General features: G+C 75.5%; 57 protein-coding genes and 1 tRNA gene (2 of these 58 running past the window's edge). 26 read left to right on the top strand and 32 right to left on the bottom strand.

Annotation, left to right across the window (positions count from 1 at the left end; genetic code table 11):
• Together ACI78S_RS13105 and ACI78S_RS13100 are read right to left on the bottom strand one after the other, a co-directional pair.
• On the bottom strand, positions 1-88 hold the beginning of the coding sequence (locus tag ACI78S_RS13105) for a MerR family transcriptional regulator (RefSeq protein ID WP_456973896.1). 308 nt of this gene lie to the left of the window's left edge; only the first 88 of its 396 coding nucleotides appear in the window; its start codon is at positions 86-88; the stop codon falls past the left edge of the window.
• Positions 88-1,560, bottom strand: coding sequence for a SulP family inorganic anion transporter (locus ACI78S_RS13100; protein ID WP_456973894.1), 1,473 nt, complete (start codon positions 1,558-1,560; stop codon positions 88-90). Before ACI78S_RS13100 ends, ACI78S_RS13105 begins: the two co-directional genes overlap by 1 nt.
• A gap of 123 nt (positions 1,561-1,683) precedes the next feature.
• Between ACI78S_RS13100 and ACI78S_RS13095 the strand changes: the two genes are divergently transcribed.
• Positions 1,684-1,863, top strand: a complete 180-nt coding sequence (locus tag ACI78S_RS13095) for a hypothetical protein (protein WP_456973892.1) — start codon at positions 1,684-1,686, stop codon at positions 1,861-1,863.
• Between the two features lie 168 nt (positions 1,864-2,031).
• Entirely contained in the window at positions 2,032-2,877 is an 846-nt protein-coding gene (locus ACI78S_RS13090) for a formate/nitrite transporter family protein (protein WP_456973890.1), read from the top strand.
• Positions 2,878-2,902: 25 nt separating this feature from the next.
• Here the strand turns inward: ACI78S_RS13090 and ACI78S_RS13085 are convergent, their stop codons facing one another.
• The 8 genes from ACI78S_RS13085 to ACI78S_RS13050 all read right to left on the bottom strand — a co-directional run bounded on the left by ACI78S_RS13085 (position 2,903) and on the right by ACI78S_RS13050 (position 10,766).
• Entirely contained in the window at positions 2,903-3,652 is a 750-nt protein-coding gene (locus ACI78S_RS13085; protein ID WP_456973888.1) for a metallophosphoesterase family protein, read from the bottom strand.
• Positions 3,653-3,661: 9 nt separating this feature from the next.
• The gene (locus ACI78S_RS13080; RefSeq protein ID WP_456973886.1) at positions 3,662-4,060 is read right to left on the bottom strand and encodes a nuclear transport factor 2 family protein; all 399 of its coding nucleotides are present in this window, start codon (positions 4,058-4,060) and stop codon (positions 3,662-3,664) included.
• Between the two features lie 30 nt (positions 4,061-4,090).
• Positions 4,091-6,694, bottom strand: coding sequence for a bifunctional FO biosynthesis protein CofGH (locus tag ACI78S_RS13075; protein WP_456973884.1), 2,604 nt, complete (start codon positions 6,692-6,694; stop codon positions 4,091-4,093).
• 49 nt (positions 6,695-6,743) lie between these two features.
• On the bottom strand, positions 6,744-7,586 hold the full coding sequence (locus ACI78S_RS13070; protein WP_456973882.1) for an ABC transporter permease: 843 nt from the start codon (positions 7,584-7,586) through the stop codon (positions 6,744-6,746).
• Complete coding sequence (locus ACI78S_RS13065) at positions 7,583-8,548, bottom strand: ABC transporter ATP-binding protein (protein ID WP_456973880.1); 966 nt, start codon at positions 8,546-8,548, stop codon at positions 7,583-7,585. Before ACI78S_RS13065 ends, ACI78S_RS13070 begins: the two co-directional genes overlap by 4 nt.
• 2 nt (positions 8,549-8,550) lie before the next feature.
• A complete protein-coding gene (locus ACI78S_RS13060; protein WP_456973878.1) occupies positions 8,551-9,639 on the bottom strand; it encodes a hypothetical protein in 1,089 nt (362 codons plus the stop codon).
• Positions 9,620-10,132 (bottom strand): sigma-70 family RNA polymerase sigma factor, encoded by a 513-nt coding sequence (locus ACI78S_RS13055; RefSeq protein ID WP_456973877.1) that lies wholly within the window; start codon positions 10,130-10,132, stop codon positions 9,620-9,622. The genes ACI78S_RS13060 and ACI78S_RS13055 overlap by 20 nt, the downstream gene beginning before the upstream one ends.
• 109 nt (positions 10,133-10,241) lie before the next feature.
• The gene (locus ACI78S_RS13050; protein ID WP_456973875.1) at positions 10,242-10,766 is read right to left on the bottom strand and encodes a flavin reductase family protein; all 525 of its coding nucleotides are present in this window, start codon (positions 10,764-10,766) and stop codon (positions 10,242-10,244) included.
• A 34-nt stretch (positions 10,767-10,800) separates the two neighbouring features.
• Here ACI78S_RS13050 and ACI78S_RS13045 point away from each other — a divergent pair, with 34 nt between their 5' ends.
• Positions 10,801-12,225: a dihydrolipoyl dehydrogenase family protein gene (locus ACI78S_RS13045; RefSeq protein ID WP_456973873.1), complete on the top strand. Its 1,425-nt coding sequence runs from the start codon at positions 10,801-10,803 to the stop codon at positions 12,223-12,225.
• Complete coding sequence (locus ACI78S_RS13040; protein WP_456973871.1) at positions 12,225-13,160, top strand: NAD(+)/NADH kinase; 936 nt, start codon at positions 12,225-12,227, stop codon at positions 13,158-13,160. The genes ACI78S_RS13045 and ACI78S_RS13040 overlap by 1 nt, the downstream gene beginning before the upstream one ends.
• Here the strand turns inward: ACI78S_RS13040 and ACI78S_RS13035 are convergent.
• Both ACI78S_RS13035 and ACI78S_RS13030 read right to left on the bottom strand, forming a co-directional pair.
• Entirely contained in the window at positions 13,157-13,681 is a 525-nt protein-coding gene (locus ACI78S_RS13035) for an NUDIX domain-containing protein (protein ID WP_456973869.1), read from the bottom strand. The two genes, ACI78S_RS13040 and ACI78S_RS13035, sit on opposite strands and share 4 nt — an antisense overlap.
• A gap of 54 nt (positions 13,682-13,735) precedes the next feature.
• Entirely contained in the window at positions 13,736-14,521 is a 786-nt protein-coding gene (locus ACI78S_RS13030) for a transglutaminase-like domain-containing protein (protein ID WP_456973867.1), read from the bottom strand.
• Positions 14,522-14,590: 69 nt separating this feature from the next.
• On the opposite strand from ACI78S_RS13030, the gene ACI78S_RS13025 reads away from it, so the two are divergent.
• The gene (locus tag ACI78S_RS13025; RefSeq protein WP_456973865.1) at positions 14,591-15,382 is read left to right on the top strand and encodes an SGNH/GDSL hydrolase family protein; all 792 of its coding nucleotides are present in this window, start codon (positions 14,591-14,593) and stop codon (positions 15,380-15,382) included.
• Positions 15,383-15,387: 5 nt separating this feature from the next.
• Here ACI78S_RS13025 and ACI78S_RS13020 read toward each other — a convergent pair whose 3' ends face one another.
• A complete protein-coding gene (locus ACI78S_RS13020; protein ID WP_456973863.1) occupies positions 15,388-17,361 on the bottom strand; it encodes a putative bifunctional diguanylate cyclase/phosphodiesterase in 1,974 nt (657 codons plus the stop codon).
• Positions 17,362-17,576: 215 nt separating this feature from the next.
• On the opposite strand from ACI78S_RS13020, the gene ACI78S_RS13015 reads away from it, so the two are divergent.
• Positions 17,577-18,617: an LLM class flavin-dependent oxidoreductase gene (locus ACI78S_RS13015; RefSeq protein ID WP_456973861.1), complete on the top strand. Its 1,041-nt coding sequence runs from the start codon at positions 17,577-17,579 to the stop codon at positions 18,615-18,617.
• 76 nt (positions 18,618-18,693) lie between these two features.
• On the opposite strand, the gene ACI78S_RS13010 is transcribed toward ACI78S_RS13015, so the two are convergent.
• Both ACI78S_RS13010 and ACI78S_RS13005 read right to left on the bottom strand, forming a co-directional pair.
• A complete protein-coding gene (locus ACI78S_RS13010) occupies positions 18,694-19,386 on the bottom strand; it encodes a DUF4333 domain-containing protein (protein ID WP_456973859.1) in 693 nt (230 codons plus the stop codon).
• Between the two features lie 131 nt (positions 19,387-19,517).
• Positions 19,518-19,590: transfer RNA gene (locus ACI78S_RS13005), tRNA-Arg, on the bottom strand.
• A 153-nt stretch (positions 19,591-19,743) separates the two neighbouring features.
• Between ACI78S_RS13005 and ACI78S_RS13000 the strand changes: the two genes are divergently transcribed.
• The 3 genes from ACI78S_RS13000 to ettA all read left to right on the top strand — a co-directional run bounded on the left by ACI78S_RS13000 (position 19,744) and on the right by ettA (position 23,149).
• Positions 19,744-20,565 (top strand): class I SAM-dependent methyltransferase, encoded by an 822-nt coding sequence (locus ACI78S_RS13000; RefSeq protein WP_456973857.1) that lies wholly within the window; start codon positions 19,744-19,746, stop codon positions 20,563-20,565.
• 163 nt (positions 20,566-20,728) lie between these two features.
• Entirely contained in the window at positions 20,729-21,253 is a 525-nt protein-coding gene (locus ACI78S_RS12995) for a single-stranded DNA-binding protein (RefSeq protein ID WP_456973855.1), read from the top strand.
• Between the two features lie 225 nt (positions 21,254-21,478).
• Positions 21,479-23,149 (top strand): energy-dependent translational throttle protein EttA, encoded by a 1,671-nt coding sequence (ettA, locus tag ACI78S_RS12990; protein WP_456973853.1) that lies wholly within the window; start codon positions 21,479-21,481, stop codon positions 23,147-23,149.
• Here the strand turns inward: ettA and ACI78S_RS12985 are convergent.
• Together ACI78S_RS12985 and ACI78S_RS12980 are read right to left on the bottom strand one after the other, a co-directional pair.
• A complete protein-coding gene (locus ACI78S_RS12985; RefSeq protein WP_456973851.1) occupies positions 23,136-23,642 on the bottom strand; it encodes a hypothetical protein in 507 nt (168 codons plus the stop codon). The genes ettA and ACI78S_RS12985 overlap by 14 nt on opposite strands.
• 69 nt (positions 23,643-23,711) lie before the next feature.
• Positions 23,712-23,918, bottom strand: a complete 207-nt coding sequence (locus ACI78S_RS12980) for a hypothetical protein (protein ID WP_456973849.1) — start codon at positions 23,916-23,918, stop codon at positions 23,712-23,714.
• 98 nt (positions 23,919-24,016) lie between these two features.
• On the opposite strand from ACI78S_RS12980, the gene ACI78S_RS12975 reads away from it, so the two are divergent.
• Positions 24,017-24,445, top strand: coding sequence for an acyl-CoA thioesterase (locus ACI78S_RS12975; protein WP_456973847.1), 429 nt, complete (start codon positions 24,017-24,019; stop codon positions 24,443-24,445).
• A gap of 6 nt (positions 24,446-24,451) precedes the next feature.
• Here ACI78S_RS12975 and ACI78S_RS12970 read toward each other — a convergent pair whose 3' ends face one another.
• Positions 24,452-25,051, bottom strand: coding sequence for a biotin transporter BioY (locus ACI78S_RS12970; protein WP_456973845.1), 600 nt, complete (start codon positions 25,049-25,051; stop codon positions 24,452-24,454).
• Between the two features lie 460 nt (positions 25,052-25,511).
• Between ACI78S_RS12970 and ACI78S_RS12965 the strand changes: the two genes are divergently transcribed.
• A complete protein-coding gene (locus ACI78S_RS12965) occupies positions 25,512-25,880 on the top strand; it encodes a hypothetical protein (RefSeq protein WP_456973843.1) in 369 nt (122 codons plus the stop codon).
• Between the two features lie 93 nt (positions 25,881-25,973).
• Here ACI78S_RS12965 and ACI78S_RS12960 read toward each other — a convergent pair whose 3' ends face one another.
• From ACI78S_RS12960 to ACI78S_RS12935, 6 genes are all read right to left on the bottom strand, one after another.
• Positions 25,974-27,482, bottom strand: a complete 1,509-nt coding sequence (locus tag ACI78S_RS12960) for an ATP-binding cassette domain-containing protein (protein WP_456973841.1) — start codon at positions 27,480-27,482, stop codon at positions 25,974-25,976.
• A gap of 154 nt (positions 27,483-27,636) precedes the next feature.
• Positions 27,637-29,226 carry a glycoside hydrolase family 13 protein gene (locus ACI78S_RS12955; protein WP_456973839.1) on the bottom strand — a complete coding sequence of 530 codons (1,590 nt, stop codon included), beginning with the start codon at positions 29,224-29,226 and terminating at the stop codon, positions 27,637-27,639.
• A gap of 20 nt (positions 29,227-29,246) precedes the next feature.
• On the bottom strand, positions 29,247-29,681 hold the full coding sequence (locus ACI78S_RS12950) for a globin (protein ID WP_456973837.1): 435 nt from the start codon (positions 29,679-29,681) through the stop codon (positions 29,247-29,249).
• Positions 29,678-30,979: an MFS transporter gene (locus ACI78S_RS12945; protein WP_456973835.1), complete on the bottom strand. Its 1,302-nt coding sequence runs from the start codon at positions 30,977-30,979 to the stop codon at positions 29,678-29,680. The genes ACI78S_RS12950 and ACI78S_RS12945 overlap by 4 nt, the downstream gene beginning before the upstream one ends.
• Before the next feature lie 38 nt (positions 30,980-31,017).
• Positions 31,018-31,998: a mechanosensitive ion channel family protein gene (locus ACI78S_RS12940; protein ID WP_456973833.1), complete on the bottom strand. Its 981-nt coding sequence runs from the start codon at positions 31,996-31,998 to the stop codon at positions 31,018-31,020.
• A gap of 33 nt (positions 31,999-32,031) precedes the next feature.
• Positions 32,032-34,128: a prolyl oligopeptidase family serine peptidase gene (locus ACI78S_RS12935; RefSeq protein WP_456973831.1), complete on the bottom strand. Its 2,097-nt coding sequence runs from the start codon at positions 34,126-34,128 to the stop codon at positions 32,032-32,034.
• A 157-nt stretch (positions 34,129-34,285) separates the two neighbouring features.
• Between ACI78S_RS12935 and ACI78S_RS12930 the strand changes: the two genes are divergently transcribed.
• Together ACI78S_RS12930 and ACI78S_RS12925 are read left to right on the top strand one after the other, a co-directional pair.
• Entirely contained in the window at positions 34,286-34,894 is a 609-nt protein-coding gene (locus ACI78S_RS12930; RefSeq protein WP_456973829.1) for an HNH endonuclease, read from the top strand.
• The gene (locus tag ACI78S_RS12925) at positions 34,891-35,763 is read left to right on the top strand and encodes an SCO6745 family protein (RefSeq protein ID WP_456973827.1); all 873 of its coding nucleotides are present in this window, start codon (positions 34,891-34,893) and stop codon (positions 35,761-35,763) included. Before ACI78S_RS12930 ends, ACI78S_RS12925 begins: the two co-directional genes overlap by 4 nt.
• 25 nt (positions 35,764-35,788) lie before the next feature.
• On the opposite strand, the gene kynU is transcribed toward ACI78S_RS12925, so the two are convergent.
• A complete protein-coding gene (kynU, locus tag ACI78S_RS12920; RefSeq protein ID WP_456973825.1) occupies positions 35,789-37,054 on the bottom strand; it encodes a kynureninase in 1,266 nt (421 codons plus the stop codon).
• 34 nt (positions 37,055-37,088) lie between these two features.
• Between kynU and ACI78S_RS12915 the strand changes: the two genes are divergently transcribed.
• The 3 genes from ACI78S_RS12915 to ACI78S_RS12905 are packed head-to-tail and all read left to right on the top strand — an operon-like array spanning position 37,089 to position 39,430.
• Positions 37,089-38,510, top strand: coding sequence for an amidase (locus ACI78S_RS12915; RefSeq protein WP_456973823.1), 1,422 nt, complete (start codon positions 37,089-37,091; stop codon positions 38,508-38,510).
• Positions 38,511-38,545: 35 nt separating this feature from the next.
• Positions 38,546-38,926: an aa3-type cytochrome oxidase subunit CtaJ gene (gene ctaJ / locus ACI78S_RS12910; RefSeq protein ID WP_456973821.1), complete on the top strand. Its 381-nt coding sequence runs from the start codon at positions 38,546-38,548 to the stop codon at positions 38,924-38,926.
• Positions 38,927-38,968: 42 nt separating this feature from the next.
• Positions 38,969-39,430, top strand: a complete 462-nt coding sequence (locus ACI78S_RS12905) for a DUF5130 family protein (protein WP_456973819.1) — start codon at positions 38,969-38,971, stop codon at positions 39,428-39,430.
• 72 nt (positions 39,431-39,502) lie between these two features.
• On the opposite strand, the gene pepN is transcribed toward ACI78S_RS12905, so the two are convergent.
• Positions 39,503-42,052: an aminopeptidase N gene (gene pepN, locus ACI78S_RS12900; protein WP_456973817.1), complete on the bottom strand. Its 2,550-nt coding sequence runs from the start codon at positions 42,050-42,052 to the stop codon at positions 39,503-39,505.
• Positions 42,053-42,176: 124 nt separating this feature from the next.
• Here pepN and ACI78S_RS12895 point away from each other — a divergent pair, with 124 nt between their 5' ends.
• Together ACI78S_RS12895 and ACI78S_RS12890 are read left to right on the top strand one after the other, a co-directional pair.
• A complete protein-coding gene (locus ACI78S_RS12895) occupies positions 42,177-42,839 on the top strand; it encodes a mycothiol-dependent nitroreductase Rv2466c family protein (protein ID WP_456973815.1) in 663 nt (220 codons plus the stop codon).
• 87 nt (positions 42,840-42,926) lie between these two features.
• Positions 42,927-43,688 carry an SDR family oxidoreductase gene (locus ACI78S_RS12890; RefSeq protein WP_456973813.1) on the top strand — a complete coding sequence of 254 codons (762 nt, stop codon included), beginning with the start codon at positions 42,927-42,929 and terminating at the stop codon, positions 43,686-43,688.
• An 18-nt stretch (positions 43,689-43,706) separates the two neighbouring features.
• On the opposite strand, the gene ACI78S_RS12885 is transcribed toward ACI78S_RS12890, so the two are convergent.
• Genes ACI78S_RS12885 through ACI78S_RS12875 form a run of 3 tightly spaced genes read right to left on the bottom strand, consistent with a single transcriptional unit; the run spans position 43,707 to position 45,185 of the window.
• Positions 43,707-44,195, bottom strand: a complete 489-nt coding sequence (locus ACI78S_RS12885; protein ID WP_456973811.1) for a hypothetical protein — start codon at positions 44,193-44,195, stop codon at positions 43,707-43,709.
• Positions 44,192-44,464, bottom strand: a complete 273-nt coding sequence (locus tag ACI78S_RS12880) for a helix-turn-helix transcriptional regulator (protein ID WP_456973809.1) — start codon at positions 44,462-44,464, stop codon at positions 44,192-44,194. The genes ACI78S_RS12885 and ACI78S_RS12880 overlap by 4 nt, the downstream gene beginning before the upstream one ends.
• Before the next feature lie 55 nt (positions 44,465-44,519).
• On the bottom strand, positions 44,520-45,185 hold the full coding sequence (locus ACI78S_RS12875) for a DUF429 domain-containing protein (RefSeq protein ID WP_456973807.1): 666 nt from the start codon (positions 45,183-45,185) through the stop codon (positions 44,520-44,522).
• Between the two features lie 26 nt (positions 45,186-45,211).
• Here ACI78S_RS12875 and ACI78S_RS12870 point away from each other — a divergent pair, with 26 nt between their 5' ends.
• Together ACI78S_RS12870 and ACI78S_RS12865 are read left to right on the top strand one after the other, a co-directional pair.
• The gene (locus ACI78S_RS12870; RefSeq protein WP_456973805.1) at positions 45,212-45,703 is read left to right on the top strand and encodes a ribose-5-phosphate isomerase; all 492 of its coding nucleotides are present in this window, start codon (positions 45,212-45,214) and stop codon (positions 45,701-45,703) included.
• A complete protein-coding gene (locus ACI78S_RS12865) occupies positions 45,700-46,287 on the top strand; it encodes a maleylpyruvate isomerase N-terminal domain-containing protein (protein WP_456973803.1) in 588 nt (195 codons plus the stop codon). Before ACI78S_RS12870 ends, ACI78S_RS12865 begins: the two co-directional genes overlap by 4 nt.
• A 19-nt stretch (positions 46,288-46,306) precedes the next feature.
• Here ACI78S_RS12865 and ACI78S_RS12860 read toward each other — a convergent pair whose 3' ends face one another.
• From ACI78S_RS12860 to ACI78S_RS12850, 3 genes are all read right to left on the bottom strand, one after another.
• Positions 46,307-47,548, bottom strand: coding sequence for a GNAT family N-acetyltransferase (locus tag ACI78S_RS12860; RefSeq protein WP_456973801.1), 1,242 nt, complete (start codon positions 47,546-47,548; stop codon positions 46,307-46,309).
• A 162-nt stretch (positions 47,549-47,710) separates the two neighbouring features.
• The gene (locus tag ACI78S_RS12855; RefSeq protein WP_456973799.1) at positions 47,711-48,355 is read right to left on the bottom strand and encodes a response regulator; all 645 of its coding nucleotides are present in this window, start codon (positions 48,353-48,355) and stop codon (positions 47,711-47,713) included.
• Positions 48,346-49,650 (bottom strand): sensor histidine kinase, encoded by a 1,305-nt coding sequence (locus ACI78S_RS12850; protein ID WP_456973797.1) that lies wholly within the window; start codon positions 49,648-49,650, stop codon positions 48,346-48,348. The genes ACI78S_RS12855 and ACI78S_RS12850 overlap by 10 nt, the downstream gene beginning before the upstream one ends.
• A 177-nt stretch (positions 49,651-49,827) precedes the next feature.
• Here ACI78S_RS12850 and ACI78S_RS12845 point away from each other — a divergent pair, with 177 nt between their 5' ends.
• The 6 genes from ACI78S_RS12845 to ACI78S_RS12820 form a co-directional block, all read left to right on the top strand.
• Positions 49,828-51,510, top strand: a complete 1,683-nt coding sequence (locus ACI78S_RS12845; protein ID WP_456973795.1) for a hypothetical protein — start codon at positions 49,828-49,830, stop codon at positions 51,508-51,510.
• 79 nt (positions 51,511-51,589) lie between these two features.
• Positions 51,590-52,588 carry a sigma-70 family RNA polymerase sigma factor gene (locus ACI78S_RS12840; protein WP_456973793.1) on the top strand — a complete coding sequence of 333 codons (999 nt, stop codon included), beginning with the start codon at positions 51,590-51,592 and terminating at the stop codon, positions 52,586-52,588.
• A 72-nt stretch (positions 52,589-52,660) separates the two neighbouring features.
• Positions 52,661-53,050, top strand: a complete 390-nt coding sequence (locus ACI78S_RS12835) for a hypothetical protein (RefSeq protein WP_456973791.1) — start codon at positions 52,661-52,663, stop codon at positions 53,048-53,050.
• Positions 53,051-53,110: 60 nt separating this feature from the next.
• Entirely contained in the window at positions 53,111-53,383 is a 273-nt protein-coding gene (locus ACI78S_RS12830) for a hypothetical protein (protein WP_456973789.1), read from the top strand.
• A 102-nt stretch (positions 53,384-53,485) separates the two neighbouring features.
• The gene (locus ACI78S_RS12825) at positions 53,486-54,517 is read left to right on the top strand and encodes a chemotaxis protein CheB (RefSeq protein ID WP_456973787.1); all 1,032 of its coding nucleotides are present in this window, start codon (positions 53,486-53,488) and stop codon (positions 54,515-54,517) included.
• Between the two features lie 5 nt (positions 54,518-54,522).
• Positions 54,523-54,786: the beginning of a CheR family methyltransferase gene (locus tag ACI78S_RS12820; protein ID WP_456973785.1), read on the top strand. It continues 1,650 nt past the right edge of the window; 264 of the gene's 1,914 nt are visible here — the first part of the coding sequence; it begins with the start codon at positions 54,523-54,525; the stop codon falls past the right edge of the window.

Here is a 54,786-nt window from a genome sequence, read left to right as displayed (position 1 = left end):
GCTCCTCGTAGAAGCGGATCGTGCGCAGGCTCAGGCCGGTGCGCTCGGCGACCCGGCCGATCTGCACCAGCCCCTCCGTGCGCGGCATCAGTGCGCGCCGGTGAGCTGGCCGGTGTGCCGCCGGAAGCGGTCGGCGGAGTGCCCGCTCAGCCCGACGATCTCGACCGTCTTGCCGCGGGAGGCGTACTTGTGCGTGATCGCGTCCAGCGCGGCCACCGTGGAGGCGTCCCACACGTGGGCGTCGGACAGGTCGATCACCACCCGGTCCGGGTCCCCGGAGTAGTCGAACTGCGCGTAGAGGTCGTTGCTCGAGGCGAAGAACAGCGCCCCCCGCACGGAGTAGACGCGGGCCCCGTCGGCGGCGGGAGCGCTGGTGACCTCGGCCAGGTGCGCGACCCGGCGGGCGAACAGCACGCAGGCCACGAGCACGCCAGCCCCGACGCCGACGGCGAGGTTGTGGGTGAGCAGGGTGCCGGCCACGGTCGTCAGCATCACCGCGGTCTCGCTGCGCGGCATCCGGTGGATCGTGCGCAGGCTGTGCCAGTCGAACGTGGCGATCGACACGAAGACCATCACCGCGACGAGGGCGGCCATCGGGATCACCGCGACGACGTCGCCGAGCGCCACCACGAGGACGAGCAGCAGGGCGCCGGCCAGGAACGTGGAGAGCCGGGTGCGCGCCCCCGACTTCACGTTGATCATGGTCTGCCCGATCATGGCGCAGCCACCCATCCCGCCGAAGAACCCGGTGACGACGTTGGCCACGCCCTGCCCCCACGACTCGCGGGTCTTGTCGGAGCGGGTGTCGGTGAGGTCGTCGACCAGCTTGGCGGTCATCAGCGACTCGAGGAGCCCGACGAGGGCGACGCCCAGGGCGTAGGGCGCGACGACCGCCAGCGTCTCCAGCGTGAGGGGGACGTCGGGCAGCGCGAAGAACGGCAGGCTGTCGGGCAGCGCCCCCTCGTCGCCGACGTCCGGGACGGCGAGGCCGGCGGTCACGGTCAGCCCGGTGAGCACCACGATCGAGACCAGCGGCGCGGGTACGACCGTGGTCAGCCGCGGGAGCAGGAAGATGATCGCCAGCCCGGCGGCGACCATCGGGTAGACCAGCCACGGCACGCCGACCAGGTGCGGCAGCTGCGCGGTGAAGATCAGGATCGCCAGCGCGTTGACGAAGCCGACCATCACGCTGCGCGGGACGAAGCGCATCAGCCGGGCGACGCCGGCCGCGGCCAGGAGCACCTGGAACACGCCGCCGAGCACGACCGCGGCGAGGAGGTGCTGCAGGCCGTGGTCGCGGACCAGCGGGGCCACGACCAGCGCGACGGCCCCGGTGGCGGCGCTGATCATCGCCGGGCGGCCGCCGGAGAACGCGATGACCACGGCCATCGTGAACGACGCGAACAACCCGACGCGCGGGTCGACGCCGGCCAGGATCGAGAAGCTGATCGCCTCGGGGATCAGCGCCAGCGCGACCACCAGGCCGGCCAGCACCTCGGTGCGGGCCACCTGCGGGGAGAGCCAGGCGGGTCGGGGCAGGGAGTGCAGGCGGGAGGACATGCCACCGTTCTCGGGATCGGGGGCGCGCGGTGCGCGGCGGGTGCGGAACGGCGACGTCGGCGTCCCCGGGTGCCCTCCAGCTTCCCCCCGAACCCTTCCCTCACGTGAGGGAAGGGTCGTGGGATGTCCATCACCCCCGGGCGGCAGTGGTCTCCCTCCGAGCTGCCCGGCCCGGGCGAGAACTCGGCCGGGCCGGCGCTGTTCCGGTACGACACGCGCTGCGGCACCGTCCAGGGGCACACGGGCAACACGCTGGGCCACACCAGTTCGCCGCCGCGACCGACGACGGGCGGCGGACGGTGACGGTCTCGGTGACCGCCCGGATCACCCCGTCGACCGCACCCGAGCGGTTCGCCGAGCTGCGGGAGGTCTTCGAGCTCGCCACCTGCGCGGCGCTCGCCGAGGGCTGAGGCATCCCCGGCGCTCCCGCGGGTACGGATCGGTTCCGCCGCTGCCCACCGGGAGGTGCCGATGACCGCTCGTGAACCCCAGGAGATGGCGCAGGTCGCCGCCGAGCTGGGGGTCAAGAAGACCCACCGCTCGTGGGACCGGGTGCTGGTGAGCGCGTTCCTGGCCGGCGCGTACATCGCCTTCGGCGGGCTGGTGGCGATCGCGGTCTCCTCGGGCCTGGACGCCGACCAGTGGGGCACCCTGCCGACGCTGTTCACCGGCGCCGCGTTCACCCTCGGGCTGGTCCTGGTGCTCATCGCCGGGTCCGACCTGGCCACCGGCAACATGATGCTGGTCCCGCTCAGCGCCATGCGCGGGCGGATCTCCGGCTCCGACGTCGTCCGCAACCTCACCCTCGTGCTGCTGGGCAACCTGATCGGCGCGCTGTTCGTCGCCTACTTCCTGGCCGTCCAGAGCGACGTGATCGGGAGCGCCGGCAGCAGCGGGAACGCGCTGCTCACCTACGAGCGGCTCGAGGGCATCGCGCTCGGCAAGGCCACGGAGCACACGGCGTGGGAGACGTTCCTGCGCGCGGTGGGCTGCAACTGGCTGGTCTGCCTCGCGGTGTGGATGTCGCTGGCCGCGACCTCCGTCGCCGGCAAGATCCTGGCGATCTTCTTCCCGATCACGGCGTTCGTCGCGATGGGCTTCGACCACGTCGTGGCCAACATGTTCTTCCTGCCCGCGGCGATGTTCGCCGGCGTCCCGGAGCTGGGGTGGGGCGACGTCGCGGTCAACTGGCTGCTCGCCGCCGCCGGCAACCTGGTGGGCGCGGTCGTCTTCGTGGCGACGTCCTACTGGTACCTGTTCCTGCGCGACCAGCCCGAGCGCGCGCCGAAGACGTCGGAGCCCGCCGAGCGGGCGTGAGCGCGCCCGCCCGGCACGACGGGGGTCACCCGGTGCGCCGCGCGCGGCCGGTGCGCAGCGCGAACGCGACGTCGGGGCGGCCGTTGGCGTCGGCGAGCGCGGCGGCGGCGTCCCAGTCGTAGGCGACCGCGCGCAGGTCCGCCGTCCAGGCGCCGTCGGCGTCGTCCAGCACGGCGTACCGCGCGTGCGGCGACCCGGCCTCCACGACGTGCGGGTGCGGGTGGTCGTCGGCGTAGGCCGGCCAGCCGACGCTGCCGGGGTTGACGACCAGCGCGCCGGCCGGCAGCCGCAGCGCGCGCTGCAGGTGCGTGTGCCCGCAGAGCAGGAGCGGGGTGCCGGCGCGCGGGCCGAGCCGGTCGGCCACCTCCGCCGGGGTCGCCGGGCGGGCGCCGGCCGGCTCTACGGTCTCGAGCAGGTAGGTCAGGTCGTCGGTGGGCGTGCCGTGGAAGGCGAGCACGCCGGGCGCGGGCTCGAGGGTGAGCGGCAGCCCGGCCAGCCACTCCCGGTGGGCGTCGGTGAGCTGGTCGTGGGCCAGCCGGTCGGATGCGCCCATGCGTTCCCGCGGGAACGTCAGCAGCTGCCGTTCGTGGTTGCCGCGGACGGTGGGCAGGTCCAGCTCCACCAGCCGGTCGGCGGTGGCCGCCGGCCGCAGCGCGCCGGAGAGCAGGTCACCCAGGTTCACCACGACGTCGACGTCCCGGTCCGCGGCGTCGGCCAGGACGGCGTCGAGCGCGCCGAGGTTGCCGTGGACGTCGGAGATCGCCGCGATGCGCACCCGCCGAACCTACGGGCGGGTGCCGTCGGGCCGGATCAGCAGCCGTCCCTCCGCGTCCTGCACCGTGTAGTGGATGGTCTGCGCGCGGATCTTCCCGTCCTCGACGAGGTAGGAGTCGGCGCCGTCCGGGATGCGGTACGGCCCGGCGTCGACGGTCCACTCCAGCAGCGCCATCCGCCCCGACACCTGCGTCGACACGTAGGTCCACCGGCCGCTGGGGATCTCCTCGTAGAGCTGCCGGGCCAGCTCGCGGACGCCGTCGTGGCCGTGGAAGACGCCGCGCGCGGTGAGGACGACCACGTCGTCGGCCACGTTGCGGGCCAGGTCCTCCTCGACCGCGCCCTCGTCGGCGAGGCGCAGGTGGTCGTCGAGCACCTCGCGGGTGGTGCGTGTGCGCAGATCGGTCATGGCCGCCTCCCGGGTGAGCCCGGGGACAGCTCAGACCGGCGTGATGGACAGCGTCAAGGCCCGGCGGCCCTCCTCGGAGCGGGCGGTGCGGATCCGCTCGTCGGTCGGGGTGCCGTACTCGGTGGTGCGCTGCCGCGCGGGCCGGCCGATGGAGGCCGCGAGCGCCTCCAGCTCGGCGATGGTCTTCAGCGAGCCGTTCTCACTGCCGGCCATCCGGCTGATCGTCTCCTCCATCAGCGTGCCGCCGAGGTCGTTGGCGCCGCCCTGCAGCACCGCCCGGGTGCCGGCCTCGCCGAGCTTGACCCACGAGGTCTGGATGTTGCCGATGCGCCCGTGCAGCAGCAGCCGGGCGACGGCGTGCAGCGCCCGGTTCTCGCGCACCGTCGGCCCGGGGCGGGCGACGCCGGCCAGGTAGATCGGCGCGTTGTGGTGCACGAACGGCAGCAGCACGAACTCGGTGAAGCCACCGGTCTCGTCCTGCTGGCGGGCCAGCGTGCGCAGGTGGCCGACCCAGTGCGCCGGGGTGTCGACGTGGCCGTACATCATCGTCGACGTCGTCGGGATGCCGACGCGGTGCGCGGTGCCGATGATCTCCAGCCAGGTGGCGGTGGGCAGCTTGCCCTTGGTGAGCACCCAGCGGACGTCGTCGTCGAGGATCTCCGCGGCCGTCCCGGGGATCGAGCCGAGCCCGGCCTCCTTGAGCCCGGTGAGGAAGTCGGCGAACGACAGCCCGGTGCGGGCCGCGCCGTTGACGATCTCCATGGGGGAGAAGGCGTGCAGGTGGATGCCGGGCTGCCGGGCCTTCACCTCCCGGGCGAGGTCGAAGTAGGCGGTGCCGGGCAGGTCGGGGTGGATGCCGCCCTGCATGCAGATCTCGGTCGCCCCGGCCGCCCACGCCTGGTCGACCCGGTCGCCGACCTGCTGCATCGACAGCGTGTAGGCGTCGGCGTCGGTGCGCCGCTGGGCGAACGCGCAGAACCGGCAGCCGGTGTAGCAGACGTTGGTGAAGTTGATGTTCCGGTTGACGACGTAGGTGACGTCGTCGCCGTTGACCTCGGCCCGCACGCCGTCGGCGAGCGCGGCCAGCACCTCGAGGTCGGCCCCGTCGGCGCCGAGCAGCGCGAGGTACTCGGCGTCGGACAACCCGGCCGGGTCGCGCTCGGCGTGCCGCAGCGCCGCCCGCACCTCGGGGTCGCCGACGGCCAGCGCCGTCGAGCGACCGTCGCGGGCGCTCTCGGTGCGGGAGCGCAGGTCGGCCCAGTCGCCGTAGACGGCGTCGAAGTCGCTGCGCCGGTCGCCGGTGCGCCCGACCGTGTCGATCTCGACGTGCAGGTCGGTGCGGCCGGAGCTCGTCCACGCCTCGTCGGGCTCCTGCCAGGGCAGGCCGGTGGGGATCCGCTCCTCGACGGCGAGCCCGTCGGGGCCGGCCAGCGCGGACACGTGCGGGCGCACCCGCGGGTCCAACCACGGCTCGGGTGCCAGCACGTACGGCGGCTGGGCGGCGAGCCGCTCGCGCAGCTCGTAGCCGGCCTCGGCGGTCAGCGCGGCGAGCTTGTCGATGTTGGGCCACGGCCGCTCGGGGTTGACGTGGTCGGGGGTGAGCGGGGAGACGCCGCCCCAGTCGTCGACGCCGGCGCGGATCAGCAGGCCCAGCTCGGTGGTGTCGGAGAGGTTCGGCGGCGCCTGCACCCGCGCCTTCGGCCCCAGCAGCAGCCGGGTGACGGCGACGGCGGCGACGTACTCCTGCAGCTCCAGGTCGTCGTGCGCGGCCATCGCGGTGCGCGGCTTGGCGCGGAAGTTCTGGACGATGACCTCCTGCACGTGCCCGTGCCGGGAGTGGGCGGCGCGGATCCGCAGGACGGCGTCGACCCGCTCGGCGTAGTCCTCGCCGATGCCGAGCAGCACCCCGGTGGTGAACGGGACGGCGGAGCGGCCGGCGTCCTCCAGCACCCGCAGCCGCACCGCGGGCTCCTTGTCCGGCGAGCCGAAGTGCGGGCCGCCGGGCTCGGCCCACAGCCGGGTCGCCGTCGTCTCGAGCATCATGCCCATCGACGCCGCCACCGGCTTGAGCCGCTGGATCTCCTCCCACGACAGCACGCCGGGGTTGAGGTGCGGCAGCAGGCCGGTCTCCTCCAGCACTCGGATGGCCATGGCCCGCAGGTAGCCGAGCGTGGAGTCGAAGCCGTGCGCCTCCAGCCACTCGGCCGCGACCGGCCAGCGGTCCTCGGGCCGGTCGCCGAGGGTGAACAGCGCCTCCTTGCAGCCCAGCGCCGCGCCGGCCCGGGCGATGTCGAGCACCTCGTCGGGGGAGAGGTAGGGCGCCTTGCCGGCCTTGCGCAGCTGCCCGGGCGTGGTGACGAACGTGCAGTAGTGGCAGCGGTCGCGGCACAGGTGGGTGAGCGGGATGAACACCTTCCTGCTGTAGGTGACCACCCCGGGCCGCCCGGCCGAGACCAGGCCCGCGTCGCGCACCCGCGAGGCGGCGACCAGCAGCCGGTCCAGCGGCTCGCCCTCGCCCAGCCCGCGGGCGTGCAGCAGCGTCTCCGCCTCGGTGGCGTCCAGCGTCACGCCCCGTTCGGCGCGGGCCAGCGCGCGGCGCAGGGCGGACTCCGTCGGGATCAGCGGCGCGTTCATCGCCCCCGACGCTATCCGCACCTGCCCCCAGGACCTACCGTTCGGCCTCTCACACGTCGCGGCGGCTGAACGAGAGCGCCGCCAGGCCGCCGATCAGCAGCACCCACACGACCACCCAGGTCAGGTAGGCGGCGCTCAGCGGCGCGGTGGCGAAGAAGGGCGACGTGCCCCCGGCGGGCCCGACCGCCGCCAGCAGCGAGGTGTCCTGGAAGGAGTACATCGCGCCCTGCCACAGCCCGTCGGTGGGCAGCAGCACCCGCGAGACGGTGCCGACCCGCGAGACGCCCTCGTTGCCGATCACGTCCCCGACGGTGCCGACCACGCCGGCGATCCACGTCGCGCCGAACAGCCCGACGGCGACGATGCCGGAGGCCATCGGGGAGATCACGGTGGCGAGCAGCAGGGTGAGGGTGAGCAGCACCGCCGTCTGGGCGCCGAGGAACAGCAGGCCGGAGACCGGGTCCGGCGGCCAGTAGCCGATCGTCGCGCGCACGACGACGAACTCCGCCACCCCGGCGACGGCGACGAACGCGCTGCCGAACGCCACCAGCCCCAGCCACTTGCCCGCCAGGACGGCGGAGCGGCGCACCGGCCGCGCGAGCATCGCCAGGGCCATGCCCGACTCCACCTCGCCGGACAGGCTCGGCCCGGCGAGGAACGCCGTGCCCAGGGCCGCGATGAGGCTGAGGCCGAACATGACCAGGTTGAGCACCTGCGCCGCGATCAGGCCGGACTCGCCGCTGGTCAGGGTGCCGAGCTCGGCGGAGAGCCGGGCGAACCCCCAGCCGGAGAGGCCCAGCAGGGCCAGGGTCAGCACGGCGAGCGCGCGCAGCACCTTGCGCCGGGACGCCTCGCGCAGCGTCAGCCCGGCGACGGTCAGGACGACGCTCACCGCTGCTCCTCCTCGTGGCGCAGGATGCCCAGCAGGCGCTCCTCGAGGCTGATCCGCCCCGGCTCGACCGCGTGCACCCGCACGCCCAGGCCCACCAGGTCGGCGATCAGGTCGGGCACGGCCGCGCCGTCGTCCTCCCCGGTCAGGGCGACGGTGAACTCGTCGCCGGTGCGGGTGACCGCCCCGGTCGCGGCCAGCCGGGCCTGCGCCGCCGCGCTCACCCCGCCCAGGCGCAGCCGCAGCTCACGCTGGCCGAGCAGCTCGGCCAGCGTGCCCGAGGCGGCGACGCGGCCGCCGTCGAGGATGACCACGCGGTCGCAGACCCGTTCCACCTCGCCGATCAGGTGCGAGTTGAGCAGCACCGCCACCCCGCGCTCCTTGAGGGAGAGCACGATGTCGCGGACGTCGGCCCGCCCGAGCGGGTCCAGCGCGCTGGTCGGCTCGTCGAGGACGACGAGCTCCGGGCGGGCGACCAGGGCGACGGCGAGGCCGAGCCGCTGCTGCATGCCCTTGGAGAACCCGCCGATCCGGTCGCCGGCCCGGGCGGCCAGCCCGACGAGGGCGAGGGCCTCGCGCTGCTCGTCCCGGGGGATGCGCGCGCCGGCGAGCCGCACGTGCAGGGCGAGCACCTCGTCGGGGGTCAGCCACGGCTGGTACCGGAAGAGCTCGGGCAGGTAGCCGACCTTCGCGCGGGCCCGCGGGTCGCGGCCGGGGCGGCCGAGCAGCAGCACCTCGCCGTCGTCGGGGCGCACCAGCCCGAGCAGCATCTTGATGACGCTGGTCTTGCCGGCGCCGTTGGGCCCGAGCAGGCCGACGACCTCGCCGCGGCCGACGGCGAAGGAGACGCCGTCGACCGCGGTCCGCCGTCCGTACCGCTTGCGCAGCCCCGAGCACCAGACCGCCGGGGACGGCGGCAGCTCGGCGAGCAGCTGCTCGGCGGAGCGGACGGCGGTGCTGTCCACGGTCAGCGCAGGTCCTCGGCGACGGCCAGCACCTCGTCCTCGCTCAGCGAGCCGCCGACGGCGGTCACGACGCCGTCGGCCACCCACACCACGCCGGTGACGGTGCCGTCGCGCGTGGCCAGGACGGTGGCGGGCTGCCCGTCGACCTCGGTCTCGGTGGCGGTCGCGAACTCGGCCGGGACGGGCAGCGGCAGCGTGGTGCCGTCGCCGGTGAAGGTGCGCAGCTGCGTGGCGAGGTCCTCGGGCAGGCCGGGCAGCTCGAGCAGGTAGTCGCGCGCGACCTCGAACGGGACGCCGGTGGAGAAGGCGGTCGGGGCCGTCACCCGCGCCACGACGAGCGCCGGGGCGCCCGAGCCGCTCGACCAGACCGCGGCCACGCCCGGGCCGGCGACGAGCCGGAAGGTGCTGCCGTCGAGGCCCGGCGGCGGGGGCGGCAGGGTCTCGCCGGCCGCGGCGGCGGCCTGGGCGGCGCGGTCGGCGGAGAAGGTGAACTCGGCGACGGCCTGGCCGCTCGCGGCGTACTCGGGCTCGCCGGTGACCCCGTCGGGCAGGTCGGCCGGCACGGGCACCTCCAGCCCGGCGACGTCCTCGGCGGCCGCGGCGTCGGCCACCGACCGCACGTCCGGCTCGGAGACGAGGCGCACGTCGCCGTAGGCGGACAGGTCGGGCAGCCCCACCAGGTCGCCGGTGCTCACCTCGACCGCGGCGACCTGCTCGGTGCGGAAGATCTGCAGCCAGTCAGCGGCGGCCGCGGCGCCGGCGCCGCCGAGGACCACGGCCGCGCCGAAGGCGGCGACGACAGGGCTGCGCAGCAGGGACCGGCGGCGCCGCGCCGGCGCGGGGGCGGGCGCGGCGGGCCGGGGAGCGGCGGCGGAGAACCGACGCCAGGCCAGGTCGACGTCGGGGGCCGCGGTCGAGGACAGCGCGGCGGCGGCGACCGCGGCGTCCTCGCGCGCGGCGGCGAGGCCGCGCAGGCAGTCGGGGCAGGCGGCGACGTGCGCGCGGTCGGTGTCGGCCACGCCGGCCGGCTCGTCGACGAGGCGGCGCAGCGTGCCGGTGGAGGGGTGGCGGTCAGTTCGGAGAAGACGCATCGGTGCTCAGCTCCTTGCGCAGGGCGGACTCGGCGCGGCGGATCGTGGTGCCGACGCTGCCGGGGGAGAGGTCGAGGGCGGCGGCGACGTCGGCGTAGCTCAGGCCGCTGTGCCGCAGGACGAGGGCGACCGCCTGCTTGCGGGGCAGGCGGGCGAGCGCGGCGCGCACGCGGCCGTGCTCGAAGCGGGCGACGACGTCGTCGGCCACGTCGGGGGCCACCGGCGGCCGCCCGTCGGCGGCCGCCTCCTCGCGGGCCGCGCGGCGGCGGCCCGAGCGGAGGTGGTTGAGCGCGGTGTGCGCCGCGGCCACCGACAGCCAGCCGGCGGCCTCGGCGGCGGGCACCGAGGAGCGGCCGAAGGCGAGGAACACCTCCTGGGCGACGTCCTCGGCCGCGTCCCGGTCGCCCAGGACCCGCGCGGCCACCCCGACCACCCGGGGGTAGTCGGCCCGGAAGACCTGCTCCAGGTCGGGCCGCACGGCGACGCGCGTCACCGGTGCGGACCTGCTCCTGCTCGCGGGGGTGCGCACCGCGGCCGGGCCGAGGGAGAGGACGTCCACATCCCTACAGCACCGCCCGGGCCCGAGATGTGACACGCATGCGTCAGCGGCCCGCCAGGTTCCCGGTGTCGTCCACGTAGCGCCCGCGCAGCCGCAGCAGCGGCCGGCCGTCGGGGTTCCGCACCGGCACACCCACCACCTCCAGCAGGGCGAGCACGTGGTCGCCGGCCCCGACCACCCGGTCCAGCCGGCAGTCGAGCGCGGCCAGGCCCTCGTCGAGCACGATCGCGCCGCTGGCGGCCGCCCGGCTCCAGGGCACCGACTCCAGCAGGTGCCGCGCGCTGGGCCGCCCGGCCGAGGAGAAGCGGCTGGCCACGATGGCGTGCCGGGCGGCCAGCACGGTGAGCGCGCACCGGCCGACGTCGGCGAGCACCTCGGCGGGGTAGCCGTCGGCGGCCAGGCCCACGGCCACCAGCGGGGGCGCCGCCGAGACGCTCATCACCGCGCTGACCGTGGTCCCGACGTCGTCCATGTCGTCCTGCACGGTGAGCAGGCAGACGCCGGTGGCGTGGTGCCGCAGGGCGTCGGCGAACTCCTCCGCGCCGACCGGCCCCGCCGTGGAAGTCATGGCGGTCAGTCGACCACACCCGGAGGATGGCCCGGTGAGCAGCGCGGAGCAGGGCACCTACGACGTCGTCGTCCTCGGCGGCGGGTCGACCGGGGAGAACGTCGCGGACACGGCGGTCAGGGGTGGGCTGTCCACCGTGGTCGTCGAGGCGGAGCTGGTGGGCGGTGACTGCTCGTACTGGGCGTGCATCCCGAGCAAGGCGCTGCTGCGCGGGCCCGAGGTGCTCGGCGAGGCCCGCGCCGTGCGGGGCGCGGCGCCGGCGGTCACCGGCGAGCTCGACGTCGCCGAGACCCTCGCCCGGCGCAGCTGGTTCACCGGGGACGGCGACGACGCCGGCCAGGTCGGGTGGCTCGAGGGCGCCGGGATCGCGCTGGTGCGCGGCACCGGGCGGCTCGACGGCGAGCGGACCGTCGTCGTCACCGGGTCCGACGGGAGCGAGACGCGGCTGACCGCGCGGCACGCGGTGGCGCTGTGCACCGGCTCGGAGGCGGCGGTGCCGCCGATCGACGGGCTGCGCGAGATCGCGCCGTGGACGCCGCGCGAGGCGACCAGCGCGAAGGAGGTGCCCGGGCGGCTGGTCGTGGTCGGCGGCGGCGTCGTGGGCTGCGAGGTGGCCACCGCGTACCGGGCGCTGGGCGCGGAGGTCACCGTCGTGGAGCTGGGCGACCGGCTGCTCCCGGGGCTGGAGCCGGAGGCCGGCGAGGCGGTGGCCGCGTCGCTGCGCGACAAGGGCGTCGACCTGCGGCTGGGCGCCGGCGTGAGCAAGGCCCGCCGGGAGGACGGCGAGGTGGTGCTCACCGTCGGCGACGAGGAGGTCCGCGGCGACGAGGTGCTGGTGGCCGTCGGGCGCCGGCCGAGGACCGTGGGCGTCGGGGTGGAGACCGTCGGGCTCGAGCCCGGGAAGTACGTGGACGTCGACGACTCGATGCAGGTGCCGGGCGTGCCGTGGCTCTACGCCGTCGGCGACGTCAACGGCCGGCGGCTGCTCACCCACATGGGCAAGTACCAGGCGCGCCAGGCCGGCCGGGCGATCGCGGCGCGGGCCCGCGGCGAGGAGGTGCCGCTCGAGGACTTCTCGCCGTTCGTCGCCACCGCCGACAGGGTGGCGACGCCGTCGGTGGTGTTCACCGATCCGCAGGTGGCCGGGGTGGGGCGGACGGTCGCGGAGGCGGAGGAGGCCGGGCTGCCGTTCCGCCGGGTCGAGTACGAGATCGGCCACGTCGCCGGGGCGTCGCTGTTCGCCGACGGCTACCAGGGCCGGGCGATCGCCGTCGTCGACACCGAGCGCGAGGTGCTGCTCGGCGTCACCCTGATCGGCCCGGCGGTGGGCGAGCTGATCCACGCCGGCACGGTCGCCGTCGTCGGTGAGGTGCCGCTCGCGCGGCTGTGGCACGCCGTGCCGTCGTTCCCGACGATCAGCGAGGTCTGGTTGCGGCTGCTCGAGACCTACCGCGGCTGATGGGCGTCGCTGCCCGCATCGGGCTGGTGCTGCACCCGCGCCGGGACTGCTCGGCGGCGGTCGGCCAGGTGGCCGCCTGGACCTCCACGCACGGCGTGGAGCTGCTGGCCTCGGCCGCGGACGTGGCGCGGCTGCGGCTGGCCGGGGTCACGCCGGTGTCGCCGGAGGAGCTCGCCGCCTCGTCCGACGCGCTCATCGCCCTGGGCGGCGACGGCACGCTGCTCGGGGCGATGCGGCTGGTGGCGGCCCGGCCGGTGCCGGTGCTGGGGGTCAACCTGGGGCGGCTCGGGTTCCTCGCCGAGGTGGAGGGGGCCGAGCTCGACGGGGCGCTGGAGGCGGTGGCGGAGGGGCGGGCGACCACCGAGAGCCGCGGCTGCCTGGTGGTGCGCCACTCCGGGGAGGAGCACCTGGCGTTCAACGACGCCGTCCTGGCGCGGGTGCCGGGCGCCGGGCTGGTGCAGGCGACGCTGTCGGTGAGCGGCCAGCCCTACGGGCACTACTCGTGCGACGCGCTGATCCTGGCGACGCCGATGGGGTCGACCGCGTACAACTACGCCGCCGGCGGGCCCGTGGTCAGCCCGGGGGCGGCGGGGGTGCTGGTGACGCCGTCGGCGCCGCTCAACGGGATCTCCCGCAGCCTGCTGCTGGGGCCGGGGGAGGACCTCGCGCTGGAGCTGACCGCCGGGTCGCCGGCGGTCGAGCTGGACGGGGTGCTCGCCGGACGGCTGGAGCCGGGGGCGGTGGTCGAGGTGTCGCTGCGGCCGGACGCCGGGCAGCTGGTGCGGATCCCGGGGTCGCGGGCGGCCGCCCGCAGCCGGGTGAAGCTGTCGCTGCTGGACCTGCCGCTGCTGCCGCAGGAGCTGGTGGAGCTGCTGCCGCAGCACGCGCGCGACCGGCTGACCGACGCCGACGACACGGCCTCGGCGGCGACCTAGCGCCGGAGCAGGTGGAGGGCGAAGGCGGCGAGCGAGGGGCCGTCGGGGAAGCGGCCGTCGCGGATGCGGGCGCGCAGCTCGTCCTCGGGGACGAAGGCGCAGGTCATGTCGGCCTCGGTCACCTCCCGGGCCGTCGGGCCGGCCGTGAGGTCCGTGGCCAGCCAGACGTCGAACTCCTGGGTGGAGAGGCCCGGTGCGAGGTCGAGGTGCCCGAGGTGGCGCATCCGGCCCGCGCGGAACCCGGTCTCCTCGGCGAGCTCGGCGCGGGCCAGCTCCTCGGGGCTGCCGCTGGTGCCGGCCGGCCAGGTGCCCTGCGGGAAGGCGGGCACCCGGCGGCCCACCGGGTGGCGGAACTCCTCGACCACCCAGAAGCCGCCGTGCTCGAACGGCAGCACCAGCGCGAAGTGCGGCTTCTCCACCACGCCGTAGATGCCGGGTGTGCCGTCGGCGTACTCCACGGCGTCCTCGCGCACCCGGAACCACGGGTTGGCGTAGACCTCCCGGCTGCTCGTCGTCCGCACGCCGCCCACCCTCTCAGACCCGGGCAACGGGGCGGCGAGACCGAGGTCGGCGGGTCAGGGCAGCGGGAAGGGCTGGTCGGCCGGCGCGGGCAGGTCGTCGTCGGCCGTCGCCGTCACGGTCATCTCCCCGAGGCGGGCCACGCCGCCGAACAGGGTGAGGAACGCGGTGTCGGCCGCGTCGCGGCCGGAGCAGATCCGCACCAGGGACGACGTGGGGGCGAGCCGGGTGGGGTCGACCACGCACCACGTGCCGTCGACGTCGGCCTCGACGACGGCGTGGAAGTCCATGGGGTCGAGGCCCGGCGCGTAGACGGCCACTAGGCGGGCCGGCACCTCCAGCGCCCGCAGCAGGGTGGTGGTGAGGTGCGCGTAGTCGCGGCAGACCCCCCGGGCGGCCAGGAGGGTGTCGACGGCGGTGTCCACCGGCCGGGAGGCCCCCGAGGTGTAGGTCAGCCGGCCGTGCACCCAGTCCGCGACGGCGCGCACCAGCTCCGCCCGCGGCAGGCCCTGGTCGAACTCGCCGGCCGCGAACCCCTGGAGCTGGTCGGACGGGCAGTACCGGCTGGGTCGCAGCGCCTCGGCCCACGCCGCGGGGGTGACCGCGCGGCCCGGGCCACCGGAGGCGGCCGCGGCGGTGTAGGTGATCGTCGTCGTGCCGGCGGCCAGCGCGAGCCGGTGCACGCGGGCGCCGTCGACCTCGAACTCCTCCGGCGCCACCGGGGAGCCGCCGGAGAGCACGGTCAGCGTCTCCTCCTCCGGCGCCGCCACCGCCACCTGCAGCAACGCCGTCGCCGGGGCCGGCGACTCGACGGTGAGCGAGGCGGCGACGTCGATGCGCATGCGGGCATGGTTGCCCCGCGCGGCGGCCGTGCGCGCTGTGTGCTCGGTCACCGTGGTGGAGTGGTTGCCGTGCGAAACGGTTCGTGGCGGCGCTACATCGCCCTGGGGGACTCCTTCACCGAGGGGCTCAACGACCCCGACCCCACCCGGCCCGGCGAGTACCGCGGCTGGGCCGACCGGCTGGCCGAGCACCTGGCGGCGGCTGCCGAGCACGAGGTCGAGTACGCCAACCTGGCCGTCCGCGGCCGGCTGGTCGGGCAGGTCCTCGGCGAGCAGCTGCCCGTGGCGCTGGCCGCGCGGCCGGACCTCGTGAGCCTCGTCGCGGGCGGCAACGACCTGCTGCGGCCCGGCGGCGACCCGGACGCGCTCGCGGCTCGGATCGAGGAGGCGGTCGGGCAGCTGCGCGCCGCCGGCGCCGACGTGCTGCTCGCCACGGGCGTGGACCCCCGGCAGACGCCGATCATCCGGCGGATCCGCGGCCGCGTCGCCGTCCTCAACGCCCACCTGTGGTCGATCGCCGCGCGGCACGGTGCCGCCGTGCTCGACCAGTGGGGCGCGGCCTGGCTGCAGGACTGGCGGATGTGGGACACCGACCGCATCCACCTGACCGACGAGGGCCACCGGCGGATGGCGCTGGCCGCCGCGGCGGCGCTCGGCGTGCCGGTGCCGGGCGCCGGGGACTGGGCCGCTCCGCTGCCCCCGCTGCCGCCGCGCCCGCTGCGCGCCGCGGTCAGCGAGGAGGCCGCCTGGGTGCGCGGCTTCGTGGCGCCCTGGGTGGGCCGGCGGCTGCGCGGGACGTCGTCCGGTGACGGCCGGACGGCGAAGCGCCCGGTGCCCCTCGCGCTGCCCCGGGCCGAGTAGGAGGGTCAGTCCTCGGTCGGCTCGTCCGGCCGCGGCCGGCGGGGCGGCGGGAACGGCAGGACGGCGGCGCTCGGGTGCCCCGTCCAGGGCACGGCGCCGTCGTCCGCGCCGTCGTCCGTGACCGGCGCGGCCGCGCGCAACCCGCTGAGGTCGTCGGTCTCGTGGCGCACCGGCGGCGGGGGCGGCGGCACCGGGCGCTCGCCGGCCAGCGGCGCGGGCGTGTCGGCGACGGGCGTCGCCGGCGGCGCGTCGGTGACCTCGGCGATGAGCACCTCGGCCGGCGTGGGCAGGGGAGCCGGCCGGCCGAAGGCGAAGCCCTGGGCCATCGCGCAGCCGTGCCGCAGCAGCCAGTCGGCCTGCTCGAGGTCCTCGATCCCCTCGGCGATCACCTGCAGCCCCATGCCGCGGCCGAGCTGGAGCAGGCCGTGCACCAGCGCCGCGGTCGACGGCTCGGTCACCACGTCGGCGACGAAGGAGCGGTCGATCTTCACGGTGTGGATCGGCAGCCGGTGCAGCGCGGTGATGGCGGAGTAGCCGGTGCCGAAGTCGTCGAGGGCCAGGGTGACGCCCTGCTCGGTCACGACGGCGACCGAGTGCAGCGTCGCCTCGGCGGCGAACAGCGCGGTCGACTCGGTGATCTCCAGCTCCAGCCGCTCGGGCGCGAGCCCCGACTCGGCGAGGGCCTCCGACACCAGCTCGCTGAAGCCGTCCTCGGCCAGGTGGCGGGCGGAGATGTTGACGTGCACGCGCAGGTCGGAGGGCCACGTGGCGGCGTCGCGGCAGGCCTGCTTGAGCACCCAGGCGCCGAGCTTGGAGGTGAGCCGGTTGTTCTCGGCGGCCGGCAGGAAGACGCCGGGCGGCAGCAGCCCGCGGGTGGGGTGCTGCCAGCGGATGAGCGCCTCGTAGCCGAGCAGCGTCTCGTCGGCCAGGTGCACGATCGGCTGGTAGAACAGCCGCAGCTCGTCGTTCTCGATCGCGTGCCGCAGGTCGGTCTCGAGCTGCAGCTGGTCGACCTCGCTGCGCGACAGCGCGCCCTCGTGCACCTCGATCCGCGCCCGGCTGCCGTCGGCCTTGGCCCGGGTGAGCGCGCTCTGCGCCTGGCGCAGCAGGTCGTCGGGCGTGAGCTCGTTGCCCAGGGTCAGCCCGACGCTGGCGGAGAGGGTGATCTCGCGGTCGTTGACGACGAACGGCTCGTCGAGGACCGAGAGCAGCCGGTCGGCCAGCGCGCGCAGGCCGTCGAGGTCCTCGACGTCCTCGGCCACGACGAGGAACTCGTCGGCGCCGAGCCGGACGGCGGTGTCCTCCACCCGGGTGCTCCAGCGCAGGCGGTCGGCCACCTGGGAGAGCAGCAGGTCGCCGGCCTCGTGGCCGAGCGCCTCGTTGACCGCCTTGAACCGGTCGATGTTGAGGTGCACCAGGCCCACCTGCAGCCCCCGGCGGCGGGACAGCGCCACCGCGTGGCGCAGCCGGTCGGTGAGCGCGCGCCGGTTGGGCAGCCCGGTCAGCGGGTCGGTGAAGGCCCGCCGGACGAGGTCCTCCTCCGCCCGCCGGCGGTCGGTGACGTCGACCAGCGACAGGACGACGAACTGCGCGGCGCCCGTGGTGTGCCGGACGACGTCGTGCGCCTGGACCACCCACAGCTCCGTGCCGTCGGCACGGCGCAGCCGGCGCTCGCCGTCGAGGAGCAGGTTGGGGTCGAGGCCCTCCTCGCCGGGGGCCGGGTGGATGGCCAGCTCCGTCACCGGCGGGTCGTCCGGGTGGGCCAGCAGGTCGACGTGCCGGCCGGAGAGCTCCTCGGCGGTGCGGCCGGTCAGGCCGCACATCACCGGGTTCGCGACGAGGATGTGCCCGTCGAGGGCGACGAGCGCCTTGGCGATGGGCGCGCCGAGGAAGAGCGCCTGGAACATCTGGCCGCGATCGGCGAGCAGCGTGTCGATGGCCCGCATCCGGTGCGGGGACCCGGACGGGTTCCGTGGCATGCCGTGTGCGGGGAGGTTCACCCGGACAGAGTCCTGCATGGGCCGGGCGAAGTGGCGGAACCTGCCGACGGAGAGTCGTGTTCGCGTCGTTACACATCGTGATCAGACAGCGAGCCGCTGCACCGGTCTCGGCAACGTCCGCCAAGGCCGGCCGCGGCGCCGGGCAATCCTGCCCAGTCGGGAATCCCGACGCCGCCGCGCACGCTGCGCCCGGTGTGACGAAGAAGATCGGCTTCCTGTCCTTCGGGCACTGGCAGCCCGTCCCCGGTTCCCAGGTGCGCACCGCGCGTGACGCGCTGGTGCAGAGCGTCGAGCTCGCCGTGGCCGCCGAGGAGCTCGGGGTGGACGGGGCCTTCGTGCGGGTGCACCACTTCGCCCGCCAGCTCGCCTCGCCGTTCCCGCTGCTCACCGCGATGGCCGTGCGCACCCGGCGGATCGAGGTCGGCACCGGCGTCATCGACATGCGCTACGAGAACCCGCTGTACATGGCGGAGGAGGCGGCCGCGGCCGACCTGCTCAGCGAGGGGCGGCTGCAGCTCGGCGTCAGCCGGGGGTCGCCGGAGACGGCGCTGCGGGGCTCGGAGGCGTTCGGCTACGTGCCGCCGGAGGGCAGCAGCGACGCCGACCAGGCCCGCGAGAAGACCGCGCTGTTCCGCGCCGCGATCTCCGGGGCCGCGGTCGCGGACGCCGATCCGCGGATGACCGGCGGCGTCGCCGGGCGGCTCGCCGTCCAGCCGCAGTCGCCGGGCCTGGCCGACCGCATCTGGTGGGGGTCGGGCACCCGCTCGACCGCCGTGTGGACCGCCGAGCAGGGCATGAACCTGATGAGCTCCACGCTGCTCAGCGAGGACACCGGCGTGCCCTTCGACGAGCTGCAGGCCGAGCAGATCGCGCTCTACCGGAAGGCCTGGGCCGACGCCGGCTGGGAGCGCGAGCCCCGCGTCTCGGTGAGCCGCAGCGTGATGCCGCTGGTCACCGACACCGACCGGCTCTACTTCGGCGACCGCTCGGAGAGCAGCGACCAGGTCGGGCTGCTCGAGGGCGTGCGCGCCCGGTTCGGCAAGAGCTACGTCGGCGAGCCCGACGAGCTGGCCGAGGACCTGGCGAAGGACGCGGCCGTCCGCGAGGCGGACACCCTGCTGCTCACGGTGCCCAACATGCTGGGCGTCGACTACAACGTGCACCTGCTGCGGACGATCACCGAGCACGTCGCGCCGGCGATCGGCTGGGTGCACCCGGACCGGCGCGGCGCCTGACCCCGGACACGCCGAGAGCGGTGGCACCGGGTCAGGGGTGCCACCGCCCTCGGAGGCGGACTGCTGCGCGTGCGGCTCAGTTCTCCAGGAACTCCACCAGAGTCACGGTGCCGTCCGCGCCGACGGTCACGACGACGTCGGCGGTGAGAGAGGTGTCGTCGGCGTTGGTGACGGTGCAGGTCAGCTCGGTGTCGGCCGGGTCGACCAGCAGCGTGCGGCCGTCGGCCGGGCACTCGGTGAGCAGCTGCACGCCCGAGCCCTCGGCCTCCGCCTCGATCTGGGCGCTGATGTCCTCCTCGACGGCGGCGACCGGCACGACGGTGTTGTCCACCGTGAACTCGACGTTGCCCTCGTCGTCGGTCTGCGTCACCGAGACCGAGATCGGCTGACCGTCGAGGGTGGCGGTGCAGCTGAAGGTGGCGCCCGCCTCGGCCTCGACGTCGGCCGGGCAGGTGACGTCGGCCGGGGCCACGCCGGCCTGCTCCTCGACCAGCGCGCTGATCCGGGACTCGGCCTCGGCGGTGTCCAGCGTCTTCGGGCCGAACAGGAAGAGCGCCCCGACCACGAGGCCGCCGATCAGGACCAGCGCCCCGATCACCGAGCTCACGATCAGGCCGGTCTTCTTCTTCGGCGGCTGCTGGTAGCCGTAGGGCGGCTGCGGCGGGCCGAACGGGGCGCCCTGCGGGCCGGGCGCGCCGAAGCCGGGCTGGGGGTGCGGCTGGCCGTAGGGCTGCTGGGCGCCGACGGGGGGAAAGGTCGACTGGGTCATGGTGTCCTCCTCCGGATCTGTGCCACCCACGGTGGAGGAGGGGCCTTTCGGCGGACTTGACGCGCGCTGGTGCTCCACTTGGACGCCGGAACCCGGGTTCTCCAAGCGGGGGCCGGCGGGAACCGCGCGAGCGCGCCCGGCAGGACTCGAACCTGCGACCAAGTGCTTAGAAGGCACCTGCTCTATCCGCTGAGCTACGGGCGCTCGACGATCGATCATCGCACTTCTGCCGGCGGGCTCCGCGGTGCGCCGGGCCGAGGCGTCGACCCCTCGCGGCCGCTGGTCGACCCGTCGCCGCGGCTGGTTGACCCGTCGCCTCCGCTGCGGGCACGCTGCGCCCGACGACGGAGGTGGGCCGTGGGGACACCGACGGTGCCCGGCTCCTGGGCCGGCGCGCAGCGCTACGAGGCCTACGTGGGCCGGTGGAGCCGGCCGGTCGCCCGGCGGTTCCTGGAGCAGCTGTCCGCGCCGCCCGGCCGGCGCTGGCTCGACGTCGGGTGCGGCACGGGCGCCCTGACCGGGGAGGTCCTCGCGGCGGCCGCGCCCGCCTCGGTCGTCGGGGTGGACCCTTCCGCCGACTTCGTGGCGCACGCCGCCGCGCAGTTGACCGACCCGCGCGCGACCTTCCGCGTCGGGGTCGCGCAGGAGCTCCCGCTCCCCGACGGCGCCGCCGACGTCGTGGTCTCGGGGCTCGTGCTCAACTTCGTGCCCGACCCGGCCGCGGCGCTGACCGAGATGCGCCGCGTCACGCGTCCCGGCGGGCTCGTGGCGGCCTACGTCTGGGACTACGCCGGCGGCATGCAGCTCATGCGGCACTTCTGGGACGCCGCCGCGGCGCTGGACCCGGCGGTCCGCGACCTCGACGAGGGTCTGCGCTTCGCCCTGTGCCGTCCCGGGCCGCTGCGCGGGTTGTTCGAGGGCGCCGGCCTCAGCGGCGTCGAGGTCGAGGGGATCGTCGTCCCGACCACGTTCCGCGACTTCGACGACTACTGGACGCCGTTCCTGGGCGGCACCGGGCCGGCGCCGGCCTACGCGGTGTCGCTGGGCGAGGCCGACCGCGCCGCGCTCCGGGAACTGCTGCGGCGGCGGCTGCCGGTGGCGGCGGACGGGGGCGTCCACCTCACCGCGCGGGCGTGGGCGGTGCGCGGCCGGTCGGGGTCGGAGCACGGCGCGAGCTGAGCACGGCGGGCCGACGGGCGGCCGGCCGTCGTCCACAGGGGCGGCCGTCCTCCACAGATGCAGCCGACGCCCGCCACGCGCGGCCGGCCGACAGCACGGTGGTCCCGCGCCGGCACCGCGCCGGCCCCGCCCGGCAGGGCGTTCGCAGACTGCGAGGAGCACCGTGAAGGAAACCGAGGTCACCGTCGTCGGCAACGTGGTGGGCCCGCCGCAGAAGAACCGGACCGCCAACGGCAGCGTCACCAACTTCCGCCTCGCCTCGACCTCGCGCCGGTTCGACAAGGGGGTGCAGGGCTGGGTCGACAGCAAGACCCTGTTCCTCGACGTCGAGTGCTGGGGCGAGCTGGGCGGCAACGTCTCGCACACGATCAGCAAGGGCGACCCGGTGATCGTCTTCGGCTGGCTGTTCACCGACGAGTGGGAGTCCGACCAGGGCCGGCGCAGCAAGGTGAAGCTGCGCGCCGCGGCCGTGGGGCCGGACCTGAACAAGGGGACCGCCGACTTCCGCCGGACCCTGCGGGCCGCCCCGGCGGCGGACGCCCCGCCGGGGGAGGAGCCGCCGGGGGAGGAGCCGCCGGGGGAGGAGCCGCCGGGAGACGAGCCGGGTGCGCCCTTCGGCGGCTTCGGCGACGTCGGCTACGAGGTCGACACGGGGGAGGAGGCCCGCACCCCCGTGGCGATCGGCTGACGGGGCGGCCGAGGGGTCCCGCCCGCGCACGGGACCCCTCGGCCGGCACGCACCGCCGCGGACTACACGCGGGGTCACCGGTGTTGCACCTGGCGGACTCCGAGGGACCGTCCCGGGACCGGCACTCCACCACGCCGCCGGGAACTGGGAGGATCGGAGCGAGGACGCAGGGGGCCGGCCGGCCCCGCCCCCGTTCGCGACACAACGGAAGGCCCGAGAAGCCCAGTGGCTCAGTACATCTACTCGATGGTCCGTGCGCGCAAGGCGCACGGCGACAAGGTGATCCTCGACGACGTCACCCTGGCGTTCCTGCCCGGCGCCAAGATCGGCGTGGTCGGCCCCAACGGGGCCGGCAAGTCCACGGTCCTCAGGATCATGGCGGGGCTCGACCAGCCGTCCAACGGTGACGCGACCCTCGCCCCCGAGGCGACGGTGGGCATCCTGCTGCAGGAGCCCCCGCTCAACGAGGAGCTCGACGTGCGCGGCAACGTCGAGGAGGCGGTCAAGCCGATCCGCGACGCGCTGACCCGGTTCGAGGAGGTCAGCGCGGCGATGGGGGAGCCCGACGCCGACTTCGACGCGCTGCTGGCCGAGCAGGGCGAGCTCATGGAGGTCATCGAGAACGCCGACGGCTGGGAGCTCGACGCCCGCATCGAGCAGGCCATGGACGCGCTGCGCTGCCCGCCCGGCGACGCCGACGTCACGGTGCTCTCCGGCGGTGAGCGCCGCCGGGTCGCGCTGTGCAAGCTGCTGCTCGAGGCGCCCGACCTGCTGCTGCTCGACGAGCCCACCAACCACCTCGACGCCGAGAGCGTCGCGTGGCTGGAGCAGCACCTGGAGAAGTACGCCGGCACGGTCGTCGCCGTCACCCACGACCGGTACTTCCTCGACAACGTCGCCCAGTGGATCCTCGAGCTCGACCGCGGTCGCGCCTACCCGTACGAGGGCAACTACTCCACCTACCTCGAGACCAAGGCCGCCCGCCTGAAGGTCGAGGGCGCCAAGGACGCCAAGCGGCAGAAGCGCCTGAAGGAAGAGCTCGAGTGGGTGCGCTCCGGCGCCAAGGCCCGCCAGGCCAAGAGCAAGGCGCGGCTCGCCCGCTACGAGGAGATGGCCGCCGAGGCGGAGAAGTACCGCAAGCTCGACTTCGAGGAGATCCAGATCCCGCCGGGTCCCCGGCTCGGCAACGTCGTGGTCGAGACCAAGGAGCTGACCAAGGGCTTCGGCGACCGGCTGCTGATCGACGACCTGTCCTTCACGCTGCCGCGCAACGGCATCGTCGGCGTCGTCGGCCCCAACGGCGCCGGCAAGACCACCCTGTTCAAGATGCTCGTCGGCGAGGAGAAGCCCGACGACGGCGACATCAAGGTCGGCGAGACGGTCAAGATCTCCTACGTCGAGCAGTCCCGCAGCGGCATCGACCCCAAGAAGACGTTGTGGGAGGTCGTCTCCGACGGCCTGGACCACATCAAGGTGGGCAACGTGGAGATGCCCTCGCGGGCCTACGTCGCGGCCTTCGGGTTCAAGGGCCCGGACCAGCAGAAGCCGGCCGGCGTGCTGTCCGGTGGTGAGCGCAACCGGCTCAACCTCGCCCTGACCCTCAAGCAGGGCGGCAACCTCCTGCTGCTCGACGAGCCCACCAACGACCTCGACGTCGAGACGCTCTCCAGCCTGGAGGCCGCGCTCGAGGAGTTCCCGGGCTGCGCCGTGGTGGTCAGCCACGACCGGTGGTTCCTCGACCGGGTGGCCACGCACATCCTCGCCTACGAGGGCGAGTCCAGGTGGTTCTGGTACGAGGGCAACTTCGCCGACTACGAGAAGAACAAGGTGGAGCGGCTCGGCGCCGAGGCGGCCCGCCCGCACCGCGCCACCTACCGCAAGCTCACCCGCGACTGACAGAGGCTCCCCCCGCCAGGCTCCGCCCGAGCTCGCGAGGGCTGAGGAGGAGGGGGTCATGCCACCCGCGGCGGGGGCCGTGCCAGCACGTCCCGGGGCCGGCCGGAGCAGAGTGCTCCGGCCGGCCCTCGGCGTTCCGGGGGTCAGGACCGGATCGGTGAGCCGGTAGTGCGGCGGCGACGGCCTCCTCCCGTCCGCGCAGCACCCTGCCCGCCGCGTCCACGAGGACGGCGTCGTCGGCCACGTCGGCGGTGAGCAGCTCCACGTCATCGCCGTTGAAGTCATTGCCGTTGAAGCCGTCCTCGACGTGCTGCACCACCTCGCGCAGCGCCGCCAGGTCGGCCTCCGCGTCGGGCGGGTCCGGGGCCACCGCGGTGTTCTGGCCGGCCACGATCCGCCAGCCGGCGTCGTCCCGCCGCCACGTGTAGGTCGGCCGCGCCAGGGAGGGCGGCGTCAGCGGTCGCCCGTCGGCGTCGAGGTGCTCCTGGTCCACCCAGGTGATCGCGACGTCGGTGGTCGGGAACCGGACGTGTGCGCGACGGCGTAGCTCACCGACGCCCGCTCATGGCGCCCGGCAGCACGCGGTGGGTGAACCGCGCGATCTCGTCGAGGCCGACGAGCCGCCGGTCACCCGCGCCGCGTCGGGGGAGAACAGGGCCAGGAAGCCGTCGACGTCCTCGGCGCGCTGCGTCTGCTCGACGACGCCGACCAGGTCGACGAGGCGGTCGACGTCGGCGGGCGGGCGGTCGGGTGCGGTTGTCGTGTCCACGTCGGGCAGTGGACTTCATCGAGCCCGCTCGAGGTCAAGGCCCCGGCAGGGCGAGGCCTCCAGGAGGGCGGGGCCCCGGGTAGGGCAAGGTGTCCTGCGTGCGGTACACGGTGCAGGTCCCGATGCGCTGGTCGGACATGGACGCCTACGGCCACGTCAACAACGTCGTGTTCCTGCAGTACTTCGAGATGGCCCGCGTCGACCTGTTCTTCGAGCGCGCCTCCCTGGAGGAGCGGACCGGCCTGCGCCGGGGGACCGTGGTCGCCGCGCACGACATCCAGTACAAGCGGCCGGTCGTCTACTCACCGCGCCCGCTGGACGTGCAGATCTGGGTCTCCGGCATCCGCGCCGCGGCGTTCACCTGCCACTACGAGGTCGTCGACCACGGCACGCTCGCCGTCACCGGCAGCACCCTGCTGGTGCCGTTCGACTTCTCGATCAACCGGCCGCGGCGGCTGACCCCCGACGAGAAGGAGTTCCTCGCCCGCTGGCGCGACGAGCCGGCGGGCGAGGAACGGGAGAGCTGAGCGTCGTCAGCGGCGGCGGGACACGACCGCCCAGGCGGTGCCGAGGACGGCGGCGGCCACGGCCGCCTTCACCAGCCCGCCGAGGATGAACGGGTAGAAGCCCGCGTCGAGGGCCTGCGCGGCGGTCATGCCGGCGCTGACGGCCAGCCACGGCAGGCCGACGGCGAAGATCACCGCCTGGCCGGCCACGAACAGCGGGAGCGCCTTCCACGGCGTCCGGTCCGCGCCGCGCCGGGCCGCCAGGCCGATCAGGTACGCCGCGGGGATGAACCCGAGCACGTAGCCGCCGGTGGCGCCCAGGACGACGTCGACGCCGCCGCTGGCCTCGGAGTAGAACGGCAGCCCCACCGCGGCGGCGAGGATGTAGGCCACCTGCACCGCGACCCCGCGCACCGGGCCGAGGGAGGCCGCGAGCAGCACCACGGCCAGCGTCTGCCCGGTGATCGGCACCGGCGAGCCCGGCACGGGCACGGCCACCTGGGCCAGCAGCGCGGTGAAGAGGACCCCCAGCGCGACCAGGCCGGCGTCCCGCGCCTTGACGGCGGGCACCAGGTCGGCGAGCACGAGCGGGCGCGACGGCAGCGCCGGCGAAGAAGCGGTGGCCACGAATCCTCCAACAGTGGTCGGCGGCTGATCACGGGCAGTCTGCCGCATCGAGGGGAGCCGGCGGGCAGGGGCCGCCCGCGCCGCGGCGGTCTCCCGGGCGTGTCGCTGTCGGTGCCCGTTCGCTCACCAGCAGATACGTCCGCCGGTTTGCCACCCCCGGAGGGGACGTGTTGGCTCGGGTTGTCCGGAGCCCTTCGGCGAAGGCAGGCACGGCATGGCAACCGGGTGGTGGGCGTCCCTCTTGTCGTGGGGACTCCCACCGCGGACGCCGCCGCCCCCGCCGGCCACCGAGGAGGCACCGCACCAGCCCGGTGCGGAGCACGACGACGCGGCACCGGAGCCGCTCGCCCGGACCGTGCACCCCCCGCCGCCCGGCCCGACCGGTCGACCCGGGTCGCCCGTCGACCCGGTCCGCAGCACCCCGCTGCGCCCCCACCGAGAAACGACAGGAGTTCCACCCGTGGCACAGCTCGACAACGTCATCGCCGACCTGCTCTCGATCGAGGGCGCCAACGGCGCCGCCATCGTCGACGTCGACAGCGGCATGGCCCTCGCGGCCGGCGGGACCCCCGGGTTCGACCTCAACGTCGCGGCCGCCGGCAACTCGAACGTGGTGCGCGCCAAGCTGCGCACCATCAGCGACCTCGAGCTCAAGGACGAGATCGAGGACATCCTCATCACCCTCGAGAGCCAGTACCACCTGATCAACGTGCTCAGGGGGCAGGGCAACGCCGGCCTGTTCATCTACCTCGTCCTCGACCGGGTCACCGGCAACCTGGCGCTGGCCCGGCACAAGCTGCGGGCCGTCGCGCAGAAGGTCAGCGTCTGAGCAGGCCGCGCCGACGCCCGCCCCGGACGGGGGCCGGAGCGGGCGTCGGGGACGGCACGCGGCCGGCCGGGGCGGGGTGACCCGGTCGAGGCCTCAGGCGCCGGCCGCCTCGAGGATCCGTGCCCGCACCGCGTCCAGGGCGAGCTCGCCGGTGTCGATCCACCGGGTGACGCGGCCGTCAGCCACCACGCCGACCCGGTCGCAGCACTCGGCCAGCTCGTCGGGGTCCACCGACACCACGACCACCGAGGTCCCGGCGGCGGTCGCCTCGTCGAGCAGCTGGCGCACCTGCCGGCGGGCCCGGACGTCCAGGCCGCGCGTCGGCTCGTGGACGACGAGCACGTCCCGGTCGGTCGCGGCCATCCACCGGGCCAGCGCGAGCTTGTGCTGGTCGCCGCCGGACAGCGCCCCGACCGACGTGCGGATGCTCAGCGTCTGGACGTCGAGCTGGTGGACGGTGTGGATGACACCGCGCAGCGAGGCGATCTCGGCGCGCAGCGTGGTGAACGCGCCCCACGGCTCCTGGATCATCGTGCGGGCGATCGTCTCCCGCGGGTCGACCCCGTAGGCGTCCTCGTCCGGCCGGTAGGCGGGCAGCCGCAGCGCCCCGTCGTCGGCCGCGGCGGGCTCGCCGTGGAGCAGCAGCTCGTCGGTGATCGCGGGCAGCTCACCGGTCAGGGCCCCGGCGATCTCGCGGACGCCGGACGCCCGGTGGCCCGTCAGGCCGATCACCTCGCCGCGGCGGACCATCAGGTCGACGCCCTCGACCCGGCCGGGCACGCGCAGGTTGCGCACCTGCAGCGCGACCTCGCTCCCGGCGGGGGCGGGGCGGGCCGGCGCCGGCACGGGGGCGGCGTCGGCCGCGGGCCGCTGCGGGCGGGGTGTCACCGACACCGGCTCCCCGACCGTGGCCGCGATCAGCCGGACCGGGTCCAGCGCCGCGCTGGGGCTGTCCAGGGCGATCCGGCCGTCGCGCAGCACCAGCACCCGGTCGACCACCTCGAGCATCTCCGGCAGCCGGTGGCTGATGTACAGCACGCCACGCCCCTGCCGCCGCAGCCGGTCGGCGACGGCGTGGACCCCGCTCACCTCGGAGGGCAGGAGGGACGCCGACACCTCGTCGAGCACCACCAGCCGGGTGTCCTCGGCCAGCACGCGGGCGATCTCCACCAGGCCGTGCTGGTACTGCGGCAGCTCCCCGACGAGGGTGTCGGCGTCGACGTCGAGGGCGACCTCGGCGAGCAGGACCTGCGCCTGCCGGCGCAGCGCCTCCTGCGGGCGCCCCGCCTGCGCGGTGCCCCGGAAGACGGCCTGGGCGACGGTGAGCCCGGGATCGATGCGGACCAGCTGCTCGACGACCCCGACACCCAGGTGCCGCGCGTCCTCGCCCGACAGCGGCGCGAACGGGCGGCCGCACAGGCTCATCCGGCCGGAGTCGGCCACCGTGATCCCGGCGACGATGTCGCCGAGGGTGGACTTGCCGGCCCCGTTGGTGCCCACCAGCCCGACGATCTCGCCCTCGGCGATCGTGAAGGAGACGTCCCGCAGGACGCGCCGGGCTCCGAACGACTTCGTCAGTCCGTCGACCTGCAGCAACGTCATGGGCGGGCGCGCCTCCGGAGGGGTGGGGTCGCCGACCGCAGGGTCGGATGACCGGTCGTGCACGTGCCCCCCGTGGCGCTGTGTTACGGAACTGATGCTACCCGCGTCCGGAGGTGGCGCCTCCCGAACCGCGGTCGTGGCGAGCAGTGCCCGCTCAGGCCTGCAGCCACACCGCCGAGTCGGGCGGGAGGCTGCCGTCGCCCACGTCGGCGCTGGCGAGCAGCACCCGCCCCTCGGGCAGCGGCACCGGCCCGCCCGAGGCGTTGAGCAGGCACACCAGCCCGCCCGGACGGCGGAACGCGAGGCAACCGTCGGGTGCCGGTACCCACTGCAGCCCCTCGCCGCCGAACGCGGGGGACGACGCGCGCAGCGCCAGCGCCGTTCGGTACAGCGACAGCATCGACGCGGGATCGGCCTCCTGCGCGGCCACCGTGAGCCCGGCCCACCCCGGCGGCATGGGCAGCCAGGTGGTGGCCGCCGTCGTGAAGCCGTACGGCGGCTCCTCGCCCGACCACGGCACGGGGACCCGGCACGCGTCGCGTCCCCGCTCGGTGCGGCCGGACCGCTCCCACACCGGGTCCTGCAGCACCTCGTCGGGCAGGTCGACGTCGGGCATGCCGAGCTCGTCGCCGTTGTAGACGTACGCCGCGCCGGGCAGCGCCAGCTGCAGCAGCGCGGCGGCCCGTGCCCGCGCCGTCCCGACCGCCCCGCCGCCGTAGCGGGTGACGTGCCGCGGGCGGTCGTGGTTGGACAGCACCCAGCACGCCGGGGCCGGCGTGCCGGCCACCGTGGCCAGCGAGTGCTCGACCGCGGTGCGCAGCTCGTCGGCGCCCCAGTCGGCCATGAGCAGCCGGAAGTTGAACGCCAGCTGCAGCTCGTCGGCGCGCAGGTACCGGGCCAGCCGGTCGTCGTCGTGCACCCACACCTCGCCGACGGCCATCGCGCCGGGGTGCTCGTCGAGCACCCGCCGGATGTGCCGGTGCACCTCGTGCACGCCGTCCTGGTCGAACCGCAGGTCGCCGGGGCCGTGGTCGTCGAGCAGCCCGGTGTCCTCCGCGGGCACCATGTCGGGCAGGTCCGCGGGCTTGGCCATGCCGTGGGCGACGTCGATCCGGAAGCCGTCGACGCCGCGGTCCAGCCAGAACCGCATCGTCTCCTCGAGGTCGGCGAGCACCTCGGGGTTGGTGAAGTCCAGGTCGGGCTGCTCGGGGGCGAATAGGTGCAGGTACCACTGCCCGTCGGGCACCCGCGTCCAGGCCGGGCCGCCGAAGACCGACGGCCAGTTGTTCGGCGGCTCGGCGCCGTCGGGGCCGCGCCCGTCGCGGAAGACGTAGCGCGCCCGCGCCGGCGAGCCCGGCGGGGAGGCCAGCGCCTCCCGGAACCACTCCCGCTGGTGGGAGCTGTGGTTGGGCACGAGGTCGACGGTGACCCGCAGGCCCAGCCGGTGGGCCTCGGCCAGCAGCGCGTCGAACTCGGCCAGGTCGCCGAACACCGGCTCGACGTCGCGGGGGTCGGCGACGTCGTAGCCGTGGTCGGCCATGGGGGAGGGGTAGAACGGCGTGATCCACAGCGCGTCGACGCCGAGCTCCCGCAGGTACGGCAGCCGCGAGCGGATGCCCGGCAGGTCGCCCACCCCGTCGCCGTTCCCGTCGGCGAAGCTGCGGATGTAGACCTGGTAGAAGACGGCGGACCGCCACCAGTCGGGGTCCGCGGGCAGGGCAGGATCAGGGGACGACGGGTTCACCCGTGCTCCTCAGGGGTCGTTCAGGAGATGGAGAGGCCGCCGGGCGCGTCGTCGGGCCAGCGGTTCTGCATGCTGCGGGCGGCCATCTCCAGATAACCCCACAACGTCGCGTCCTGCTCGGCGGTGAGCCCGAGGGAGTCGACGGCGTCGCGCATGTGCCGCAGCCACGCGTCGCGCTCGGCCGGGCCGATGGCGAACGGCGCGTGCCGCATCCGCAGCCGCGGGTGCCCGCGCTCCTCGGAGTAGGTGGTGGGGCCGCCCCAGTACTGCTCGAGGAACCCGCGCAGCCGGGTCTCGGCGCCCTCCCAGTCGTCCTGCGGGTACAGCGGCGCGATCACCGGGTCGGTGCGCACGCCCTCGTAGAAGCGGGCCACGAGCCGGGCGAAGGTGGGGTGGCCCCCGACCTCCTCGTAGAAGGTCCGGGCCGAGGGCAGCGTGCGGCTCGACTCGCTCATGGCACCGATGGTCCCGCGCCCGGGCGGTCGCCTGCCATGTGATCTGCGGAGCGGTCCCCCTGCGTGCGCACGAAACCGACCAGCGGCAGGACGACGGCGGCCAGGCCGATCGCCCCGCAGAGGGCGACGACGCCGCTGGCGGGCAGGCCCTCCGCGGCCAGACCGGCGGCGAGCGCGCCGAGCCCCTGCACCCCGTAGAGCCCGCTGACGGCGACCCCGAACGCCCGGCCGCGGTGCGAGGCCGGCACCGACTGCACGAACAGGGCGTTGAGCGGGATCAGCCACGACGCCCCGAGGCCGGAGACGAACAGCAGGACCAGCACGAGGCCGAACGGCACCACCCCCGGGCCGGCGAGCACGCCGACCAGCCCGGCCAGCGCGATCGGCGCGAGCGACAGCGCCACCAGGCCCGGGACCAGCCGCGCGCGCCGCCTCGGCCCGACCAGCCGGGCCAGCAGCAGCCCGCCGAGGGTCACACCGAGCGGGTTGGCCGCCAGCAGCAGGCCGACGCCGGCGGCGCCGCCGCCGAGCTCGTCGACCAGCGGCGCGGCGATCCCCTCGGACGCGTACACGAACGCGGTGCCGATCCACAGCAGGGCGACGATGGCCAGCAGGCGGGGTGAGCGCCGGACGAAGGCCAGGCCCTCGGCGGCGTCGCGCAGCAGCGACTGCGCCGGCCGGTCGGCGGTGGCGGCGGGCCGCCGCTGCAGGCCCACCGACAGCCAGAGCGCCGAGACGGCGAAGACCGCGGCGTCGACCAGCAGCGCGCCGGACGGGCTGAGCACCGTCACCAGCGTCCCGGCGGCGACGAACCCGACCACCTGCGCCAGCTGCAGGCCGACGTTGCTCAACGAGTTCGCGACCGCGTACCGGTCGCCCTCGAGCACGTCGGCCACCAGGGCGGAGCGGGCCGCCTCGAACGGCGGCGCGCACAGCGCCAGCACGAACAGCAGCGCGAGCAGGACCGGCAGCGGCGTCCCCGGGACGGCCATGCCCGCCACCAGCAGCGCCCGCGCCGCGTCGGCCGACACCAGCACCCGGTGCCGCGGCAGCCGGTCGGCCAGCGCGGCGAGCACCGGCCCGCCGAGCAGCCACGGCAGGTAGCTGATCGCGAAGGTCAGCGCCGACAGCAGCGGCGACGTCGTCCGCTGGTAGACCAGGACGGTCAGCGCCACGCGGGCGAGCTCGTCGCCGGCCGTCGACAGCAGGAACGTGCCGAACAGCGGCCGGAACTCGTGGACGGCGAAGACCTCGCGGAAGGTGGCCGGCCGGTCGCGCGACGTCCCGTCCTGCGGCACGCCACCCCCCGTCGCGGCGCCCCGCGGCGCGGGGGCGCTCAGGGGGCACCCTGCCCGGTCGGGGCCGCGCCCGCCAGGACCGGCGCGGGCGCCTTGAAGCCCTCGGCGACGAACCGCTCGGTGAGCCGCTGGCGGAGCTCGCGGGCGACCCGCCACTGGTCGGCGTTGGTGGTGCGGACCTGCACCCGCATGGTCACGCCGGCGGCGGTGATGGACTCGACGCCGAGCGACTCGGGCTCGGCGAGCATCACGTCGGCCCACTCCGGCTCGCCGTACATCTCGTCGGCGACCTCCTGCATCACCGCGCGGCAGCGCTCGAGGTCGGTGTCGTGGGCGACCGGCATGTCGATGACCACCTGGGCGAAGCCCTGGCTCTTGTTGCCCACCCGGAGGATCTCGCCGTTGCGGGCGTACCAGACCACCCCGTGCGCGTCGCGCAGCCGGGTGATCCGCAGGCCGACGGCCTCCACGGTGCCGCTGGCCTCGCCGAGGTCGACGACGTCGCCGACGCCGTACTGGTCCTCGAGGATGATCCCGATGCCGGCGATGAAGTCCTTGACCAGGTTCTGCGCGCCGAAGCCGAGCGCGACGCCGATGACGCCGGCGCTGGCGATGATCGGCGCCAGGTTGACCCCGATCTCGCCGAGCACCAGGACGACGGCGATGCCGAGGATGACGAACGAGGAGAAGCTGCGCAGCACCGAGCCGATCGCCTCGGCCCGCTGCGTCCGGCGGGCCGCGATCGTCTCCACGCCGACCGGGTCGGCCTGCCGCCCGCGGCGGCGCCACGGCCGCAGCACGCTGGGCACCGCCCCCGTGGCCGTGCGCTCGGTGAGCCGCCGGATGCCGCGGTTGACCATGAGCCGCACCAGCGCGGCCAGGACGACGATCAGCAGGATCCGCAGCGGCTTGGTGACCAGCGTCTCGGCGTGCTCCTGCCACCACTCCTGGGTGAACAGCCCGGCCGCCGCGGCGGACAGGTCGTCGGCGGCGGCGAACACGGACGGTGAAGCACTCATCACCCTCGATACTCCCAGGCGGGTGGCGGTCTGTCAGCGACCGGCGGCGTCCTGTTGCCCCACCCGGGACGTAAGTCCCGTCGCGGCGGCGAGGAACGCCAGCTGGTCGGCGGCCAGGCCGACGGTGCGGCTCACCGCGCGGGCCCCGTGCCCCAACGAGGTCTCCCGCCGCAGCACGATCGGCGCCTCGGCGCGGGTGGCGTGCTGGAGCGCGGCGGCCAGCTTGCGGGCGTGCAGCGGGTCGACCCGGGTGTCGGACTCGAAGGTCGTGAACAGCACCGCCGGGTACGCCGTCCCCTCCCGCACGGCGTGGTAGGGCGAGTAGCCGAGCAGCCAGCCCAGCTCGACCGGGTCCTCGGCCGTGCCGTACTCGTCGTTCCAGGTGCGGCCGAGGCCGAAGCGCTCGTAGCGCACCATGTCCAGCAGCGGCGCGCTGCAGACCACGCCGGCGGCGAGGTCGGGGCGCTGGGTGAGCGTGGCCCCGACGAGCAGGCCGCCGTTCGAGCCGCCCATGACCGCCAGCTGCCCGTGCGTCGTCCAGCCCTGGGCCACCAGGTGCTCGCCCGCGGCGGCGAAGTCGTCGAAGACGTTCTGCTTGCGCTCGCGCATGCCGGCGCGGTGCCACTCCTCGCCGTGCTCGGAGCCCCCGCGCAGGTTGGCCACCGCCCACACGCCCCCGGCGGCGACCCAGGCCAGCGCCTGCGCCGAGTAGGCCGGGGTGAGGGCGACGTTGAAGCCGCCGTAGCCGTAGAGGACGGTCGGCCGCGGCGTGTCCGGCGCGCCGGACGCCGAGAGCACGAACAGGTGCACCGGCGTGCCGTCCGCCGACGTCGCGTGCGTCTCCACCACGGCGACCGGCGGGACCTCGCCGGCGACGGGCGCCCTCTCGTCCTCCGCCGGCGCCGGTTCGGCGCTGTCCCAGCGGTAGACCGACGGCGGGGTGGCGTAGTCGGTGTAGCCCAGCCAGGCGGTCGTGCCGCCCTCCGGCGGGGCGGAGACGCCGGCGATGCTGCCGATCCCCGGCGCCGGCACGTCGCGGAGCCGGCCCGACCCGTCCGCGGCCCAGACGGAGAGCCGGTCGGTGGCGTCCACGGCGTGCACCGCGAGCACCCGCAGGTCGCCGTCGGGGCCGTCGACGAGGGCGAGGTCGGTGAGGACGGCGTCCTCGGCCTGCGGGACCACCTCGCGCCAGGCCTCCGGCGCCCAGGTGGCCGGGTCCGCCGGGTCGGCGACGGCGAGCCGCCAGCGCGGGGCGTCCCGGTCGCTCATCAGCCACAGCCGCCCGTCGCGGGCGACCCAGGCCGTCGTCTGGGCGTCGACGCCGACCTGCAGCTCGCGCAGGCCGCCGTCCCCCGCCAGGTCGGCCAGCCAGACGTCGTCGCGCGGCGCGGTGCCGATCGAGGCCGAGACGACCAGCCAGCGGCCGTCACGGCTGGTGCGCACGCCGAAGTAGGTGGACGGGTCGCTGCCCTCGCCGTGCACGAGCTCGTCGCCGTCCGGGTCGGTGCCCACCCGGTGGCGCCACACGCGGCGGTGGAACTGCTCCTCGCCGGCCGGCACCCGGTCCGGCGGCAGCCGGCGGACGTAGAACAGCTCCTCGCCGCCGGGCAGCCAGGCGACGGGGGAGTAGCGGCAGCGGTCGATCGGGCCCTCGACGAGCTCCCCGGTGGCGACGTCGAGCACGTAGAGGCGGGACTCCTCGTCCCCGCCGGTCGAGACCTGGTAGGCCAGCCGGTCGCCCTCCCAGGACGGCGACCACGCGTCGAGCGTCGTGGTGCCCTCCGGGTCGAGCGCCACCGGGTCCACCAGCACGCGCACGGTGCCGTCGGGCTCGCGCACCCGCAGCACCGCGTGCTCCTGGCCGGGGTCGCGCCGGGTGGAGAAGGCGCGCTTCCCGCGCCACACCGGGACGCCGACCGCGCCGGCGTGCACCAGCCGCTCCAGCCGGGCGGCGAACTCCGCGCGCAGCGGAAGGGCGGCGAGGTGCTCGGCGGCGAGCGCGTCCTGGGCCGCGGTCCACGCCTGCGTGCGCGGGTCGGCGGCGTCCTCGAGCCAGCGGTAGGGATCGGCGATCCGGTGTCCGTGCAGGTCCTCGACGAGGTCGAGCCTCGGTGCCTCGGGATAGCGCATCGGCGGCCACGCTAGCCGACGGCGACGACGGCGCACCGCGACCGGCTTCACATCCCGCCGCGCGAACCCGCGAGCGCGCAAGCCGCGTCGCAGGTCAGAATGGGGCTGCCCGCGGGTCCTGGAGTGCCCGGCGGTCCGGGGCGACCGGAGGTGCCCCGTGCCGAGAACCGCGTCCGGGTCGTCGACGGCGAGCCACCCGGGTTCGCGCCGTGACCCCCACCCCCGACCACTCCCGGCTGCGCCCGCGCGGTCCACCACCGCCGCGACCCTGCTGCTCAACGCCACCTACGAGCCGTTGTGCGTCGTCTCCAGCCGCCGGGCGATCGTGCTCGTGCTGGCCCAGAAGGCGGAGGCGGTCGACGTCGCCGGCGACGTCGTGCACGCCGAGTCGATCAGCCTGCCGGTGCCCGTGGTGGTGCGCCTGACCCGCTACGTCCGCGTGCCCTACCCGGCGCAGGTGCCGCTCTCGCGCCGCGCCGTCTTCACCCGCGACGGGCAGACCTGCGTGTACTGCGGCGGCAGCGCCACCAGCATCGACCACGTCGTCCCGCGCAGCCGCGGGGGCACCCACACCTGGGACAACGTCGTCGCGGCCTGCCGCCGGTGCAACCACACGAAGGCCGACCGGTCGCTGGCCGAGCTCGGCTGGAAGCTGCCGCACCCGCCGCGGACGCCGAGCGGCGCCGCCTGGCGGCTGCTGGGGGCGCGCACCGTCGACCCGCGCTGGCGCGAGTGGCTGGGCGTGCCCGAGAGCGTGAGCGCTTGAGGGAGGACCCCCGTTCGGCCACCGCGCGCCGGCTGTGGGCGCTGGGGGAGCCGTACCACGCCCTGACGTACTTCACCGACGAGTCGCGCGCCGCGGCGCGGGACGTCGGGCTCACCGGCTTCTGGAACGGCTACTTCGCCTTCCGGGCCGCGCCGCTGGGCGCGGTGGGGGCGCCGGTGGTGACGGCGACGTTCTACAACTTCGCGCCGGCGTTCGTGCAGCGCCGCGTGCCGGCGGTGTGGGACGCCGCGTCGCCGGCCGAGGCGCTGGGCGCGCGCCTGGCCGGGGTGGACGCCGCCGTGCGGCGGGTGTTCGGCGCGGAGTGGCTCGCCTCCGCCGAGGCCGCCGAGGCGGCGGAGCTGGTGCGGATCGCGGCCGAGGCCGTCGACCTGCCCGGCCGGCCGCTGGCCGCCGCCAACGCCGGGCTGCCCGAGCCCGACGCGCCGCACCTGCTGCTGTGGCAGGGGCTGACCACCCTGCGCGAGCACCGCGGGGACGGGCACAACGCCGCGCTGCTCGAGCGGGAGGTCGACGGCGCCGGCGCGCACGTGCTCGCCGCCGCGGCGGGGCGGGCCGACCGCGACTGGCTGGTGCGGGCCCGCGGGTGGGACGACGAGGCGTGGTCCGCCGCGGCCGCCCGCCTCATCGAGCGGGGCTGGCTGGCCGGCGGGGAGCTCACCGCCGAGGGGACCGCGGTGGTCGCCGCCGTCGAGGCCGACACCGACCGGCTCGCCCTCGGTCCCTGGCGGGCGCTCGGCGACACCCGCTGCGAGCGGCTGGCCGAGCTGCTGACGCCGATCCGCCGGACCGTCCTCGCCGCGGGCGCCTGGGAGCCCGGCAACCCCATCGGCGTCCCCGACGTCACCTGACCACCGAGCTGGCCATTCCGGGTGGTCAGGTGACGCGGGCGAGCTCGGCGGGGTAGCTCTCGTGCGCGCCGGTGGCCAGCACGTCGCGGAACCGGGCCATCGCGTCCCACACGTCGACGAACCGGGTGTACAGCGGCGCGGGCCCCAGCCGCACCCGGTCCGGCGTCCGGTGGTCGGGCACGACGCCGCGGTCGACGAGCGCCTGGGTGAGCTGCCAGGCGGCCGGGTGGGCGAGCGTCACGTGCGAACCCCGCCGGGCCGCCTCGCGCGGCGAGGCCAGCGCGACGCCGAGCGGCACGAGCCACTCGTCGGCGAGGGCCACCAGCAGGTCGGTGAGCGCCCGGCCCTTCGCGGCCAGGCGGTCGATGCCGGCCTCGGCGATCAGCCCGACGCCGACCTCGACCGCCGCCATCCCGAGGATCGGCGGCGTCCCGACGCCGAAGCGCTCGATGCCCGGGACCGGCTCGTACACCGGCCCCATCGCGAACTGGTCCTGCTGGCCGAACCAGCCCCAGATCGGCTGGCGCAGCGAGTCCTGCAGGTCGCGGCGCACGTAGAGGAACGCGGGGGCGCCCGGGCCGCCGTTGAGGTACTTGTAGGTGCACCCCACGGCGAGGTCGGCGCCCGACGCCGCGAGGTCCACCTGCACCGCGCCGGCGGCGTGCGAGAGGTCCCACAGCACCAGCGCGCCCGCGTCGTGGACCATCCGGGTCACGGCCGGCACGTCGAGCAGCGCCCCCGAGCGGTAGGCCACCGAGGACAGGACGACGACGGCGACCCGCTCGTCCAGCGCCGCGGCCAGCACCGCCGGGTCGAGGCCCTCGTCGATGTCGGCGGGGATCTCGCGCACGGTCAGCCCGCGGGCCTGCGCCACCCCGGCCACGATGTAGCGGTCGGTGGGGAAGTCGTCGGCGCAGCAGACGACCACGTCGCGGCCGGGGCGGCCGTCCACCGCGGCGGAGACCAGCTTGAACAGGTTCACCGACGTGGAGTCGGCGACCAGCACCTCGCCGGGCCGGGCGCCGAGCACGCCGGCGGCCAGCGCGTCGCCGAGCCGCGTCGCCGTGCGGATCCAGGTCGACCAGGAGCCGACCAGGCCGCCGGCCCACTCGGTCTCGACGACGCGGGCCAGCGCCGCCGGCGTCTCCTTCGGCATCCGGCCCAGCGAGTTGCCGTCGAGGTACAGCAGCCGCTCGGGGCCCTCGTCGTCGGCGCCGGCGAAGCGGCCGCGGAAGCCGGCGAGGGGATCGGCGTCGTCGAGCTGCTCGGCGGCGGTGCGGCTCCGGTCCATGGGCTCCTGTCTACAGGGTCTAGCGTCGCTGGCCGTGACCGAGCTCCACGAGCTGACCGCGCTCGAGCAGGCCGCCGCGGTGCGGGCCGGCGAGACCAGCCCGACCGAACTGGTCGCGCACGCGCTGCGCCGGGTCGAGGCGCTCGACCGCTCGCTGGGCGCCTTCCTCACGGTGACGCCGCAGCGGGCGCTGGCCGCCGCGGCGCGGGCCGAGCGGCTGCTGCGCGCCGGCGGCGACCTGCCGCCGCTGCTCGGCGTCCCCACCGCGATCAAGGACCTGAACAACACCGCCGGCGTGCGCACCACGTTCGGCTCGGCGGTGATGGCCGACTTCGTGCCCGACGTCGACGACGCCGTGGTGACCCGGCTGGCCGCCGCCGGGACGATCAGCCTGGGCAAGACGAACACCCCCGAGTTCGGCTTCCCCTGCTACACCGACAACGACCTGGTCGGCCCGGCCCGCTGCCCGTGGGACCCGTCCCGCCTGGCCGGCGGCTCCAGCGGCGGCGCCGCGGTCGCCGTCGCCGCCGGCATGCTGCCGTTCGCCCAGGGCAGCGACGGCGGCGGCTCGATCCGCATCCCGGCGAACGCGACCGGCATCTTCGGCATCAAGCCGGCGCGCGGCCGGGTCAGCAACGCCCCGTTCGGCGGCGACGTCACCGGGTTGGGCACCAACGGGCCGCTGGCCCGCACCGTGCGCGACGCCGCGGCGATGCTCGACGCCATGGCCGGTCCCGAGCCCGGCGACCCGGCCTGGGCGCCGCCGCTGCCGGCGGGGGAGACCTTCCTGGCCGCCGCCGACCGGGCGCCGGGCCGGCTGCGGATCGGCCGGGTGCTGGAGTCGCCGATGCCCGACACCGCGCTGGAGCCCGAGGTCGCCGCGGCGCTCGACGACGCCACCGAGCTGCTGGGGTCGCTCGGCCACGACGTCGAGGAGGTCTCGACCGGGCTGCTCACCGGGGACGTGCTCGGCGCCTTCGAGCGCACCTGGTGCCTGTCGGGCACGCTGCTGCCGGTGCCGCCGACGCGGGTGGGCGAGCTGCGCCCGCTCACCCGCGAGCTGCGCGCCCGCGGTCTCGGCCTGTCCGCGCAGGCGGCGATGGAGGCGATGTCGGCGCTGCGGCTGTTCTCCCGCCGGTTCGTGCGGGCCACCGCCGCCTACGACGTCCTGCTCGCCCCGGTGTGCACCATGACCCCGCGGCCGGTCGGCTGGTTCGACGCCGACGGCGACGGCGCCGCCGACTTCGAGCGGCAGAAGCGCTACGCCGCCTTCACCGCGCTGTACAACGTCACCGGTCAGCCCGCCGTCAGCGTGCCGCTGCACTGGACCGCCGACGGCCTGCCGGTGGGGACGATGCTGGTCGGGCGGCCCGCCGACGAGGCGACGCTGATCTCCCTGTCCGCCCAGCTGGAGAGCGCGCGACCGTGGGCGCAGCGCCGTCCCGCCACGTGGTGACGAGAATCGCCAGGTGCCCCGGTAGATTCCACCCCGTGACCGTCGTCGAGACCATCCTCGTCTACGCCGTCGCGCCGCTGGCCGTGATCGCGGTGCTCGCGGTGCTGACCCTGGTGCCCGGGCGGCGCAAGCGCCCCCGCTACAAGCCGGGCCAGGCCTGGGAGCACGCCCCCGTCTGGTACGAGCCCCACCCGGGGGCCACCGGCCACGGCGGCGGGCACGGCGAGGGCCACGGCGCCCCGGCGTTCGGCGCGGCGGTCTCCGGCGGCGAGACCAAGGCCATCGGCTCCTCCCTGTACGGGGAGCCCGTCGGCTCCGCCGCCGGCGGCGGCTCCACCGGCGCGTCCGCCGCCTCGGCGGCCCCGACCCGCGCGACGGCCGCCGGTCCGCGCGGCGGCGCCCGCGGGACCTGGTGACCCGGCCGTGACCCCCTTCGACCTCTCCGACGGAGCCCGACGATGACCCGCGCCCTCGAGGTGGAGTCCCACGACACGGCCACCACGGCCACCGCGCCCGCGCGGACCGACGAGGCCGAGCCGCTCGACTCGATCTTCACGTGGCAGGAGCTCGGCCGCCTCGACGAGGCGCTGACCATGGCCTCCCGGGAGACCGGCCTGCGCTTCACCCTCTACATCGGCGACCTCGGCAAGGGCACCCGCCTGCGCGCCGAGGAGCTGCACGCCGCGTCCGGGCCCGACCCGTCGAACTCCGTGCTGGTGGCGGTCTCGCCCGGCCAGCGGGTCATCGAGGTGGTCACCGGCGCGACGGCCGCCCGCCGGCTGCCCGACCGGGCCTGCGCGCTCGCCGTGCTGTCGATGACGACGTCCTTCGCCGGCGGCGACCTGGTGGGCGGGATCGTCAACGGCCTGCGCCAGATGTCCGACCAGGCCGGCCGGCTCCGGCACCGCGCCGACCACTGAGCCGAGGCCCCGCCGCGGGCGGGGAGGCCGCACGGGAAGGGCCCGGTCCGGTGGACCGGGCCCTTCCGCACGTCAGCTCCCCGACGCGTCGCACTCCCGGCAGCGCAGGGCCCGGGTGATGCCGTCGCGGCCCTCGGCCACCAGCCGGCGCAGCGAGCTGGGGTGGTCGGGCGCCGACAGCCAGGCGTCGGCGGCGTCGACGGTCCGCCGCTCGACGACCGGCGGGAACAGGTACTGGACGGCGTTCTTGGCGATCTCGCCCGGGCGGCGGTCCCACAGCGGGCGGATGTCGGCGAAGTACCGCTCGACGTAGCCGCCGGTGAGGTCGCGCTGCGCCGGGTGCCAGAAGCCGGCCAGCAGCGCCTCGTGGACGGCGTTGGGGATCTCGTCGTCGTGGAAGGCCCGCTGCCAGGCCAGCTCCTTGGCCTCCGCCGTGGGCAGCAGCGCGCGGGCGGTCGCCGCGCGGCGGATGCCGGTCGCGGTGGCGTCCCGCTCCGCCTCGGCGTCGATCTCGCCCGCCCCGGCCGCGCCGATGGCGACGAGCCCGTGCAGGAACGCCCACCGGGCGTCGGCGTCGACCTCGAGCCCCTCGAAGGCCACCGACCCGTCGAGCAGGCCGCGCAGCACCGCGGCGTGCTCGTCGGTGCGGGCGGCCGCGGCGAAGGTCCGCGACCACTGCAGCTGCTGGTCGCTGCCCGGCGCGGCGGTGCGCAGGGCGGCCAGCGACCGGTCGGCCAGCGCCGCCCAGCCCTCCGGCGCCCAGCCCGGGTCGGCGTAGGAGGTCAGCGCCGCCTGCACGCGGGCGAGCAGCGCCTGGACGACGCTGATCTCGGTCTCGGCGTCGACCCCGCCCAGCACCAGCTCCACCCACTCGCGGGCCGGCAGCTCGGCGTCGCGGGTCATGTCCCACGCCGCCGACCAGCACAGCGCGCGGGCCAGCGAGTCGGGCATGGTGCCGATCCGCTCGCGCAGGGTGGCCAGCGAGCGCTCGTCGAGCCGCAGCTTGGCGTAGGTGAGGTCGTCGTCGTTGACCAGCACGAGATCGGCCGCCGGGTGCCCGACCAGCTCGGGCACCTCGGTGCGGGCGCCGGTGACGTCGAGCTCGACGCGGTTGCTGCGGGTGAGCCCGTCGGGGCCGGAGTCGTAGAGGCCGACCGCCAGCCGGTGGTTGCGCAGCACCGGGTGCTCGGCGACGGCGGTCTGCTCGATCGCGAAGCTCGCGTAGCGGCCGTCGTCGGTGAGCTCGTGGACCGGGCGCAGGGTGTTGACCTGGCTGGTGCGCAACCACTGGTCGGCCCACTCCGACAGGTCGCGGCCGGTGCTCTCCGACAGCGGCCCGAGCAGGTCGGCCAGCGTGGTGTTGCCGTACTCGTGCTTGCGGAAGTACCGCCGGATGCCGGCCAGGAACTCCTCGCGGCCGACGTAGGCGACGAACTGCTTGAGCACCGAGGCGCCCTTGGCGTAGGTGATGCCGTCGAAGTTCACCTCGACCGCGGCGACGTCGACCATGTCGGCGGCGATCGGGTGGGTGGAGGGCAGCTGGTCCTGCGCGTACGCCCACGCCTTCTCGGTGTTGGCGAACGTCGTCCAGGCGGTCGTGTACTCGGTGGCCTCGGCCTGGCACAGGGTGCTGATGTAGGTGGCGAACGACTCGTTGAGCCAGAGGTCGTCCCACCACTTCATGGTCACCAGGTCGCCGAACCACATGTGCGCCAGCTCGTGCAGCACCGTCTCGGCCCGACGCTCGTAGCGGGCACGGCTGACCTTGGAGCGGAAGACGTAGTCCTCCAGGAAGGTCACCGCCCCGGCGTTCTCCATGGCGCCGGCGTTGAACTCGGGCACGAACAGCTGGTCGTACTTGTCGAACGGGTACGGGTAGTCGAACACCCGGTGGTAGAAGTCGAAGCCCTGCTTGGTGACCCGGAACAGCTCGTCGGGGTCGAGGTGCTTGGCCAGCGAGGCGCGGCAGTACAGACCCAGCGGGATGCCGTCGTGCGAGTCGGTGACCTTGGCGTAGGGCCCGGCGATCAGCGCGACCAGGTAGGTCGAGATGCGCTTGGTGGGCGTGAAGTGGACCAGCTGCGAGCCGCCGGGGCCGGCCTCGATGGTGCGCTCGCCGGTGTTGGAGACGACCTGCCAGTCGAACGGCGCGGTGACGTGCACCGTGAACGTGCCCTTGAGGTCGGGTTGGTCGAAGCAGGCGAACATCCGCTTGGCCTCGGCCGGCTCGAAGTGGCTGTACAGGTAGACGTGGCCGTCCTCGGGGTCCTCGAACCGGTGCAGGCCCTCACCGGAGTTGGAGTAGCGGCAGTCGGCGTCGACCGTGAGCGTGTTGCTCTCGGCGAGCTCGGGCAGCGGCAGGCCGCCCTCCTCGGTGTACGTGCTCACGTCGAGCTCGACGCCGTTGAGCGTCGCGGAGCGGACCTGCTCGGCGACGAGGTCGATGAAGGTGCTCGCGCCCGGCCGGCGGCAGGTGAACTCCACCGTCGTCGTGGAGCGGAAGGTCTTGTCGCCGGGGTGCCCGGCGCCGTCGGTCACGTCGAGGGCGAGGTCGTAGGACTGCACGGCCAGCAGCTCGGCGCGGGCGGCGGCGTCGTCTCGGGTCAGGTTGGGTACGGCCACGACGGGCAGCTTCCCATGCGGGGACGACGGGGTCCGCCGCCGTCCGGAAGTTGAGGGAACAACCGTCGACCCCCGGGGCTTTCCCCGTCAGGACGACCACGAGCTTTCGAGGAGCACCCGAACGATGACCGAGGCAGTGCAGAGCGCCCCCACCACCGCCCGCGTGGACTTCTGGTTCGACCCGCTGTGCCCGTGGGCCTGGCTGACCAGCCGCTGGGTGCTCGAGGCGGCCAAGGTGCGCGACCTGGACCTCCACTGGCACGTCATGTCCCTGTCGGTGCTCAACCGCGGCCGCGACCTGCCCGCCGAGTACCAGGAGATGATGGAGAAGGCGATCGGCCCGGTGCGCGTGCTGATCGCCGCCGCGCAGAAGTTCGGCGACGAGGTGCTCGGCGACCTCTACACCGCCATGGGCACGCTGCGGCACCACGAGAAGCTGGAGCTCGAGGACATCGTCGTCCCGGCGCTGGAGCGCGTGGGCCTGCCGGTCGAGCTGGCCGAGGCGGCCACCTCCACCGAGTACGACGAGGCCCTGGAGCAGAGCCACCACGAGGGCATGGACCCGGTCGGCGAGGACGTCGGCACCCCGGTCATGCACATCGACGGCGTCGCCTTCTTCGGCCCGGTGATCAGCAAGGTGCCCACCGGCGAGGAGGCCGGCAAGGCCTTCGACGGCGCGGTGCTGCTGGCCAACCTGCCCTCGTTCTGGGAGCTCAAGCGCACCCGCACCGAGGGTCCGGACATGAGCTCGGTGCCGGCCGACGTCCTGGAGATCACCCCCCGCTGAGGAAGGACCCCGCTGCCCCCGCCACCTGCGGGCTCGCGGCGGGTCCCTGCAGCGAGGCCTGGACGGGGGCTGCGGCATGCTGAGGCGGTGCCGCACCCCGTCCGCCAGCGCATCCTGATCACCGGCGCGAGCTCCGGCCTCGGGGAGGGCATGGGCCGCCGCTTCGCCGGCATGGGCCGCGACCTCGCCCTCGTCGCCCGCCGCACCGACCGGCTGGAGCTGCTGCGCGAGGAGCTGCTCGCCGCCCACCCCGGCATCCGCGTGGAGGTCGGCGCGCTCGACGTCGACGACCCCGACGCCGTGGCGACCGTCGTCCCCGAGCTGGCCGACCGGCTGGGCGGGTTCGACCGGGTGATCGCCAACGCCGGCATCGGCAAGGGCGCCTCGGTCGGCACCGGCAAGGCGTGGGCCAACCGGGCGACGCTGCTCACCAACGTGCTGGGCACGCACGCCACCTGCGAGGCGGCGATGGAGCTGTTCCGGGCGCAGGGCGCCGGGCACCTGGTGGTCGTCTCGTCCGTGGCCTCGATCCGCGGCATGAAAGGCACCCGCAACGCCTACGGGGCCAGCAAGGCGGCGCTCAACGCGCTGGCCGAGGGGATCCGCTCCGACGTCCTGGGCAGCCGGATCGTCGTCTCCACGATCCTGCCGGGCTACATCGAGACCGAGATCAACGTCGGCCGGCGCGGGCCGTTCACCGTGGGCCTGGACAAGGGCGTCGACGCGCTGGTGGCGGCGATCGAGCGGGAGCCGGCCAAGGCGTACGTGCCGGAGTGGCCGTGGCGGCCGATCGCCGGGCTGCTGCGGGTCCTCCCGCTCGCCGCCGTCCGCCGCGTCACCGGGAAGTAGGCGCCGCCCGCGGGGCGGTCACACCTCCCGGGACAGGGCCGTGACCAGCGTCGGCAGCACCAGGCCGACGTGGAAGGGCAGCAGCAGGGCGGCCGTGAGCACGCCGGTGCCGGGGTGCGGCAGGTCCAGCACCAGCCACAGCACGACGCCGGCCAGCTCGGCGGTCAGCAGCCCGAACCCGACGCGGTAGCCGCGCGCGTAGGCCTCCCCGCGCACCTGCCACTGGCGCTCGTCGAGCACCTCGCGCGGCAGCTCCTCCACCCCCCGGGTCGAGGCCTTGAGCGCGCCCAGGCACAGGACGAAGGCGACGACGACGAGGGCCAGGCCGACCGCCACGGCCACCGGCGCGGCCGGCAGCGCCACGAACAGCCCCGCCTCGACGACGAGCAGCGCGACCAGGGCCGCCCCCAGCCGGCGGCGGGCCCGAGGGGTGCGCAGGCCCTCGAAGCGGGGGTCGTCGAGCCGGTCGGCGCGGCGCTCGGCCCGGGCGGTGCGGGTGCTGGTCATGACCTCTCCTGGGTGCCGTAGAGCTGCTCGGACAGGGTGCGGAAGGGCGTGAGGCTGAAGACGGCCTCCACCGGGAGCCCGAAGACGGCGGCCAGCCGCAGCGCGAGCACCGCGCTCGGGCTGTACTCGCCGCGCTCGAGGTAGCCGATGGTCTGGTAGTGCACGCCGACGGCGTCGGCCAGCTGCTGGCGGCTCAGCCCGCGCTCGGCCCGCAGGACGGCGAGCCGGTTGTACAGCCGGGCGTCGTCGTCCGCCTTCCGCCGTGCCATGTAGCAAATGTACTACACGATGACGCGATAGGGCTCTGCGTCGTCGCGCCGATGCTCACCAGGCGATGCGCATGGGGCGGCCGCGGGCGTCGCGCTCGTCGCCGCCCACGGACGACGCCGTGCCCTGGGCGATCCGCCGCGCCGACCACGCCGCCGCGCACGCGTCGAGGCAGTCGACCGCCGGCACGCCGACCGGCGCGGCCGCCAGCGCGTCGAGCACGTCCACCACCGGTTGCAGCGCCCGGATGCGCTGGGCCAGCCCGCGGGCGGAGGCCTTGGGGTCGGTGACGCCGGCCAGCCCGCGGCGGAACGCCAGCTCGGGGTGGACCTCGTGCACGCGCGGCTCGGGCTCGTCGCCCAGGGCGTGGTCGAGCGAGCGGATCGCCGGCGCCAGGTTCCACGCCTGCACCGACAGCGCCTTGCCCGAGGCGGCCCGCGAGACGGCGCAGGCCTCCTCGTACGAGCCGCAGCCGAGCACCGGCCGCACCGGCGCGGGGAACACCGAGCTGCCGGCGCGGCCGAGCAGCCGGCGCGCGGCCACGTCACACGCCCGCGGCCCGTCGTCCGACAGCCCGATCGGCATGTCGACGCCGATCACCTCGACGCCGGGCACGGCCAGGACGGCGGCGGCGTCGGGCAGCGCCAGCAGGGTGACCGAGCGCCCCTCGAGCAGCGCCCCCACCCACCGCCCGCGCCAGCCGTCGACTCCCAGCACCGCCACGCGGCGAGCCTGACAGACTGCGGGTCATGCGCGTCTTCCTCGGCAGCGACCACGCCGCCTACGAGCTCAAGGAACACCTGGTCAAGGTGCTCGGCGAGGCCGGTCACGAGCCGGTCGACTGCGGCGCCCACGTCTACGACGCCGAGGACGACTACCCGCCGTACTGCTTCGACGTGGGCGAGCGGGTGGTGGCCGAGCCCGGCACGCTCGGCGTCGTCCTCGGCGGCTCGGGCAACGGCGAGCAGATCGCGGCCAACAAGGTGCCGGGCATCCGCGCGGCCCTGGCCTGGAACCGCGACACCGCCACGCTGGCCCGGCAGCACAACGACGCCAACGTCGTCGCGGTGGGCGCCCGCCAGCACTCGCTCGACGAGGCGGCCGAGCTGGTCCTCCTCTTCCTCGACACGCCGTTCAGCGGCGATGCCCGGCACCAGCGGCGGATCGGGCTGGTCAGCGACTACGAGCGCGACCGGCACCGCCCGGCCGGCGGGGTGCCCACCCACACGACCGGGGCGTGACGGGGGAGGACCTCCGGCGGGCGGTGGCGGCCGCGCGGGAGGTCTTCGCCGGCGCCGACGCGGCCGCGCCGGTCCCGCTGATGGCGACCGACGTCTCCGGGGTCGCCGCGCACCTGGGCACGGTGCTGGTCTGGTACGCGCAGGACCTCGCCGCGGGGCCGGACCGCACCGACGCCGTGGAGATCGAGCCCCGCGCCGACGCCGGCCTGCCCGAGCGGCTGCGCCAGCTCGAGGCGGCGGCCACGGTGCTCGCCCGCACCGTCGACGGCGCCGGCCCCGACGAGCGCGGCTGGCACGACTGGGGGATCGCCGACGCCACCGGGTTCGCCGGCATGGGCTGTGCCGAGCTGCTGGTGCACGCCGGCGACGTCGCCGAGGCGCGGGCCCTGCCGTGGGCGCCGCCGGCCGACCTCGCCGACGCCGTCCTGGCCCGGCTGTTCCCGTGGGTGCCGGCCGACGGCGACCCGGCCGCCGCGCTGCGGTGGGCGACCGGCCGCACCGCGCTGCCCGGCCGCGAGCGGCTGCGGTCGTGGCGCTGGCACTGCGCCCCGCTGGAGGAGTGGGACGGCGCCGTCCCGGCGTGAGCCCCCGGACGGCGTCCTGTCAGAACTCCTCGGAGCACCAGGGGGCGACCGGCCAGCCGAACGCCGTCGACGCCTGGGTGACCGCGCCGGGGCTGACCTCGGTGACCCGGCCGGCGGCCTGCATCGCCGCCAGCGACGTGCCGCCCAGGTAGGCCGCGGCCAGCGCCTCGACGTCGACGACCAGGTCGGGGTCGGCGTCGGTGGGCGCGCAGAAGGCGCCGGCGGGGGTGCCGTTGAGGTGGAAGCGGCCGTCGTTCCAGGGGCAGAACCGGTCGCGCACCTCGAGCACCAGGTTGACCGGCGCCGGGTAGCGGCGGGCGGCGAGCGCGCGGTCGACGTCGACCAGCCGCACCCAGAGCCCGTCGATCGCCTGGGTGTGCAGGGCGCGGGAGTCGGCGACGAGGTGGCGGACCGGGTCGTCGGGGGAGCCCATGGGGTAGCGGACGTGCCGGACGAGGTCGACCGAGAGCAGGAACTGCCACAGCGCCGCGTACGCGGTGGTGCTCGTCGCGCGGACCTCCTGGACGGTGAGCGTGCTGTCGGGCTCGCCGGAGTCGGTCCAGGTGTTCTTGATCCGGAAGGCCGCGTAGCCGGTGACCGTGCCGTCGGGCTCTGTGTGCAGCAGGTGCCGCAGCGCGGTCTGGCCCTCGCGGTTCTCGGGGGCGTCGCGCAGGGTGCGGTCCCACCAGCGGTCGTCGCGGGCCATCTGGCCGGGCACCTGGCGGCGCAGCGCGTCGAACAGGGGCATCGCCGCGGCGCGGTACTCCTCGACGGTCACCCGCTCCACCCGGCCCTTCCCGACGTCGATCCCGGGGCGCAGCGCCAGCCGCTCGGTGCGCCCGCTCAGCGAGCCGCGGTAGGACGCCGGCGCGTACCCGTACCGCCCGTAGATCGGGAACTCGGCGGCCCACAGCGCCGCCACCGGCTCGCGCTGCTGCTCGTGCAGGTCGGTGAGCTGCCGCCGCATGATCGAGGTGAGCACGCCCTGCCGCCGGTGGGTCGGGGCGACGGTGACCCAGGTGACGCCGGCGGTGGGGACGACGGCCCCGGGCACGGTCATCTCCAGGCTGTAGATGCCCGACGTGGCGACGACGCGGTCGCCCTCCCACAGGCCCAGCGAGCGGTCGAGCTCGGCGATGGGCGCCGGGGTGTCCAGCCACGGCCCCGAGGGGTCCTCGGCGAACACGTCGAAGATGGCCCGCCAGAACGCCGGGTAGTCGTCGAGGGTCGCGGGGCGCAGCTGCGCGGTGAAGTCGGGCACGCCGTCGTGTCTACAGGCCGCCTCCGACACGGCGCCAACGACTTCCGCGGCGGTGGCCGTGATCAGCTCACCTGATCCCCGCGGCTCCTCCCCCACGTCCCACCGTGGGGGTGGAGCCATCACGATCAGGCCAGCTGATCACGGGCCGCGGCTGCCGGGACCTCAGCTGCGGAGGTAGGCCAGCGTGGCCATCACCCGGCGGTGCTGGTCCTCGTCGGGCGCCAGCCCGAGCTTGGCGAAGATGTGCTGGGTGTGCTTCTCCACCGCCCCCGGCGTCACCACGAGCAGCCGGGCGATCGCGGTGTTGGAGTGCCCCTCCGCGATCAGCCCCAGCACCTCCCGCTCCCGCGGCGTCAGCCGGCGCACCGGGTCGTCGGCCCGGCGCCGGGCGAACAGCTGCGCGACCACCTGCGGGTCGAGCACCGTGCCGCCGCCGACGACGTCCTCCAGCGCGGCGAGGAAGGTGTCGACGTCGGCCACCCGGTCCTTGAGCAGGTAGCCGACGCCGCCGGCGCCGTCGGCGAGCAGCTCGTCGGCGTAGGCCACCTCCACGTACTGCGACAGCACCAGGACGGCGGTGCCGGGCACCGTCCGCCGCGCCTCGACGGCGGCCCGCAGCCCCTCGTCGGTGTGCGTGGGCGGCATCCGGACGTCGACGACGGCGACGTCGGGCCGGTGCTCCACCACCGCCTTCACCAGCGAGGGGCCGTCGGCCACCGCCGCGACGACCTCCGCGTCGGCCTCGGCGAGCAGCCGCACGAGGCCTTCGCGGAGGAGCACCGAGTCCTCGGCGAGCACTACCCGCACGGCACCTCCGCCACCAGCCGCGTCGGCCCGCCGCGCGGGCTGTCCACGGCCAGGGTGCCGTCCACCGCGCGCAGCCGGTCGGCCAGCCCGGCCAGGCCGTGCCCGGGCGCCAGCACCGCGCCGCCGCTGCCGTCGTCCTCGACCTCGACGCGCAGCAGGCCGGCGAAGCGGGCCACCGCGACCCGGACCGTCGTCGCGCCGCTGTGCTTGGCCACGTTGGCCAGCGCCTCGCTGACCACGAAGTACGCGGTGTTCTCGGCGACGGGCGACAGCCGGCCCTCGGGCAGGTCGACCACGAGCTCGATCGGCACGGGGGAGCGGGCGGCCAGCGCGGCGAGCGCGGCGGCCAGGCCGCGGTCGGCCAGCACCGGCGGGGCGATGCCGCGGGAGAGGGCGCGCAGCTCCTCCAGCGTCTCGCGGGCCAGCCCGGCGGCGTCGCCGAGCGTGGTGCGGGCGGCCTCGGGGTCGCGGTCCATCTGCCGCTGCGCGCGGGCGAGGTCCATCTGCAGCCGCACCAGCCGCTGCTGCGGGCCGTCGTGGATGTCGCGCTCCAGCCGGCGCAGCTGCTCGGCCTCCGCCGCCACCGCGGCGTCGCGGCCGCCGGCCAGCCGGCCGATCTCGGCCTGGGTGGCGGCCCGGGAGGTGAGCAGCGCCCGGGAGAGCTGGGCCTGCAGCAGGGCGGTGGCCCGGACGACGAACGGCAGGATCACCGCGAACAGCAGCCCGATGGCCGTGTAGAAGGCGATCCGCGCGCCGGCGGAGCTCTCGAAGCCGAGCAGCTCGAGCAGGTCGGTGTTGTCGGCCGACGTGCTCGGGTCGGGCAGCGCCCAGTCCCACGCCCCGTAGGTGATGCCGCCGAGCGCCACCGCCCAGAACGTCACGGTCAGGACGAAGCCGGCGATCGCCAGGGGGAAGGCGAGCACCGCGTGCAGCGCGTCGAGCCAGGTCTGCGGGTCGCGCAGCGGCGTGGCCAGCCGGCGCACCCGGCCGCCGTCGGGCCGCAGGTACGCCGGGCGCGGCACGTCGCGGCCCAGGACGGGGGTGATCATCGCCCGCTCGACGCCGGCGAAGCCGCGCGCCACCAGCAGGGTGACGGCGAGGACGGCGACGCCGACCCACACGACCAGCAGCCCGGCGCCCACCGACAGGCCGGTGATCACGGCCACGAAGGCGGCGATCGCGATCGGGAAGCGCAGCAGGTTGTAGGCGGAGTCGGTGCCGAGCTGCCCGAGCCGGCTGCGCGGCTCCAGCGCGGCCGCGGGCGGGGAGGGGAGCACGGCGGTGTCGGTGGTCATGGCATCGAGCCTGCGGCCGGCGCCGGCGGGAACCCACCCCGCTGGCTGGCCGATCGGGGTTCGGGCTGGCCCGACTGCTGGTTGCTGCTCATCTCGGGCGCCGATCGTCCCCGGGCCGCCCGGCCGCTGTCCAGCGACCTCACTACTGTCGGGGAGTCGGGGGGGAACGGAGGAAGCGTGCGTCTCCATCGCGGTCCGGCCGTGCTCGCGGCGGCGGTCCTGCTGGCCGGTTGCACCTCGTTCGCCGACGACGACGGGGGGAGCGGCGGCGGGTCCGGCGACGCCCGGGCGACCACGACGGCGCCGGCCGAGGAGCTCACCGTGGTGGCCGACGAGGACCCGGTGGCCGCGGCGGTCAGCACCAGCCGCGCGCTGTACGAGTCCGCCGACGTCGTCGTCATCGCCCGGGAGGGGGACGACGCCGGTACGCTGCTCGGCGCCTCGGCCGCGGTGGGTCTCGGCGTCCCGCTGCTGCTGGAGCGCGCCGGGGGCGCGGTGGACGACGGCCTGGCCGCCGAGGTGGACCGGCTGGGCGTGGACGCGGTGCTCGCCGTCGGCGAGGCCGAGGGCTCCGCGCTCGGCAGCGCCACCGAGGAGGACGGTGGACGGGGGACCCGGGAGACGATCGCCGTCGCCGCCGACCCGGAGGCCGTGGCGGCAGCCGGCGTCCCGCTCGGCGGGACCGAGCAGGTGGCGCTCGACGACGCGGTCGCCGCCGTCGCGGCGATGGACCCGGAGCAGCCGGACGCGCTTCTCCCCGAGGGCGCCGAGCCCGCGGGGACCGACGGCGCCCCGGAGGAGCTGCCCGAGGTGGCCCGCGCCGATCCGCTGGACGACGTCGTCGTCCTGGCCGCCGGCGGCCCCGGCGACGTGGCCGGCACGGCCACCGCCCGGGCGGCGGGCGCGCGGGTCGTGGCGACCGGCGGCAGCACCGACCCGCGCTCGTCGGCCGACGTCGTCGACGCGCTCGCGGCGCACGAGGGCGGCGTGCTGGCCCTCGGCGCGGGCTTCGCCGCGGAGGACGGGCTGGACTGGAAGCTGGCGACGGCGCGGTCCGGCGCGCAGCTGCCCGGCGGCGGGCAGACGCTGTTCCCCGGCCGGATGCTCGTGGCCCTGTACGGCAGCCCGGGCACCGGGGCGCTCGGGGTCCTCGGCGAGCAGGACGTCGACGCCAGCGTGCAGCGGGCCCGGGAGCACGCCGCCCCCTACGAGGACCTGGTCGACCGGCCCGTCGTCCCGGCGTTCGAGATCATCGTGACCGTCGCGTCGTCGGTGCCGGGTCCGGACGGCAACTACTCGACCGAGCTGGACCTGGAGACCATCCGCCCGTGGGTCGAGGCGGCCGGGGAGGCCGGCATCTACGTCTTCCTCGACCTGCAGCCCGGCCGCACCGACTTCCTCACCCAGGCGCGGGCCTACCAGCCGCTGCTGGAGCTGCCGCACGTCGGGCTGGCGCTGGACCCGGAGTGGCGGCTGGGGCCGAACGGCGTGCACCTGCAGACGATCGGCTCGGTGGGGGTGGACGAGGTCAACTCGGTGATCACCTGGCTGGCCGACCTCACCCGCGAGCGTCAGCTGCCGCAGAAGCTCCTCGTCGTCCACCAGTTCCAGCTGCGGATGATCTCCGACCGCCAGCGGCTGGACCTCTCCCGCGACGAGGTCGCGGTGACGATCCACGCCGACGGGCAGGGGGCGCAGGGCGACAAGCAGGCCACCTGGAACGCCCTCCACCAGGACCTGCCGGCCGGTCCGCTGGCGTGGGGCTGGAAGAACTTCTACGACGAGGACGTCCCGATGCTCACGCCTGAGCAGACGGTCGAGTCGGTGAACCCGGTCCCGGATCTCGTCAGCTACCAGTAGTCCGGGGGCTCCCGGATTGTCGGTCGGCTGTGGTGTGCTGATCGCCCTTCGACGAGAGGAGTGGTCCGCGGTGACAACGGTGGCGATCGGCCCTGCCGAGCAGCTCGACCCCCGACTGCTCGAGCACCGCAGGGAGCTCACCGGCTACTGCTACCGCATGCTCGGGTCGTCCTTCGACGCCGAGGACGCGGTGCAGGAGACGATGGTGCGGGCCTGGCGCGGCCTGGCCAGCTTCGAGGGCCGCTCGGCGCTGCGCTCCTGGCTGTACCGCATCGCCACCAACGTCTGCCTCGACCAGCTGTCGGGCCGGCAGCGCCGGGCGCTGCCGATGGACCTCTCCGGCGACCCCTGGCAGCCGGTGGAGTCGTCGCTGGCGGCCCGGCGGCCGGGGACGGCGTGGGTCGAGCCGGTGCTCGACCGCCAGGTGCTCTCCGACGACGCCGACCCGGCCGAGCGCGCGGTCGAGCGGGAGTCCATCCGCCTGGCCTTCATCACCGCGCTGCAGCACCTGCCGCCGCGGCAGCGGGCGGTGCTGCTGCTCCGCGAGGTCCTGCGCTGGAAGGCCGAGGAGGTCGCGCAGCTGCTCGACACCACCGTCGCCTCGGTCAACAGCGCCCTGCAGCGGGCCCGCGCCACCCTGGCGCAGGTGGGCGGCCGGCCCGACCCGCAGCCGCTCGACGAGGAGCACCGCGAGCTGCTCGAGAAGTACGTCGACGCCTTCGAGCGCTACGACATCGACGGCCTCGTGCGGCTGCTGCACGACGACGTCACCCAGCACATGCCGCCGTTCGAGATGTGGCTGCGCGGCGCCGGCGACATCGCCACGTGGATGCGCGGCCCGGGCGCGAAGTGCGAGGGCTCGCGGGTGTTCGCGGTGTGGGCCAACGGCCAGCCCGCGGTGGCCCAGTACCGGCTGCGCGACGACGGCGGCCACGAGCCGTGGGCCCTGCACGTGCTCGACGTCGCCGACGGCAAGGTGGCCCGGATCAACAGCTTCCTCGACCTCGACCAGCGGCTGTTCACGCAGGTGGGCCTGCCGGGGGCGCTGGCGCCGGGGGAGCCGTTCCGGGTCGCCTGACCGCCGCCGTCGCGGTCCCGCACGGTTCCGCAACGTGTTGACGCGCCGGTCGCCGTGCCCGACCCTCGGGCGATGACGGTTCTCGCGCTCCCCACCGCCGGACGCTGGACCTGGGACGCCCGCGGCGACGGCCGCGCCGTCCGCGTCTCCACGCACGCCGACGTCGGGCTGCTCAACGTGAGCATCTGGCGGGACGACATCTGCGTCGGGACCGTCCGCCTGACCCCCGCGGACGCCGCCGCCTTCTCGGCGAGCCTGACCGACGGGATCGCCCGGCTGGCCGAGCGGCCGCCGGCGTCCGCCGCCGTGCCCGACCAGCTGCGGGAGCTGGAGGCGCGGGTCGCCCGCCTGGAGACCCGTCGTCCGGCGCCGGTCTGGCGCCGGGTCCCGACCGCCGTCGCCGCCTGGGCCGCGCGCACGCCCGGCTCCCGGCGGCGGACCGGGCCGACCGGCCGGGGATAGGGACGGGGTCGCGCGGGGTACCGCCCGAGCGCCCGAGCGCAGGGGGAGGCAGGACGCCGCATGCGGGACCGCGCAGGAGGCGAGCTCGCGGCCGCCCACCGGCGCACCGGTCTGACCGTGCGCGAGCTGTGGTTCCGCTACCTGGCGCTCGGCGGGAACGCCGACGAGGTGTCGGTCGAGGGCCAGCTGCACGGGCTGTTCGACCTGCCGCCGAGGGAGTTCAACGTCCTGGCCCACAGCGTGAACGAGGAGCTCGACGACCTGGCCGATGCGGGCCCGCGGGTGCCGATGCGGCCGCTGGCGCACGAGGAGCTGCACCGCCGCAACCGGTGATCCGGCGCGACCGTCCGGCGCCGGGCAACTGTGCGAGACTACGGCTCCGCACGCCTCGCCGGGACGCCGGCTCCGGCCGCCCGGCGGCGAGGAGGAGACGTGATGGCACGGCGGGACCTCGTGGTGGTCGGCGCTTCGGCCGGCGGCGTGGAGGCGCTCGTCCACCTGCTGCGGGGGCTGCCCGCCGACCTGCCGGCCGCCGTCCTCGTCGTCCTGCACATGCCCGCCGGCGCCCGCAGCGCGCTGCCCGCGATCCTGGGCCGGGCCTGCGACCTGCCCGTCCGGCACGCGGTCGACGGGGAGCCGCTCGAACCCGGCACCGTCCTGGTGGCGGTGCCCGACCGGCACCTGGTGGTCGTCGACGACCGGATCCTGCTCTCGCGCGGTCCGCGGGAGAACGGGCACCGCCCGGCGGTCGACGTGCTGTTCCGCTCGGCGGCCAGGGCCGCCGGCCGCCGGGTCGTGGCGGTGGTGCTCTCCGGCGCGCTGGACGACGGAACGGCGGGCGTGATCGCCGTCCGGGCGCGCGGCGGGGTGGGCGTGGCCCAGGACCCGGCCGACGCGATGTACCCGAGCATGCCGCTGCACGCCGCCGAGGTGGGCGGCGCGGAGCACGTGGTGCCGGTCGAGAAGATGGGCGAGCTGCTGAGCCAGCTGCTGGCCGAGGAGGTCGACGACGTGGACGAGCCGCCGCCCAGCGAGCTGATGGACACGGAGACGGCCATGGCCTACCTCGACCCGGACGCGGTGAACGCCCACGACCGGCCGGGCGCCCCGTCCGGATTCGGGTGTCCCACCTGCCACGGCGCGCTGTTCTCGATCACCGAGGGCGGCATGGAGCGGTTCCGCTGCCGCGTCGGCCACGCCTGGTCGCCGGAGGCGCTGGTGGCGGAGCAGTCCCAGGCGCTCGAGGGCGCGCTGTGGATGGCGCTGCGCGGGCTGGAGGAGCGCGCGGCGCTCGCCCTGCGCATGGGGGAGCGGGCCGAGCAGCGGGGGCACCGGCTCAGCGCCCGGGCGTTCCGCGAGCGCCACGACGAGGCCCAGCACGCCTCCGGGCTGCTGCGCCGGTTGCTGGAGCACGGCGAGCTGAACGGCGAGGTCAGCCTCCCCGGTGAGGCCGCGGAAGGGGCTTGAGCGGGGTGAGCGAGCAGAGCGAGCCCCTGCCCGACGAGGAGCCGACGGGCGAGTTCGACGCGGACGTCCCGGAGGGCGCGTTCGAGGGCCAGCTGCCGGCCTTCGAGGCGCTGCTGGTGTTCCTGCGCGAGCGGCGCGGCTTCGACTTCACGGGGTACAAGCGGCCGAGCCTCATGCGGCGGGTGCGCCGGCGCATGACGGAGGTCGGGATCGACTCGGTGGCGGAGTACCAGGACTTCCTGGAGGTCCACCCCGAGGAGTTCACGCCG

The sequence above is a fragment of the Geodermatophilus sp. SYSU D00815 genome, assembly GCF_054050035.1.
This window is presented reverse-complemented; position numbering and strand designations above follow the sequence as displayed.

Excerpts from the sequence above, each read along its gene's own strand:
- ACI78S_RS13100 (WP_456973894.1), bottom strand. The coding sequence starts at position 1,560 with ATGTCCTCCCGCCTGCACTCCCTGCCCCGACCCGCCTGGCTCTCCCCG.
- ACI78S_RS13095 (WP_456973892.1), top strand. The coding sequence starts at position 1,684 with ATGTCCATCACCCCCGGGCGGCAGTGGTCTCCCTCCGAGCTGCCCGGC.
- ACI78S_RS13090 (WP_456973890.1), top strand. The coding sequence starts at position 2,032 with ATGACCGCTCGTGAACCCCAGGAGATGGCGCAGGTCGCCGCCGAGCTG.
- ACI78S_RS13080 (WP_456973886.1), bottom strand. The coding sequence starts at position 4,060 with ATGACCGATCTGCGCACACGCACCACCCGCGAGGTGCTCGACGACCAC.
- ACI78S_RS13075 (WP_456973884.1), bottom strand. The coding sequence starts at position 6,694 with ATGAACGCGCCGCTGATCCCGACGGAGTCCGCCCTGCGCCGCGCGCTG.
- ACI78S_RS13060 (WP_456973878.1), bottom strand. The coding sequence starts at position 9,639 with ATGCGTCTTCTCCGAACTGACCGCCACCCCTCCACCGGCACGCTGCGC.
- ACI78S_RS13050 (WP_456973875.1), bottom strand. The coding sequence starts at position 10,766 with ATGACTTCCACGGCGGGGCCGGTCGGCGCGGAGGAGTTCGCCGACGCC.
- ACI78S_RS13040 (WP_456973871.1), top strand. The coding sequence starts at position 12,225 with ATGGGCGTCGCTGCCCGCATCGGGCTGGTGCTGCACCCGCGCCGGGAC.
- ACI78S_RS13030 (WP_456973867.1), bottom strand. The coding sequence starts at position 14,521 with ATGCGCATCGACGTCGCCGCCTCGCTCACCGTCGAGTCGCCGGCCCCG.
- ACI78S_RS13020 (WP_456973863.1), bottom strand. The coding sequence starts at position 17,361 with ATGCCACGGAACCCGTCCGGGTCCCCGCACCGGATGCGGGCCATCGAC.
- ACI78S_RS13010 (WP_456973859.1), bottom strand. The coding sequence starts at position 19,386 with ATGACCCAGTCGACCTTTCCCCCCGTCGGCGCCCAGCAGCCCTACGGC.
- ACI78S_RS12960 (WP_456973841.1), bottom strand. The coding sequence starts at position 27,482 with ATGACGTTGCTGCAGGTCGACGGACTGACGAAGTCGTTCGGAGCCCGG.
- ACI78S_RS12950 (WP_456973837.1), bottom strand. The coding sequence starts at position 29,681 with ATGAGCGAGTCGAGCCGCACGCTGCCCTCGGCCCGGACCTTCTACGAG.
- ACI78S_RS12940 (WP_456973833.1), bottom strand. The coding sequence starts at position 31,998 with ATGAGTGCTTCACCGTCCGTGTTCGCCGCCGCCGACGACCTGTCCGCC.
- ACI78S_RS12935 (WP_456973831.1), bottom strand. The coding sequence starts at position 34,128 with ATGCGCTATCCCGAGGCACCGAGGCTCGACCTCGTCGAGGACCTGCAC.
- kynU (WP_456973825.1), bottom strand. The coding sequence starts at position 37,054 with ATGGACCGGAGCCGCACCGCCGCCGAGCAGCTCGACGACGCCGATCCC.
- ACI78S_RS12905 (WP_456973819.1), top strand. The coding sequence starts at position 38,969 with ATGACCCGCGCCCTCGAGGTGGAGTCCCACGACACGGCCACCACGGCC.
- ACI78S_RS12895 (WP_456973815.1), top strand. The coding sequence starts at position 42,177 with ATGACCGAGGCAGTGCAGAGCGCCCCCACCACCGCCCGCGTGGACTTC.
- ACI78S_RS12885 (WP_456973811.1), bottom strand. The coding sequence starts at position 44,195 with ATGACCAGCACCCGCACCGCCCGGGCCGAGCGCCGCGCCGACCGGCTC.
- ACI78S_RS12880 (WP_456973809.1), bottom strand. The coding sequence starts at position 44,464 with ATGGCACGGCGGAAGGCGGACGACGACGCCCGGCTGTACAACCGGCTC.
- ACI78S_RS12870 (WP_456973805.1), top strand. The coding sequence starts at position 45,212 with ATGCGCGTCTTCCTCGGCAGCGACCACGCCGCCTACGAGCTCAAGGAA.
- ACI78S_RS12850 (WP_456973797.1), bottom strand. The coding sequence starts at position 49,650 with ATGACCACCGACACCGCCGTGCTCCCCTCCCCGCCCGCGGCCGCGCTG.
- ACI78S_RS12835 (WP_456973791.1), top strand. The coding sequence starts at position 52,661 with ATGACGGTTCTCGCGCTCCCCACCGCCGGACGCTGGACCTGGGACGCC.
- ACI78S_RS12830 (WP_456973789.1), top strand. The coding sequence starts at position 53,111 with ATGCGGGACCGCGCAGGAGGCGAGCTCGCGGCCGCCCACCGGCGCACC.
- ACI78S_RS12825 (WP_456973787.1), top strand. The coding sequence starts at position 53,486 with ATGGCACGGCGGGACCTCGTGGTGGTCGGCGCTTCGGCCGGCGGCGTG.